This is a genomic window from Flindersiella endophytica (genome assembly GCF_054779015.1).
Window position 1 is genome coordinate 99,212 of sequence record NZ_BAAGYY010000018.1, and the last position, 56,153, is coordinate 155,364.

Here is a 56,153-nt window from a genome sequence, read left to right on the forward strand (position 1 = left end):
TCGAGACCGGTGCCGACGCTCCACAGCAGGACGTCCGGCACGCGGTCGCCGGCCCGCAGCTTCAGCCGTTTGCCGCCGAGCTCCTGGCTGAGCCGCGAGTCGCGGTAGTTCTTGGCGCCGCGCTCGCGTTCGGCGAGGTAGGTGTCGAGCAGGTCGGCGCCCGCGCCACCCAGCACGGCGGCGAGCTTCCACGCCAGGTTGTGCGCGTCGGCCTCGTCGCCGACCTCGAAGAGGCGCCCGGCCCGGGTGGGCGAGGCGGTGTCGCGGACGACGTAAGCCGCCCGGACGTCGGCCCGTTCGCCGTCGGACCCCTCGAGCTGGACGTCGACACCTTCCTCGGCTTCGGAAAGCCCGAGCACCTTGACGTCCGCACTGGTCAGCAGCACGTTCACGCCGGCTCGGCGAAGATCGGCTGCGAGCACCGGGCCGGCGTCGTCCGATCCGACGACGAGTACGTCACAGACCTCGGTCACCTCAGAGCTCCAGCCCGTCCCGAAGCGCGTCGAACGCCTCGTCGATCATGTCCGGCAACGACTCCTTGCCACCCCGGTCGATCCAGACGGCGACCGTCTCCGCCATGGCCTCGATAGCCAGCCGTACGGTGAGCCGCAGCCGCAGGTCGTTGCGATCCCGGCCGGTCGCCCGGGCGAAGTCCTCGATACCCGTCTGTACGCCGCCCTCCCGCAGGTCACGGATCGCGTTACGCAGGTGGGGGTCGCTGAGCAGCAGCTCGTGCCGCCAGCGCAGCCGCTCCGTCCGCTCCTTCTCGGCGATCTGGCTCATCACGTGCTTGAACGTGCGCCGCAGCATCTCCAGTGGAGGCTCTCCGGGCGGCCCGGCCTGCATGGTCGGTACGAACAGGTCGTCGTACTCGTCGCTGACGACCAGCGCTTCCTTGGTCGGGAAGTAGCGGAAGAACGTCGCCGGGGACACCTCCGCCGCGGCGGCGATCTGGTCGACGGTCGTGGCGGAGTAGCCCTGCCGCTCGAACAGGTCGATCGCCGCCGACCGGATCGCCTCCCGCGTCCGCTTCTTCTTCTGCTCACGCAGGCCCGGCGTGGTCATGCGTCCATTGTCTCCGTCTGGCCCAGCTTGTCGTGCAGGTAGTCGGTCACAACCGCGGCATCGGCCGGGCAGCGCAGGCCGAGGTAGCCGTCCGGGCGTACGACGAGCAACATTCCGTCGGACGGTCCGTGCGGCGTCGACTCGAGCACGTGCGCCTGGACGCCGGGCAGCTTGCCGAGCTCGTCCAGCAGGCCGGCCGTCCGCGCCCCGAGGCCGAACACCGTCCAGTGCGGGCCGCGCAACAGGTCGAACGGACCGGGTACGCGGTCGCCCGCACGCAGGGAACCCTTGCCGGGCGCCGGGCCGACCTCGCGGCTGAGTGCCGACGAGCGGTACGCCACGTCGAGCTGCCTGTTCTTGCCCCACCAGCGCCAGAACATCCTGCCGAGCGGTTTGATGCGACCCGCGACCTGCATCAGGACGGCCTGCAGGAACAACGCGGCACCGCGCCGGGTGCTGTCGCGCAGCACCTTCGCGGCCACCGGGTGGCGTTCGGCCTCGTACGTGTCGAGCAACCGCTCGTCGGCTCCGCGCACCACGGCGGCGAGCTTCCAGCCGAGGTTGTACGCGTCCTGGATGCCGGTGTTCATGCCCTGCCCGCCGGCGGGGATGTGGATGTGCGCGGCGTCGCCCGCGACAAAGACCCGGCCCGACCGGTAGTGGTCGACCATCCGGACGTTGAAGCGGTATGTCGACATCCACGGCGAGCCGACGAACTTCACCTGGGTGAGCCCGGTGCGCTCGTGGAAGAGCCGCTCGCACGACTCGAGCGTGGGCGGCTCGACGGTGCCGTCCGGGCCGGGCGTGAGGCCGGCGGTGAACCAGTACGTGTCGGCCTTCGGGTTGGGCGAGATCGCGACGCCTCCGGGCCACATGTGGTTGACCTCGTCCCGGGGCAGGCCCTCGACCAGCAGGTCGGCGACGACCGACACCCGGCCCTTGACCGCCTCGTGCTCCTGGAACTGGGTGCCGTCGATCGCCTCGAACTTCAGGCCGAGCTGTTTGCGGATCACGCTGCGCCCACCGTCGGCGCCGATGACGTACGACGCGCGGATCTGCCGCTGGTCGCCCGCCGCCGACTCGACGGTCACCTGGACCTCGTCCTCGTGCTGTACGAGATCGCGGGCGGCGCTGTCGAGCTCGACGGTGACGCCGTGGAGCTTCAGCTGGTCGCGCAGCGCGGCCTCGATGCGCGAGGTGGAGCAGAGGATTCCGCGCGGGTACGGCAGGTCGCTGCTCGGCTCGCGGTCGCCGTGCACGGTGATGTCGTTGTACCGGCCCCGCCTGTCGTACATCCGGATCGTGAACGGGTCGGTCGAGCCGACCTCGATCAGCCGGCCGGCGATGCCGATGTCGTCCATCACCTCCATGCTCCGCGCGGACAGCCCGCGCGCCCGGGTCCCGACGCCGAACGCGGTCGCCGCCTCGACGACCCGGACGTCGATACCGCGCCTGGCCAACTCCACCGCGGCGGTGAGACCGGTGGGGCCGGCGCCGACCACCAGGACCTCGCATCGTTCGTCAGACATGAGAGTTACTCCAATCTGATAGCTTCTCTCAAAAGAGAGTAACTCTCATTAGCTGCGAATGGCAAGGCCTCGGTTTCGGTGGAGGGCACGGGGTAGGCGCCGGGGATGCGCTACGACACGATCGTCGTCGGCGCCGGCTCGGCGGGGTGCGTGCTCGCCGCCCGGCTGTCGGAGGACCCCGACCGTTCGGTCCTGCTGCTGGAAGCTGGGCCGGGCTTCGGCGTCGCGCCACAGGCGCAACCGCCGGAGATCCTGGACGCCAACGACGCGACACCGACTCCGTACGACTGGGGCCACCAGGCCATGCTCGGCGCCACCGCCCGCGAGTCGCCGGTCTTCGCCGGGCGAATCCTCGGCGGCAGCTCCGCGACCAACAACGTGATGGCGCTGCGCGGCCGGCCCGCCGACTACGACGACTGGGAGGTGCCGGGCTGGAGTTTCGACGACGTGCTGCCGGCGTTTCGCCGGATCGAGCGCGACCTCGACTTCGGCTCGCGCGAGTGGCACGGCACCGACGGGCCGGTTCCCGTCCGGCGGTATGCGGACGGCGAGCTCACGCCTGCGCAGGAAGCGTTCCTCGAGTCCTGCGACGCGCTCGGACAACCCTGGGTCGACGACCACAACGCGCCCAACGCGGTCGGCGCCGGGCCGCTGCCGCTGAACGAGATCGCCGGCGTACGGCAGTCGGCCACGCTCACCTACCTCGCATCGGCGTGGCACCGGCCGAACCTCACGGTCCGTACCGACGCTCCGGTCGAACAGGTCCGGATCGAGAACGGCCGGGCGACGGGCGTACGGCTGCGGGACGAGGACCTCTCGGCTGGAACGGTCGTGCTGTGCGCGGGTGCGTACGGGACTCCTGCTCTGCTGCTGCGGTCCGGGGTGCGGGTGCCCGGTCTCGGGGAGAACCTGCACGACCATCCCTTGCTCCGGTTGCGCTTCGCCGCCCGCGGCGAGGTCTCGGACGTCCAGCGGCAGGCGCTGCTGACCACGGACGACCTGCAGGTCTTTCCGAGCGGCCTGGCAGCGGGCGAGTCCGGGCCGGAGCTGACCCTGCTGGTCGCCCTGATGCGACCGGCGTCCCGCGGTACGGTCACGCTCGACGCCATCGACAACGGCCTCCTCCGCGACGACAGGGACGAGCCGCGGCTACGCGAGGGCGTCCGGCTGGCCCGCCAGCTCGCGGCGACGCCGCCACTGTCCGACCTCCTCGAAGGGGAGATCACCGGGGCGGACGTCGTGGAGACCGCGCTGAACGTCTACCAGCACCCGGTCGGCACCTGCCGGATGGGCGAGGTGACCGACGACCGCGGCGCGGTAACCGGCATCGCCAACCTGACCGTGGCCGACGCCTCCGCCATGCCGGCGATCCCGCGCGCCAACACCAACCTGCCGGTCCTGATGCTCGCCGAACACCTCAGCACCAGCCTGCGGGACTAGAGCGGCCAGAGCGACAGCTCGCGGAATGCGCGGAGCTGCCGCGCTTCGTACTCCGCCTCTTCCGGGTCGGCCGAGGCTCCCCACTGGCCGGTCGCATGGCTGTAGGTGACCTCCATCCGGATCCGGCCGCGGACGAGTTGGGTGAGCTCCGCCTCGCCGATTCGGTCGGCCGTGCCGCCGGCGGCAACATAGGTGTCGACGAAGCGCAGTGCGCGGGTGGGGTCGAGCGTCTTGGTGATGCCACTCCACTCCGACGCGGCCCAGGCCAACTCCTGTTCCGGCGGACCGATCGACACGTCGTCCCAGTCCAGCAGCGCAACGATCCGCCTACTCCGGACGAGCACGTTGGCGCGATAGACGTCGCCGTGCAAGGGGTGCCGAACGATCCGCTTCCGCTGGAACTCCGCCAGCCAGTGGTCCAGTTCGGCGTCGACGACGTCGGGGTGCGGCTCGCGCAGCCAGCCGAGATCCGCTTGTCCCGGTCGCGGTTCCAGATCGGTCAGCCGGGCGCACGCCCTGTGCAGGCGGGCGAGCAGCCGGGCAGCCTGCGTCGCCTGCGCCTCGTCGTCCGGGTCGGCCCACGTGCCTTCGGCATACGGCCATACGCTGACCGGGCGATCGTCGACGCGCAGCACGTGGCCGCCGGCGAGCGTCGGGCGGGGTTCCGTCACCTCCGGCACGGACGCCGCTATCCGCGCAGCGATCGCGTACGACCACTCCAGCTCGGCGGACGAACGCCAGGTCGGGCCGATCCGTACCACCAGAGGACCGAAGCGGTACGACGCCGACTCCTCGCCACCGGTCAGCCGGACGCCGTCGCCGGTCAGCCGGACTCCCCACGAACGCTCGACGGCCGACCGGACGGCGTCCGTCATTGGAGTGTCGGCGGATGCCATCAGAGCGGCAGGGTGTCGATGACCTTCAGGGCGAGGTTGGGCGCCACCGACAAGACGATCGCCAGTACGCCGGTCACGCCCAGTGCGACGACGGCCGGGAGCGGGATCCGTTGGCGTTGCTCTTCCACGACGGTCTCCGGTGCCGGACGGGTGAACAGCAGTGCGGCCCAGTAGAGGTAGTAGGCCAGCCCGATCACCACGTTGACCGCCATCACCACGGCGAGCCAGCCGGCGCCGCCCTCGACGGCGGCTTGGAAGACCACGACCTTGCCGAACAGGCCGGCGATGCCCGGCGGCAGCCCGGCCAGTCCCAGCAGGAAGAACGCCAGCAGCAGCGCGAGCCCGCGTTGCTTCCAGAACAGCCCCCGGAAGTCGTCCAGCGAGCCGCCCGGTCCACCCCGCGCGAGCACGGCCACGGCCGCGAACGCGCCGAGGTTGACCACGGCGTAGATCAGCAGGTACGCGACCATCGCGCCCAGGAGGGAGTCGCCGACGGCCGGCGAGCGCGCTGAGCCGAGCGGCACCAGCAGGTAGCCGGCCTGCGCGATGCTCGACCACGCCAGCAGACGCACGGCATCGCGCTGTCGCAGCGCCACGAGGTTCCCCAGCGTCATCGTCAGCGCCGCCAGTACGCCGAGCACCGGCGACCACACCGACGCGAAGGCGCCGAACGCCTGGTCGACCACGAGCAGCAGGCCCACCAGCCCGGCGCCCTTCGACACCACCGACAGGTACGCGGCGACAGGCACCGGTGCGCCGGAGTACGTCTCCGGCACCCAGAAGTGGAACGGCACCGCGGCCACCTTGAACGCCAGGCCCACCAGCGTCAGCACGACGGCGACAGCGGCGACGCCGCGCGGCAGGTCGAACCCCGGCGTTCCTCCGGCGGCCAGCACCGCGCCGATCAGGCCGAAGTTCATCTCGCCCGTCACGCCGTAGACCAGCGCGACGCCGAACAGCATCACCGCGACCGAGACCACCGACACCAGGAAGAACTTCAGCGCCGCCTCGGCCGCCCGCCCCGAGCCGCGCCGCAGCCCGACCAGGCCGATCGCCGGCAGCGTCACCAGCTCCAGCGAGACGACGAGCGTGATCAGGTCGCGGGAGGCCGCGATCGACATCGCACCGCTCGCCGACGCCAGCAGGAGAAAGTGGTACTCCCCCGCCGGCAGGCCCGCCCCGCGGGACGGCCGGGTCGACAGCAGTACGACCACCGCCGCACCGCCGGCCGCGATCAGCTGGAACGCCAGCGTCGTGTTGTCGACGACGAACGAACAGGCAGAGCCGTTCGAGGCAAGACAGAACGCACCCCGCCGCGAGCCGGCCAGCGGCAGCATCAGCAGCAGCCCGGCCAGCAGACCGAGCAACGCCAGCACCGAGTTGACACCGCGCCGACCAACAGGCAGGAACGCGTCGACCACGAGCACGAGCACCGCGGTCAGCGCCACCACCAGCGGCGGCGCGATCGCGAGCCAGTCGACCGGCTGGATCGTAGGCACGTCAACCCCTCCCCAGTACCATCTGCACGGCCGGGTCGGTCAACGCCAGCAACGCCTTGGGATACAGCCCGAGCACGAACGTCAGCACCACCAGCGGCGCCCACGCCCACAGCTCGACCGGCGTCACATCGCGCGAGTCGACGACCGACGCCGGATGCTCCGCCGGCGGACCCTGGCAGACCCGCCTGACCAGCAGCAGGAAGTAGCCCGCGGTCAGCACCGCACCCACACCACCGACGACCATCAGCACGACGTACGTGGACCGCGCCAGCCCACCGCCGGGGTCGTACGCGCCGAGCAGCGCCAGCATCTCGCCCCAGAAGCCGGCCAGGCCGGGCAGTCCGAGGCTCGCGACCGCACCGAACGCCAGCAGCCCGCCGAGCCGCGGCATCCGCGCGTACAGGCCACCGCCCAGCAGATCGAGCTCACCCGTGCCGTGCCGGTCCTTCACAGCGCCGGCCAGGAAGAACAGCAGCCCGGTGATCAGCCCGTGCGCCACACCGGCGAACACCGCGCCGTTGACGCCCGCTCCCGTCACCGTGGTGATGCCGAGCAGCACGAATCCCATGTGCCCGACCGAGGAGTACGCGATCAGCCGCTTCAGCTCGCGTTGCGCCAGGCACGCCAGTGCGCCGTAGACGATGCCGACCGTCGCGAACGCCGCGAAATAAGGCGCCACGGCCCGCACACCGTCCGGCACCACGGGCAGCCAGACGCGGATGAAGCCGTACGTGCCCATCTTCAGCAGCACGCCGGCCAGGAGGACCGAGCCGATCGTCGGCGCCTTCGCGTGCGCGTCGGGCAGCCAGCTGTGCAGCGGCCACATCGGCGTCTTCACGGCCAGCCCGAGCCCGATCGCGAGCGCCGCCGCGATCTGCGCGCCATGGCCGACCCCGGAACCGCCGAGGTCGGCGAGCAGCTCGATGTCGAACGTTCCCGTGCCCGCGTGCACGACCAGGAACCCGACCAGCATCACCGCGCTGCCCAGCAACGTGTAGAGGATGAACGTCGTCGCCGCGCGCCGGCGGCCCACCTCGTCGTGCGGATCGCCCCAGAGCGCGATCACGAACCACATCGGGATCAGCACGACTTCGAAGAACAGGAAGAAGACCACGAGGTCGAGCGCGAGGAACGTTCCGATCATGCCGACCTCGAGCAGCAGCACCAGCCCGACCAGCCCGGGTAGCCGGCCGCCCTCGGGTCGTACTCGCGTGGTGTAGAGCAGGCACAGGAACACCAGCAGTGTGGTCAGCAGCACCATCGGCAGCGAGATGCCGTCGATGCCGAGCTTCCAGCGCACGTCGATCGCGGAGATCCACGACATGTCGGTTTCGTACTGCATCCGGCCCGCACTGCGGTAGTCGAAGCCGAACGCGACCAGCAGCGCGAGCCCGAGCGTCACCGCGCTCGTCACCACACCGAACCCGGCGACCGACGACTCCGGCACGACGCGTCGCGACAGCACCGCGAGCGAGCCGAGCAGCGGCACGGCGAGGATCAGCCACAGCAGGATGCTCATCCGACCGGAACCACCCCTACGCCGAGGAAGAGCGCCAGCAGCAACCAGAAGATCGACACCATGGTGTTCTCACCTCCCCGCCAGGACCGCGATGACGACGACACCGGCGAGCAACAGCGTGACGTAGGTCTGGACGTTTCCGCTCTGCACGCGGCGAAGCAGCGTGCCGAGCAGGCCGGCGACCTTACCGGAACCGGACACGTAGAAGTCGACGACGTCACGATCGGTGCCGACGACGAGCCGGGCGAGCCCCTTGACCGGACGGACGACCCAGCGAGCGTAGAACGCGTCCATGCCGAGGCCCGCCTGCAGAGCCGGCCGCGCCCGGCCGAGCATCGCCACGGGGTCCTCGCCGCCGAGCCGGCGCCAGGCCAGCACGACACCACCCGCCGCGGCGGCGACGAGCAGCAGCGAGATCACCGTCGTCGAGGCGTGCAGCAGGCCGTGCGGCTCGGCGGCCTCAGGGGTACGCAGGACCGCCGCCATGTCGGCCTGGGTGCCACCGGAGAACCACGAGCCCAGCCGCTGCGGCGCCAGCGCGACGAAGCCGAACAGGGCCGCGGGGACCGCGAGCACCACCAGTGGCCAGCGCATCAGCCCGGACGTGTGCGACTGGACGACCTCCGCCGCTGTGTCCTTTCTTGGACCGAAGAACACCAGCAGCCACAGGCGCGTCGCGTACGCCGCGGTCAGCGCGACGGTCGCCAGCCCGGCGACCAGCACCAGCCAGCCCGCCCAACCGGGGACCGGGCCGCCTTCCAGCGCGGTGGTCTCGGCCGCGCCGAGCACGGCCTCCTTGGAGAAGAAGCCGGCCAGCGGCGGCACGCCGGCCAGCGCGCCCAGGCCGATCGTCATCGTGACGAACGCGACCGGCAGCTTGCGCCGCAGCCCGCCCATCGCCGAGACCAGGTTGGACCCGACGGCATGGATCAGCACGCCGGCGCACAGGAACAGCAGGGCCTTGAACGCACCGTGCGACAGCAGGTGCAGCAGCCCGGCGGTGTAGCCCCCGACCGCGAGGCCGCCCAGCATGTACGCGAGCTGGCTCACCGTCGACCAGGCCAGCACGCGCTTGACGTCGGTCTCGGCCAGCGCGCACAACGCCGAGCCCAGCATGGTGATCGCGGCGATCACGGCCAGCACCGCCAACGTCACGACAGCCAGCGCGAACACCGGCCACAACCGGGCAACCAGGAAGACGCCGGCGGCGACCATCGTCGCGGCGTGGATCAGCGCGCTGATCGGCGTCGGGCCGGCCATCGCGTCCGGCAGCCACACGTGCAGCGGGAACTGCGCCGACTTGCCGACGACACCGCAGAGCAGCAGCAACGTGGCCAGCGTGGCGGTCGATGTCGGGATCGCGTCGTAGACCACCGCGGTCTGCAGGTGGCTGATCCGGAACGTACCCGCGCCGAGTCCGAGTACGAAGATGCCGAACAGGAAGCCGATGTCGCCGAGCCGTGTGACGATGAACGCCTTCACCGCGCCGTCGCGGGCATCCTGGCGTTCCCAGTGGTGGCCGATCAGGAAGTACGAGCAGACGCCCATCACCTCCCAGCCGACCAGCAGCACCAGCATGTCGTCGGCCACGACGACGAGCAGCATCGCGGCGGTGAAGACCGAGACGAACGCGGCGTACGAGCGATACCTGGGCTCGCCCTTCATGTACGCGACGGAGTAGATCTGCACGGCCAGCGCGACCGACGTCACCAGCAGCGCGACCATGCCGGTGAGGCCGTCGAGCCGGAACGCGATGTCGAACGGCACGCCGCCGGTCGGGATGTGGACGTACGCCGCCGACCGGGGCCGCAGGTCGCCGAGCAGCACCGCGCCCGCGACCGCCCAGCTGGCCAGGAACGCCAGCGTCGCGCCGACGACCGAGATCGGCCCGATGCTGCGCGGATAGCGGCGGCCGAGCGCGACCGTCAGCACGGCGGCCGCGGCCGGGCCACCGAGCGCGACGAGCCACGCGGTCACGACCTGGCCTCCTGCAACTCACGCAGCTCTGCACTGTCGACGTCGATCTGCTTGCGGGTACGGAACACCAGCAGGACGATCGCGAGCCCCAGCCCGATCTCCGCGGCGGCGATCGTGATGACGTAGAGCGTGAGCACCTGGCCGGAGTGCAGGACGTCGCCGTGCCAGGCGTCGAACGCGACCAGCAGGAGGTTGACGGCGTTGAGCATCAGCTCGACGCCCATCAGAACGGTGACGGCGTTGCGCCGGGCCAGCACGCCGTAGACACCGATCGCGAACAGCAGCGCCGCGACGACGAGCGGAAGCAGCAACGGCATCTACTCGGCCTCCTGCCCGGGTTCGGCGGTCGTACGGCGGGACAGCACGATAGCGCTCACCAGCGCGGCGAGCAGGAGGACGGACAACAGCTCGAACGCCAGCACCCAGCGGGAGAAGACGACCGCGCCCGTGGTCTTCGGGCTGCCGATGTCGGCATGCGCCAAGTCGATGGTCTGGCCGGAGAAGCCGGAGACGAGCGTCGTCACGAGGACGAGTGCGACGGCGGCCGCGACGATGCCCGCGAACACGGCGTTCTTCGACGTGAGCGAAGCCGGCTCGATCGGCGCCCTGGTCAGCATCAGCGCGAACAGCAGCAGCACCACGACCGCGCCGACGTAGATGAGGATCTGCACCCAGGCGACGAACTCCGCGGTGAGCAGCAGGAAGCAGGCCGCGAGCGCGCCGAGCGTGACCGCGAGCCAGAGCGCCGCATGCACGATGCGCTTGGTCGAGACCACCAGGACGGCGGACCCGAGTGCGATCACGCCGAACAGCAGGAAGAGCAGGTTGACCGCCGTCACTGGGCGTCTCCCCCGGCCCGGGGTGCGCGCTTCTTCGCGGCCTTGTCGAGCGCCTTCTCGGCGGCGTCGAGCTCCTTGGGCGCGGCGCCGTTCGGATCGTCGGCGGGTGGCGGCGGGACCGTCCACATCCAGTCGCGCAGGCGGTCCTTCTCATGGGTGAGCTCGGCGATGTCGGTCGCGGCGTACTCGAACTCCGGCGACCAGAACAGCGCGTCGAACGGGCACACCTCGATGCAGATACCGCAGTACATGCACAACGAATAGTCGATCGCGAACCGGTCGAGGACGTTCTGGCTGCGCTCGCGCGCTCCCGGCTCGGACGGCGGCACTGCCTCCTTGTGCGAGTCGATGTAGATGCACCAGCACGGGCACTCGCGGGCGCACAGCATGCAGGAGGTGCAGTTCTCCTCGAACAGCGCGATCACGCCTCGCGTCCGCGGCGGCAACTCCGGCTTGACGTCGGGGTACTGCTGCGTGACCGATCGGCTGGTGAGGTTGTCGAACGTCACCTTGAGGCCCTTCGCGAGCCCTTTGCCGGGCAGCTTCATCCGGCCATCACCTCCACGACTCCGGTCAGCGCGAGCTGGAACAGCGCGAGGGGTACGAGGCCCTGCCAGCCCACCCGCTGCAACTGGTCGATCCGCAGCCGCGGGAACGCCACCCGCACCCAGATCACGACGAACGCGACCGCGAACGTCTTCAACAGCGTCCACAGCCAGCCGAGCTGGTCTGCGAACGGGCCGTGCCAGCCGCCGAGGAACAGCACCGTGGTGAGCGCGCTCAGCACCACGATGCCGGCGTACTCCGCGAGCAGGAACAGCGCGAACCGCAGCCCGGTGTACTCCGTATAAGGCCCGAAGATGATCTCGGCGTCGGCGACCGGCATGTCGAACGGCGGGCGCCGCAGCTCGGCGAGCCCGGCGATGAAGAACACCGCGAGGCCGGGCAGCTGCCACAGCAGCCACCACGGCTGCCAGGCCTCGACGATCCCTTGCAGGGAAAGCGTTCCGGCGGCCATCGCGACGCTGGCGGCGGCCAGCACGAACGGCAGCTCGTACGCCAGCAGCTGCGCCGCCGCGCGGAAGCCGCCGAGCAGGCTGTACTTGTTGGCGCTGGCCCAGCCGCCCATCAGCGAGCCGAGCACGCCGACGCCCATCACGGCGAGCACGAAGAACAGGCCGACGTCGAGATCCTGGCCGATCAGGCCCGGGCCGAGTGGGATCGCGACCAGCGCGACGAGGTACGGCACGAGCGCGATCACCGGCGCCAGCTGGAAGACCCCGCGGTCGGCTCGCTGCGGAACGATGTCTTCCTTCTGGACGAACTTCACGCCGTCGGCCACCAGCTGGGCCCAGCCGTGGAAGCCGCCGGCGTACATCGGGCCGAGCCGCGACTGCATGTGGGCCATCACCTTGTGCTCGGTCTGGCCGACCAGCAGGGGCAGCACGAGGAACGCGACGAAGACCGCCAGGACCCGTAGGACGAACTCGAGGAGCTCAAGCATCGGCGTCACCCTCGGCCGTGCCCTCTTCTGTGCCCTCTTCTGGGGCTCCGGGCTGGCGCGGGCCCCACTCGTCGGGCGAGGGTACGCCCGGCGGTGACACGCGGCGGCGGCTCGGCGCACGGTGCGAATCGGACTCGCCGGGTTCCTTCGCGCCCGGCCAGGCCTTGGCGACGCGGGCGGCGAGGACGAACTCCTTGCGTAACGGGTGGCCCTCGAACTCGTCGGGCAGCAGCAACTTGTCGAGGCCGGGGTGGCCGTCGAACTCGATGCCGAACATCTCGTGGGTCTCGCGCTCGTGCCAGCGGGCACCCTTGAACACCGAGGTGGCGGTCGCCAGGCGCGGGTCGGCGCGCGGGACGTGGGTGCGGAGCACGATGTGGCCGCGGACGCCGGGGTCTCTCGGGTCGCCGAGCGCGGCCAGGTGGCAGACGACCGCGAACCCGTCGTCGAGCTCGTCGACGGCCGACAGCCAGTCGAAGAAGCGGAAGCCGTGAACGTCGCGCACGCTGGTGAGAAGCGGGATCCAGTGGCTGGGTGGAGCTTCGAGCGTGGGCGGGCCGAAGCCCTCGTCCAGGCCGATCTCGGTGTCGAGCGCCTCCGCGAGCTCGGCCCGCATCCGTTCGGCGTCGATCATCGGCCCTGCCTGTCGCCGGCCGCGTGGTCGCCGCCGCCCGCGTAGCGTTCGGGCAGCGACTCGGCGGCGATCTTCTCCTGCAGGCGGACGATTCCCTGCAGCAGCGCCTCCGGCCGCGGCGGGCAGCCGGGCACGTAGACGTCGACCGGCACGATCTGGTCGACGCCCTTGGTGACGCAGTAGGAGTCCCAGTACGGGCCGCCGGAGTTGGAGCAGGAGCCGAACGAGATGACGTACTTCGGCTCGGGCATCTGCTCGTACAGGCGCAGGATCGCCGGCGCCATCTTGTCGGTGACCGTGCCGGAGACCACCATCAGGTCGGCCTGCCGCGGTCCGGGCGCGAACGGGATCACACCGAGCCGGATGAAGTCGTGACGCGCCATCGAGGCCGCGATGAACTCGATCGCGCAACAAGCGAGTCCGAAGTTGAACACCCACAACGACCAGCGCCGGCCCCAGTTCAGGATCATCCGCAGCGGCTCGGGAGCGAGCTTCTGCAACGGGCCGACGCTCGGCATGCCGAGGTCGGTGGATGTCGTCTCTGTGCGCTTGTTCAGGTCCATGTCAACACGCCCTTCCGCCACGCGTACAACAGGCCGACCGCGATGAAGCCGAGGAACACGAACATCTCGACCAGCGTGGTCCAGCCGTACCCAGGCGCCGCGAAGACCGTGGCCCAGGGGAAGAGGTAGATCGCGTCGACCGCGAAAACGACGTAGAGGTAGGCGTAGACGTAGTAGCGCAGATGGCTCTGCGCCCAGCCCTCACCGACCGGATCGACGCCGGACTCGTACGTCAGCAGCTTCTGCCGCGTCGGCCGCCCGGCCCGCAACAGCCGCCCACCCCCCAGCGCCGCGGCCGCGAACACCCCACCCAGGAGCACGACCGCGAGCACAGTCGTGTACGTCGCGTAATAGTCGCTCGTGCTCACCCTCGCGAGTCTAGTCAGACGGCACGGATGGTGTCCCCTGTGGATAACCTGCCGGACCCGCGAGTCGAATGGGTAGTGTCCTTGCGACGGGTAAGCGCCGGCAGACGATCTGGGGGTTCTCGAACGTGGCGAAGCTCAAAGCCGCCGGTGGCTTCTTGAAGAAGATGCTCGGCGACCTGATCCGGCCAGTGAAGAAGCGTGTCGGCAAGACCGTCGGCAAGAGCGGCGACGAGGTTGCCGGCGCCGGCAAGAAGGCAGTGCCGTCGCCGTCCAAGAAGGCGAAGGGTCTCGCCGAGGCCCGCAGAAAGCGCGACGAGTTGCACGATCAGCTCGCCGGAAAGACCAAGGCGGAACGCAAGGAATGGCTGCGGCAGAACCGTCCCGGCAAGACGCCCAGTAAGAACGGGCCGTCCAGCGTGACGGGCGCCTACGACCCCGACGCCGATGTCAGCGGGGCGGGGACGACGTTCAGGGACAGGGCCAACTCCCCCTTGGGCGGATGCGCGGAGGACGACGCGCTCGACCAGATCAACAAGCAGCGGGCCGACATGGGGTTGCCACCGAAAGAACGTCACGAGGTGGTCTACACCGAGGCCTACCGCATCAACGACGACACCAGGCCTGGCGACTACATCGAGGAACCCATCTGTAAGCGGAACTGCCAGGAAGTGACCGATCCGAAGCAGTACCCGGATAACGTCGGGTCGCAACACCAAAGACCCAACGACCCGAACGACGGGCCAGCGCGGTGGGATGATCCGAACCGTACCGATATTCCCGGCGGAGCGAGTTACAACTGATGAGTGACATGCAGGATGGACCAGCCACGTGGTTCGCGATCGATTTCGACGACAACACCGACGGAATCACGAGCGAGACCGAGATCTCCGGCGCACCGGCAGCCCTGCTCCGCAGGCTGCGTGACCTCGTTCCCACCTGGCAGAGCCGGGGCATCACCCCCGGGTCGACATCGGGATGGTACGAGGACGGACTGATGTGCGTGCTCATCGACCTGACGGACCGAGGCGGCCGCATGTCACTCGGCAGCCTCCGCCTCGAGATCGACGACTCCGCGTGGGACGCCGGATGGGTCACGGCTTCGGGTGCCGGGATGGACCGGCTCGCCGAGGCCGACCCACAGGACCGGGCGGGGGCGAGTTTCGCCGACGCCTCCAGTGGCGCCGAGGCCGCTTCGAACTGGCTCGTGCGGCAGGTCGAACGCCCCATCAACCGGTACGTCTGGCGGTCCGGCGACGGGCAGGTCACGGCCCGGCTGTGGCGGCTCGAGGACACCGGAAGCCCGATGATCAGCTCGGGGCCTGCCAACCTCTGGTCCAACCCCGCATCGGCGACCGAGACCGTCCGCGTGCGACCGTAACGACCCGGGGACGACACAGCGGCGCGGCCGCGACAGGGTTGTCGCCCGGTCCTGGAGATTCGAGGACACGGGCGACGCCTGTAGCTGCCTGCTACGGCATGACGTTCAGCATCAGCGCGACGGTGCCGCCCACCGCCAGCAGGAGCGTCGTGCCGGGGTGCATCCCGATCGAGATCCGCAGGTCCTTCTTCTTCCAGACCAGCCAGGGGCCGGGCAGGAAGAAGATCACGCGGGACAGGAACACCCACGGCGACCACAGGTGGTACAGCGAGAACAGGACCGTGTTGACCACCGGTGCCCAGTTGCCGAGGTACCCGATGCGCGGCAGCAGGAAGCCTCGGAAGTAATACTCCTCGATCAGCGGGAGCGTGAACCCGGTGAACGGGATGCTCACCGCCAGCGTGACGACCATGACGGTGTGGCTGTGTCCCTCGAGGTACGTCGTGGCGCTGGCACCGGCGTCGTCGTACGGAAGCCAGGTGAAGAAGGCCTCGAAGACGGCACTGTCCAAGACGGTGAGCAGCGACGACACCACCACGAACCACACGATGAGGCCGGCGACCATCGCCACGAGCTTTCCGCGCGGCACCGGCTTGTCCAGGTAGTGCACCACTCCGCGCAGCGAGTACCGCCCGTTGCGCCGGCGGCCCAGCCAGAACAGGCCGAACTGCAGCGGATACAGGACCACGACCAGCGCGATCGCCCAGCCGAGGAACGACGGATAGTCGATCGCCCGAACCAGCGGCTGAGCCAGCAGCATGTACACAGCGACGATCAGCACACCGGGTACGAGATGCAGCGCGATCGACAACGGCAGCGAGTGGCGTTCGCTCAACAGCCGCCCGGTGAACCCTTTCAGCGGAGTGCCCTCGGCACTCGAGGTCTTCTGCGTGTTATCCATGCCGAAGACGATCGCCGGGCGCCCGGACACAGCGCTGACACCGCACTGACACGACGCCCGGCCTGCTGACAGCCCCGCATCACCCCAGGTCGAGCAGCGCCTTCGCGGCCTGGTCGCGCCAGGCGCGGTACGCCACCGGGTCCTCGGTGAACGTACGGGCGCCGGTCACGACGGCACGGGCCGACAGCGCGGCTTCGGCCCGTTGCCGTACGTCGGAGGGCGCGCCTGGGTTGGCGTCGAGCCGCTGCTTCAGCACCCACAGCAGGTTGTAGTCCTCCATCCCGTCCCGGATGTTCTCCAGGCGGATCGAGGCCATCGGGCCGTCGGGTCCCGGGTAGAACACCGAGCCGTCGCCGGCGGTCGTGCCGAACGTCACCGGGTTCCACTGCGAGAAGATGCCGTCGTCCACCAGCGGCTGCGCGGCATGGTCGGCGGGCACCCAGCGGTTGGCGGCGTAGTACAGGACACCCTCGACCCCTGCCTGGTACGACATCGGCCCCATCAGCATCCGCCCGTCGACCGGCGGGAAGCCGTTGAACCAGTTCGGGTACGGGAAGCCGGTCGCGATGTCCGGGTACCACCAGGCCTGGTCGCCGCGGGCTCGCGTGCGCTCGGCAACGGCCTGGTCGTAGAGGTTCTGCTGCGGAATCCACCAGTCGACCAGGCCGGCCAGCCCGGTGTCGACGCCCATCGAGTTGTCGCGCAGGGTCGTCGCGATCGGCAGCTCCGGGAAGCGCTGCCTGATCGCGGTGAACGTCTGCTTCGCCGCGGTCAGCATCGGCCCGGTGGCCTCGTCGAAGCCGTAGACGTACGCGCGGTCGGCCACGCCCGCCGCCTCGTAAGCCGCCATCGCGGTGCCGATCTGGTCCAGCCACCGGTCGATCTGGGCCTGCCAGGTCTCCGGGTGCGCCGGGTCGAGCAACGCGCGGTTGAGGAACAGCACGTTGAAGCGATCCAGACCGAAGTGCTCCTTGATGTACAGCACGTCCTCGACCGACGGCGGCGTCTGGACATACTTCCCGTCAGCCGTCTTCTCGACCGTGTAGATCTGGTCCGGCTGGACCTTGTAGTCGTCGAGGAACGCCCAGAACCGGTGCCGCAGCTCGTCGCGCGCGGCCGGATCGGTCGCGTGATAGAGCTCGTAGACGATCCACGGCGTGAACTGGAACGCCGTCGTCAGCTTCGGCTCGTCGGGGATCGCGAACGGCCAGACCTTCACCTGCACGGTCAGGGTGCTGGCCGGCTTGCCGTCGGCGTCGAAGGCGAGCTGGATGGTGTACGTGCCGGGCTCGGCGGTCGCGCCCGCCCGCACGCGGACCCAGTACGGCTGCACGTCGGCTGCCGCGACGTCGACGCTCGTCAGGTCGTCGCGGATCGGGTCGGGCGTCCAGCCGCTGTAGGCCGGCCGGTGGTAAGCCGAGCTCGGCGTGGTGTTCAGCGAGCCCACCGGGTCGATCGCGACCTCGAGATCGCCGGCGCCGCCCGGTCCCCGCACCGAGGCGACCTTCGCGGTGACGTTGCCGAGCGGCTCGGCGTACGGCAGCACGACCGCCTGCAGGCTTTCGGACTCGCCGCGGGCCAGGCTCAGCGTGGGACGCGTGCCGGTCGAGGCGTACGGTAGGTCCTTCGGATAGACCAGCGCCATCGAGTCGGCCGAGTCGACACCGAAGCCGGACCTCGGCGCGGCGCGGCGGGCGCCGATCGTGTTGGCGAGGCGCGGTACCCGGCGCTCGGCAGCTGTTGTACGAGTGTTGAGGCCGGCGTACGCCTCGGCGTCCGGCGCCGGACCGCCGGCGATGGCCCGCAGCGCGGCGACCTCTTCGCGGACGCTCCGTACCTCCGCGGCCAGTCGCTGGTCTGCCGGATCCGGCCGGTTCTCGACGCCCTCGGCCAGCTTGGAGAGGGTCCGGTCCAGGCCGGCCAGGACCTCGGCGTACCGGCACAGGCTCAGCAACGACACGGCGGCACGGTCGCCGTACGCGCTCTGGTCGTAGGGGTATTCGTCGACCAGCCGGAACGCGTCGTAGTAGCCCGTGACCGGTTGCGCGGCACGCGGGATCGAGACGCTGACCAGGCCGATCGAGGTGACGTCCAGCCCGGCGGCGGTGAGCGTGCCGAGCCTCACGTTGAACGGCGTCCAGCCCCGGTGGCGTACGGGATAGTCCGCGCCCCACGACTTGTTGCGGCTGTCGCGAATCGTGATCCGTCCGACCGTGTCGGCGGAGTTGTCGGTGAAGAAGTCCCAGCCCACGGCCGCGTGCCCCGACCAGTCGGTAACCGGCAGGCCGGCCGTGCCCGCACGCATCGTCAGCCCGGCGGAGCCGGACGAGCCCGGCGTACTCGCGGGCGCGACGGTGAACCGGACACTGGACTCACCGTGCGTGGGGTACGGCGCCCGGTCGATCCGGTCGGCGCCGGGAACGGACACGGTGATTCCGCCGAGGTCGGTGTCGGACTCGAAATCCTGGATGACGCCGTCGGCCGCGGGTTGCGCCTGCGCCTGCGGACCGGCCGTCGCACCGCCGACCGCGATCACACAGGTCGCGACGAGGGCCGGGACGAGACGGAGACGGGTCATCATCGGCGAGCTCCTGATCGGCGGTCTGATGCTTGTTTTAGGACGTGACCATAAATAGGCAGCGGGGTCTCGTCAAGGAAGAATGCGACTTGCCGAACGGCCGTTGACACGACCCTCCCCGACGCCTAGCTTGTGGCCCGGTCCGTTAATTTCGGGACGTCGGAGGCCTCGCATGCGCCGCTACGCGATTCGAATCACCGGCACGCTCGCCCTGCTCCTCAGCGCCGCGGTCGCGGCCACGGCCGCACCGGCGGCCGGCGCACCGGATCGGCCTGCGGGCTCTGAGAGCTGCACGCCCGGCACCGAGACGTCGTACGGCCCGGCGAGTGCCGCGTCCCCGATCGTCACCGGGCAGGTGATCGGCGACACCGCGTACACCGTGACGCGAGGGCTCGATCCGGCCCTGATCGGCGCCCTGGACCTCACGACCGATCGCGTGACCGGCACCTGGGAGGTGCCGACCGGCCTGGGCTCGTGGGCCAGCGCGGTCGTCGACGGGCAGTTGTACGCCGGCATGTACCAGCCGGCCGACGTCTACCGCTTCTCGCCTGCCGACGGCTCGATCACCAAAGTGGCAACGGCACCACGCGACCAGCTGATCTACGACCTGGACGCCGGCGACGACGGGCTGCTGGCGTACGGCGGATATCCGGCGGCGAGCGTCTACACCTACGACCCGGCCTCGGGGACGTTCCGCGACTACGGCCGGATCTCGCCGACCGACCTGTACGTGCGGTCGGTGGCGGTCACGAGCTCCACGATCTACGCCGGGATCGGCACCCACGCGCGGCTGTTCGCGATCGACCGGGCGAGCGGCGCGAAGCAGGAGATCACGCCACCCGAGATCGCCGGAGAGTCGTTCGTCTACGACCTGGAGGCGACCGAGGACGTGATCGTCGCGGGGACCGAGCCGCACGGCTACCTCGTCGTGATGGACCGCCACGACCCCACGTCGTACGACGTCGTCGAGACCGGGACCGACGGCGTGGACGCGATCGCGATCACGTCGTCGACCATCTACTTCACGACTCGCAACGAAGGGACGTTGTTCGCCTACGACCGGGCGGCCAAGACGCTTTCCCCGCTTGGGATTCCGGCGCCTGGGGAGGGTGCGCGTGAGCTGTTCGTCCGGGGCGACTCACTGGTCGGGTTCGCGGGCAGCGGTGCGGTGTGGACGTACTCCCTGGCCGCCGGCACGACGAAGCTGACCCGGCTCGCGGAGGCCGGGCACCCGACCGCGCCCGAGCCGCCGCAGACACTGACGGTCTCCGACCACGCCGTTCACGTGGCGGGGCACTGGAGCATCACACGGCACGACCGCTCTACCGGCGCGACTCGCCAGTTCCCCATCCCCGGCGAGGCGAAGTCGATGGTGACGGTCGGCTCGACCGTCTACGCGGCGATCTATCCGGGGGCGTCGGTGTGGTCGTACGCCGCCGACGACCCGTCGCCGCGGCTGCTGGCCGACATCGGTGAGGAGCAGAATCGCCCACGGGACATGGAGTTCAACCCGGCGACACACCAGCTGGTGATCGGCTCGCGGTCGAACTACGGCGTACCTGGCGGCGCGCTGACGCTGGTCGACGTACGGGACGGCTCGCAGTCGGTCTTCCGCGACCTGGTCCCGAACCAGGCGATCAACGCGGTGGCGACCAGCGCTCGCACGCCGATCGTCTACGTGGGCAGCGAAATCTACGTCGAGGGCGGAACGCCGATCGCGCCGGAGGCTCGGCTGGCGGCGTTCGACCCGCGGACGGCCACGAAGCTGTGGGAGGTTTCGCCGGTGCCAGGCGCGCCCGCGATCTGGGACGTGGACCTGATCGCCGGCCGGCTGGTCGGCGTGACCGAACAGGGCGCGGCGTTCAGCGTCGACCCTGCGACGGGCGCGGTGCTGGCGTCCCGAAAGCTGCCGGCGGGCATGACGCTGGTCGTCGCCGGCGGGAAGCTCTACGGCGCGAGCGCGGGACAGCTCATCCGCCTGGATCCTATGACGTTGGCCGGCGAGGTCGTGGCGACGAACCTGAAGGCGGGCTGGTACTCCACGCCGCAACTCGCCGCCGACACCGGGTGCGGGCTCTACACCCTCCGGGGCCGGGATCTCACCCGCTTCGCCGTCGCCCGCTGACTTCCACCAACGGTGCTCCGAGGTTCCAGGGCGGCGTCAGGCCAGCAGGCGTTGGAGGAACTGCTGGGTACGTGGCTGCCGCGGGTTGTCGAGCAGCTCGTCGGGAGTGCCCTGTTCGTGCACGATGCCGCCGTCGAGGAAGCAGATCCGGTCGGCCACCTTGCGGGCGAAGGCCATCTCGTGGGTGGCGATCACCATCGTCATCCCCTCCGACTTCAACTCACCCAGGAGCCCGAGGACCTCGCCCACGAGCTCCGGATCCAGCGCCGACGTCACCTCGTCCAGCAGCATCAGGCGTGGAGAGTTCACCAGCGCCCGGACGATCGCGGTCCGTTGTTGCTGGCCGCCGGAGAGCCGGTCGGGGTACTCCCGTGCCTTCGCCGCCAGCCCGATCCGCTCCAGCAGGTCCATTGCCTGCTGCTCGGCGTCGGACTTGCCGCGCCTGTGCACGCGTACGGGCGCGAGCGTGATGTTGTCGAGCACCGTCATGTGCGGGAACAGGTTGAACGACTGGAACACGATGCCGATCCGCTGCCGCACCTCGTCCACGTTCACCCGCGGGTCGGTGATGTCGCGGCCGTCCAGCAGCACCACGCCGTCGTCGACCTGATCCAGGAGGTTGACGCACCGCAGCAACGTCGACTTGCCCGAGCCGGACGCGCCGATCAGCACCACGACCTCGTGCTCGGCGACCGCGAGGTCGAGGCCGCGGAGCACCGGCAGCTTGCCGCCGAACGCCTTCCACACGCCCTGGCACTCGAGAACGGTGGTGCCGGTCATCACGCCGTCCCTTCGGCCGACTGCCGCCGCGCGGCCCGCAGCGTCACCCAGTCGGTGATCGCCACCAGCGGAATCGCCAGCAGGATGAAGAGAAACCCCGCCACGAGGTACGGCGTGAAGTTGTACGTGTGGCCGACCTCGATCTCCGCCGCCCGGACAGCGTCGATCGGACCGGCCAGCGAGATCAGCCCGACGTCCTTCTGCATCGCCACCAGGTCGTTCAGCAGCGGTGGCGTCACCCTCCGGACCGCCTGCGGCAGCACCACGAACCGCAGGGTCTGCCGGTACGACAGGCCCAGCGACCGCGCCGCCGCGCGCTGGCTCGGATGCACCGACTCGATCCCGGCCCGGAAGACCTCGGCCAGGTACGCCGCGTAGACCAGCACGATCGCCGCGGCGCCGAGGACGAGCACCGACGGCGTGCCCTGCAGGCGCAGGCCTGGCACGCCGAGCGCCATCAGGTAGATCACGATGATCAGCGGCACGCCGCGGAAGGAGTAGGTGTAGCCGACGCCGATCGCCCGCAGTGGAAAGAACACCGGTCCGCGGACCGTACGCATCAACGCGATCAGCAGTCCCAGCGCGAGCGCGCACACAGCACAGGCCGCGAGCAGCCGGATGTTCAACCACAACCCGGCAAGGATTTCCGGCAGCGACTCGAACGCGACGCTCGGCGAGAGGAACGACTCGCGCACGCGGTCCCAGCCGGGCGCGCCGGTGATGCCGAAGTACAGCAGCGCTCCGACGACCAGCGTCGAGATCGCCGCGATCACGACCGACCAGACGCTCTGCCGCCGGCGGTACCGTTCGCGTTCCTGCTGCAGCGCGCTCGGCTGATGTGCCTCTGGCGTAACCGACATCCGGCCGGTCTTACTTCAGGACGGGCGCGCCGGCCACGTCGGCCAGCCACTGCTTCGCGAGCTGGTCGAGCGTGCCCTTCGAGCGCAGTGTGTCGACCGCCTTGGTGACGCACGGCGTGAGCGGCGATCCCTTGTCGAGAACGAGACCGAACTGCTCCGCCTCGCCCGCCACCTGCTCGACCTGCCCGATGATGACGGAGTTCTCGATCTCGGCGCCGGTCATGTAGAACGCGGTGGGCAGGTCGACGACCAGCGCGTCGATGCTGCCGTTCTGCAAGGCCCGCTTGGCGTTGTCGTTGCTGGGGAACACCTGCGGCTGCTTGCCGGGCTTGACGACGTTGGTGATGACGTCGTAGCTGGTCGTGTTGACCTGTGCGCCGAGCACGCCGTCCTTCAGGTCGGCGATCGACTTCGCGCCGCCCAGCTTGCCGGACTTCAGCGCGATCACGGCCTGCGTCGCGTCGTAGTAGGACGAGCTGAAGTCGACGGCCTTCTTGCGTTCGTCGGTGATCGTGAACTCGTTGATGTCGAAGTCGAAGTCCTTCGGACCGGGCTGGATCGCGTTGTTGAACCGCACCCGCGTCCACGTCACCTCGCCGGTCTCGAAGCCGAGCTCCTTGGCCACGGCGTAGGCGACGGCCGACTCGAAGCCCTTGCCGTTGTCCGGCTTGTCACCGACGAACCACGGCTCGTAGACCGGCTGGTCGGTGGCGATGGTGAGCTTGCCCTTGGTGCGGGTCTGCAGACCGTCCTTCGCGCACGCCGCGGGGTCGGCGGCCGAGGCGGTCGCGGACGTCGAGTTGTCGGGCGGCGCCGACGCCCCGGTCCGGTTGTCCTCCTCCGGAGCACAGGCGGCGAACAGGCCGGCGGCCGTGAGGACGACGAGTCCGAACATCAACGTGGGTGTGCGCATGCCTGCTCCGTGTTGTGCTTGCGATGCATTGACGAACCTGGGGCGGGGAAACCGCGGCCTCAAGAATACGGGCGGTGAGCTCAGACGCCAGGCACGCCGGTGCTTCCCCGCACCACGAGTTCGGTGGCCAGGTCGATTCGTTCGTTCGCGGGTGAGTCGCCCCTGGCGAGGGTGAAGACCATGCGGGCGGCCGTCGTCGCCATTTCGCGGAGGGGTTGGCGGACGGTCGTCAGGGGTGGGTCGAACCACTGGGCTACCGGCAGGTCGTCGTAGCCCACGATCGACAGGTCTCCCGGAACGTGCAGGCCGAGCTCGCGGGCCGCCCGCAGCACGCCCAGGGCCTGGAAGTCCGAGCCGGCGAAGATGGCGGTCGGCCGGCCGGGACGGGTGAGCAGGCCGAGCCCGTGTTCGTAGCCGCCGTTGACGTTGAAGTCGCCGTAGCGGACGAAGTCCGGATCGACCGCGACCTCGGCGGCCTCCAGCGCCGTGCGGAAGCCGTCCACCCGGGCGCGGCTGCAGAGCATCGTCGTCGGGCCGGAAATTACGGCGATCCGGGTGTGACCGAGGGCCAGCAGGTGACGGGTCGCGGCCAGGCCGCCCGCCCAGTTGGCCGATCCCACCGTCGGTACGTCCGGCGGAGGTTCGCCCGCGGTGTCGAGGACGACGAACGGGATGCTGCGCGCGGCCAGTTGCTTGCGCTGCTCGCCGTCCAGCTCCGTCAGTACGAAGATCACGCCCAGCGGGCGGCGCGCCAGCAGGTCGCTGAACCACTCCCGCTGCGGCCGGTGCGCCCCATGGAACTCCGACAGCACCACGGCCGCACGTTCGCCGGCCGCCGCCTCCTCCACGCCGCTGATGATCTCGGTGGCCCAGGCGGAGTGCAGCTCGTGGAAGACCAGATCGATGAGGGCCGGACGGGAGGAGTTGCGCGCCCGGCGCCGGCGGTACTGGCGTAGCTCGATCACGCTTTCCACCCGCGCCCTGGTGTGGGCGGCGACATCTGGCCGCCCGTTCAGGACCTTGGAGACGGTCGGGACCGAGACGCCGGCTTCGGCGGCGATGGACGCGATCGACGCCGGGCGTTCGGCACTCGCCCCGGAACCGGCACCGGAACCCGCGCCGATCCCAGGTCCGGCCGAGCCGTTCTCGTCTGGCGTACTCATGGCGCGCTCCCATCCGCAATGGGCCGAAAGTTTCGGTTCCAGATCATCCTGCCTTCCAACCATTGCTCCCGTCCACCAAGGCTTCCGGAACCGGCTAGGTGTTGACGCACCGCTTGAGCACTCTTAACATCAGGGCCGCACTATCGGAAAAGTATCGAAATTTTCGAAACTCCGTCCGGTGGTTCGGGAGGGGCATGAGCACACGCATCGAGCAGCCACCCGTGGGCCTCGAGCCAGAGCCCGCAGCTCCGCGCGCCCGCGCCCGTGCCCTCAGCCGGAAACGGCCGAAGCGCGCCACCACCTCATGGCGCAAGGCGATCCGGCGCGACTGGCGGCTCTACACGCTCGTGATCCTCCCCCTGGTGTTCTTCCTGGTCTTCCGCTACCTCCCCATGGCCGGCAACGTCATCGCGTTCCGCCGGTTCCAGCCCGGCGGCAGCATCTTCGGCGAGCAGTGGGTGGGCCTGCGGTACGTCGAGATGTTCATCACCGACCCCACGTTCTGGAAGGTCTTCGGCAACACGCTGATCCTCGGCGCTCTCACGATGCTGTTCTGCTTCCCGCTGCCGATCGTTCTCGCGCTCCTGCTGAACGAGGTCCGCTCCCGTTACTTCAAACGGTTCGTGCAAACGGTCTCCTACCTCCCCCACTTCCTGTCGATCGTCATCGTCGCCGGCATGATCCTGCAGCTGACCTCGCTCGACGGCACGGTCAACCAGATCGTCAAAGCCCTGGGCGGCAGCGCGATCCCGTTCATGCAGGAAGCCGACTGGTTCCGCACGATCTACGTCTCGTCCGAGGTCTGGCAGACCGTCGGCTGGGGCACGATCCTCTACCTGGCGGCGCTCACGACGATCGACGAGCAGTTGTACGAGGCGGCGCGGATCGACGGCGCCAACCGCTGGCAGCAGACCTGGCACGTCACGCTGCCCAGTATCCTTCCGGTCACCGTGACACTGCTGATCCTCAACATCGGCACGTTCATGGCCGTCGGCTTCGAGAAGATCCTGCTGCTATACAACCCGCTGACCTACGACACCGCCGACGTCATCTCGACCTATCTCTACCGCGTCGGCCTGGAGTCGAACAACTTCAGCTACGCGACGGCCATCGGGTTGTTCGAGGCGTTCATCGGCCTGACGCTGATCATGTCCGCGAACGCGATCTCGCGCCGAGTGGTGGGAGCGAGCCTGTGGTGAAGGACTCCCGCGGCTACCAGATCTTCCGGGTCGTCAACGTGGTGATCCTGCTCGGCGTCGTCGCCGTCACGCTGTATCCGTTCCTCAACATCGTCGCGCAGTCGTTCAGCAGCGAGCAGTTCATCCGCACCGGCCAGGTCAACCTGATCCCGCGCGGCTTCGACCTGAGGACGTACGAGGTCGTCGCGTCCGATCCGATGTTCTGGCGCAACTACCTCAACACCGTCATCTACACAACGACCGCGACGTTCATCTCGATCGTGCTCACGACGTCGTACGCCTATGTGTTGTCGAAGCGGCACCTCAAGGGCCGCGGCCTGCTGATCGGCATCGCGGTGTTCACGATGTTCTTCAACGGCGGGCTCATCCCCAACTACGTGCTGGTGACGAGCCTCGGCCTGAAGAACACGCTCTGGGCCGTCGTGCTGCCGAACGCGATCAGCGTGTTCAACCTCCTCGTGATGAAGGCGTTCTTCGAGAACATCCCGAACGACCTGGAGGAAGCCGCGGCCATCGACGGCCTGACGACGTACGGGATCCTGCTGCGCATCGTGCTGCCGCTGTCGAAGGCCGTGATCGCGACGATGATCCTGTTCTATGCGGTCGCCAACTGGAACTCGTGGTTCGCCGCGTTCCTCTACTTCGACAAGTCCGAGCTGTTTCCGGTGACCGTCTACCTCCGCAACATGATCGCCGGCGCCAGCGGCGCCACGTCGGTCGGCACCGGACAGGGCGACCTGGCCCAGGTCGCCTCCAGCATCAAGGCGGTGACGATGGTGCTCACCATGCTGCCCATCCTCGCCGTTTATCCCTTCATCCAGCGCTACTTCGTGTCGGGCGTGATGCTCGGCGCGGTCAAACAATGAGTGCGGAGTACACGATGCGTGGGACCCAGATGCACAAGGGGAGACGGACCTCCAGGGCGCTGTTCGCGTTGGTGGCCGGGCTGCTCGTCGTCGGCACGACGGCCTGCAGCGACGATGGATCCACCACAGGCAGCGGCTCTGAGAAGCTGGACGCCAAGAAGACCGGCGCGATGGCTTCGTACAAGGTGGGCACACAGTTCAAGGCGACCAAGCCACTGGAGTTCAGCCTGCTCTACAACGACCATCCGAACTACCCCCTCAACAAGAAGTGGATGCTCTGGTCGGAGATCACCAAGCGCACGAACGTCAAGCTGAACCCGACCGTCGTACCGCTGAGCGACTACGAGCAGAAGCGCAGCCTGCTGGTGAGCTCGGGTGACATGCCGCTGATCGTGTCCAAGACCTACCCAGGGCAGGAACAGCCGTTCGTCGCGTCCGGCGCGATCCTGCCGGTGAGCGACTACGTCGACCTGATGCCGAACTATCAGGACAAAGTGAAGAGGTGGAAGCTCGAGCCCGACATCGACACCCTTCGCCAGGAGGACGGCAAGTACTACTTGCTTCCCGGCCTGCACGAGGAGGTCTGGCAGGACTACACGCTGGCGTTCCGCACCGACGAACTGCAGCGGCTCGGCCTGTCGGCGCCCGCGAGCTGGGACGACCTCTACACCGTGCTGAAGGCCATCAAGCGGGCGCACCCGAACAGCTTCCCGCTGTCGGATCGCTTCATGGCCAACAGCCTGCTGAACGTCGCGGCCCAGTCGTTCGGTACGGCGGCGGGCTGGGGCTACAGCGGCGCCACCTGGAACGCCAAGGCGAAGAAGTTCGAGTACACCGGCGCGATGCCGGAGTACAAGCAGCTCGTGGAGTACTTCCACAAGCTCGTGGCCGAAGGGCTGATGGACCCGGAGAGCTTCACCCAGGACGACGACGCGGCCATCAAGAAGTTCACCACCGGCAAGTCGTTCGCGATCAGCACCAACGCGCAGAACATCCCGAACGACTACCTGCCCGGTCTGAAGGGCGTCAAGGGCGCGACCGTGGCGAAGATCCGCGTGCCGTCCGGCCCCAAGGGCGACATCATGACCGGCTCGCGGCTGGAGAACGGCCTGATGATCTCCGCGAAGGCGGCCGAGCGCGACGACTTCGTGGCGATGATGCAGTTCATCGACTGGCTGTGGTACTCCGACGAGGGCGAGGAGTTCGTCAAGTGGGGCGTCGAGGGCGTCACGTACGACAAGGACGCCTCGGGCAAGCGCATCCTGAAGAAGGACATCGACTTCAGCGGACTCAACCTCGGCGCTCCGAAGCACCTGCAGAAGAACTACGGTTTCCAGGGCGGCGTGTTCGCCTACGGCGGTTCGACCGAGCTGCTCTACTCCATGTTCCCGCCGGAGGAGATCGCGTTCCAGGAAGCGATCGCCAACAAACAGGTCGTGGCGCCGGCGCCGCCACACCCGTTCGACCAGACCGAACGCGAGCAGGCGACGCTGTGGGAGACGCCGCTGCAGGACCACGTGAACCAGAACACGCTGCAGTTCATTCTCGGCAAGCGTGACCTGTCGACGTGGAACGCCTACGTCAAGGAGCTCGAGGGCAAGGGCATGACGCAGTACGTCGAACTGGTGAACAAGGCGTACCAGCGTTACCAGGAGAAGCACGGGTAACCGCTTTGTCCGTAACGCGAAAGTCCGACGCCGCCGCCGAGATCGGGACTGGTTTCCTTTCTCGCGCGGCGGCGGTCGTCTACTGGCTGCTCGTCGTCGAACTGCTGCTGGTGGCTGCGATGGCGCCGGGGCTGGTGCTGCTGTTGTTCGTCGGGCGGGACGCGAGCAACGCGCCGCTGTACGGTCTGTGCTTCGTGCCGGTGGCGCCGGCGTTGTCGGCGGCTGTGTTCGCGTGGCGGGTGTTCCTGTCCGACCGTGACCTGTCGCCGGCTCGGCACTTCCTGCGCGGCTACCGGCTCAACGTCGTGGACGTGCTGCGCTGGTGGGTGCCGGCGTTGGCCCTGCTGACCTGCATCGGGTTCACGCTGGCCAACCTGGACGTTTCCGGCGTTCCTCGCGCGTACGGCCTTGTCCTGTTGACGATCGCCGGTGCTGCGCTGGTGTGGGCCTGCCACGCGCTCGTGCTGTCGTCGACGCTGTCGTTGCGGACGCGCGACATCACGCGGCTGGCGTTGTACTACCTCGGAGCGCGGCCGATGGCGGCCATCGGTGCGCTGGGGTTGCTGCTCGCAGCGGGTGCACTGGTCTGTCTCGGCTCCGATTGGGTGCTCGTCCTCCTGGCCTCACCGTTCACGTTCGCCCTGCTGCACAACGCGAAACCCGTACTCCAGGACGCGACGGTGAGGTTCACGGCTTGAGCACAGTACGGGAGCACCTGCTCGGCGGCCGCGAGCTGCGCGCCGGCCGGCCACTGGAGCTGGCGCCGGCCGGCGTGCTGCTGATCCGCCTCAGCTGACCTTGTCCCGCCCGTGCAAGGTGGGCCGGTAGATGAGCTCCTGGATGCGCCCGTCGAGTGTCCGGGTCTCGATCAGTTCGAGGTCGAAGTCGGCCGCGCCCCGGAAGATCGGGCCGTCTCCGGTCTGACCGGTGATCACGGGAAAGACCGACACCTGGAGGCGGTCCACCAGACCGGCGGCCAGCAAGGCCCGGTTCATCGACAGGCTGCCGTGGGAGCGCAATGGTATGTCGGACTCCTTCTTGAGCCGGGCCACGACATCGAGGGCGTCACCGCTCTCTACGGTCGCGGTCGGCCAGGCGAGCGGTCCTTCGAGCGTCGTGGACACTACCGTCGTCGGCAGGTTCCTCAGCTGGGTGTTCACCGGGTCGTTCACCAAGGACTCCGCGCTGCTCGAGTCCATCAGCTGCACGGATTCCCTGTAGGTGTTGGCCCCGAAAACCATCCGCTGCTCCTCGCTGTACAAGGCGAGACGGCGGTCGAGAAACTCGGGACCCTGCTTGCCCCAGTAGCCGCCCCAGTCGCCGTCGCCGTTGTAGGAGCCGAAGCCATCCAGGCTGCAGAAGACGTCCCAGGTGTAGACAGCGGTCATTGTGATCTCCTTGCTTGCTTCTGATCGGGTGTGATCGCGTTGGTCAGGCCGATCACATGACCCTCGGGGTCGGTGAACTGGCCCAACTCGATGGTGGTGCCCGGCACGATGTCCGGGCCGAACAGCCGGTGGCCGCCCAACTCCTCGGCTCTGTCCAGAGCTGCGCCGACATCGGGCACCCCGACGTAGACGGTGACGTGCCGGCTGTCGCCGCCGGCACCGGAGCCGATGCCGCCGGTGATCCCGTCCGGCCCGCTCGGCTGGACCAGGCCGTAGCCGCCTGGACCGCCGGGTTCGATCTTCCAGCCGAACAACTGGGCGTAGAAGGTGTGCAGTGCGGCAGCGTCGCCACCGACGATCTCGAAGTGCACGACGGGTTGGGGTTGGGACATGGCTTCTTCTCCTCGACTTTCTCCTCGACTTTCTCCTCGACTTTCTCCTCGACAGAACCGAGTCAGATCGACGAGTGCTCACGGGTCACGGAGGCCGGCGCTGCCGTCTCGGCCGCGGGCCGCGGCTCGGCATCCTTCGTCGTGTCGTCGTCCTGCGAGTTCCGCACCTGTCTGAACGCCCGCAAGGCGAGAACGGCAAGACCGGCGTAGACGACGGCGCTGACGACGCCAACCATGTGCACGCCGGAGGTGAACGCGTCGCGGGCCGCGGCCAGCAGGCCTTCGCTCTGCTCTACGGGTAGGTGGCCGGCCGCGTCGACCGCGCGGTCGATGCTTTCCCGGGCAGCGTCCGCCGCGTCGGGTGGAACCGCGCCGAGACCAGCCTCCACGTTGCCGCGGTACACCGCCGTACCGAGCGTGGCGAGCGTCGCGATGCCGAACCCGATCCCGAACTCGGCGGCCGTCTGCACGATCGACGCGCCGGAACCAGCCTTCTCCTTCGGCACGGCCCCCATCGCGAGGTGGTTGCAGAGCGCGGCGAGCGGCGCGGTGCCGAGCATGACGACACACATCGCGACGAAGATCGGCTGGGGGCCGGACGTCGAGCCGGCCAGCGTGAAGATCAGGTAGCCGGCACCCGCGACGATCAGCCCACCCGTGATCAGGTACGCCGGAGGGATCCGGTTCGCCACCGGAGGAGTAGCCAGGTTGCCGATGATCATCAGCACGTTGGGGACCAGCAGGAGCAGCCCGGCAGCCAGCGGGGTGAGGCCGGTGACGTTCTGCAGGTACAGCGTGACGAGCAGGAGGGTGCCGGCACCCACCACGGCGGTCACGAACATCAGCGTCAGCGCGGAGCCGAACGTCCGGTTGCCGAACATGCGCAGGTCGAGCAGCGGGTACTCCAGGCGTCGCTGCCGCCGGACGAACACCAGCGCCAGCGCGATGCCGAACACAAGCAGGGCTGCGGGCAACCACGCCCAGCCGTGGCGAGCCAGCTCCTTGAGTCCGTAGACGAACGACAGGATCATCACGAGAGACAGCAAGACGCTGACCGGATCGAGCTTGCCGGGCTGAGGTGTCCTCTGCTCGGGGAGCAGGAACGGGCCGAACACCAGCAGCAGCACGATCCCCGGCACCGACACCAAGAAGACCGAACCCCACCAGAAGTACTCCAGCAGGACGCCACCGACGAGCGGGCCGAGCGTCCCACCGCCCATGAAGCAGGCCAGATAGATGGCCAGCGCCCGGCCGCGTTGCCTCTGGTCGGTGAACATGCCGGTGACCAGAGCCAGGACCGACGGTGTCACCGCGGCACCCGCCACGCCGAGCAACGCACGGCTGGCGATCAGCATCCCCGGACTTGTCGAGAACGCCGCCGCGAGCGAGGCGACGCCGAACGCCGCGGCGCCGGCGAGCAACAGCTTCCTCCGCCCGATCCGGTCACCGATGGTGCCCATCGTGACCAGGAGGCCCGCGATCAGGAAGCCATAGATGTCCACGATCCAGAGCTGCTGAACGCCGCTCGGCGCAAGGTCGGCGGACAGATGCGGCACCGCCAGGTAGAGCACGGAGAAATCCATCGTGACGAGAAAGGTGGGCAGGCCGAGCACAGCCAGCCCAACCCATTCCCGCCACCCGGCGCCGTGTCTCGTACTTCCAGTCATCACGATCTGCTCCAGTCGTCGAATGGTGGGTGGTGCTTCGACGGTAGGGAGATCGACCGGTAGCTGAATCAGTAACTGGATCAGCATTCGCACAACCAGTAGGCCGGTAGTCTGGCCAGCATGCTCCGCGGCCGGCAGGTTGAGTGTGCTGCCATCGACACCCTTCTGGCACATGTCCGGCACGGCGTGAGTGGGGTCCTGCTGTTGCGCGGAGAGCCCGGGATCGGGAAGACCGCCCTGCTGGAGTACGCCCTCGACACGGTCGACGACGACGTCCGCCTCCTGCGATGCACGGGCTATGAGTCGGAGAGCCAGGTGCCGTTCGCCGGGCTGCACCAGGCGCTCCGGCCGATCCTCGATCATCTTCCGGCGCTGGCCGAACCGCAGCGCCGGGCGTTGTCCGGTGCGTTCGGGCTGGGTGAGGCCGCGCGGGACCGGTTCATGATCGGCGCCGCGGTGTTGTCGCTGCTGGCCGAGGCGTCCGAAGCGTCGTCGCTGCTGGTTCTGATCGATGACGCGCACTGGCTCGACCGAGCATCGCTGGACGCGTGGATGTTCGCCGCGCGCAGGCTGGGGCGCGAGGCCGTTGGCGTACTCATCGCCACCCGGGACGAGCCTGGTGCGCCGGATGCGGCCGGCCTCCCGGAGATCGCGCTCGCCGGCCTACCGGCCGACGAGGCCGCGCTGCTGCTCGATGATCTTGGTTTCGCGGGCGCCACCCGGACCGAGCTGGTCGCATCGACCGAGGGCAACCCGTTGGCGCTGCGCGAACTGGCGGCCGCGGGCCCGATGTCGTACGACGGCCCGGTACACCTGACCGATCGCCTGGCGCAGGCGTTCGGTCGTCAACTCGAAGCGCTCTCGCCCGGCACACGCAGGTTCCTGACCCTCGCGGCGGCCGACGACACCGGTGATCTCGCGACCATCTACCGGGCGGCTCCGGCGGTCGGTACGTCCCTCACCGATCTGACCGCGGCAGAGGAGGCGGGACTGGTTCGGGTGACGCAGGGCGCGCTGATCTTCCGGCATCCGCTGTTGCGGTCCGCCGCGTATCACGGTGCCGCACTGGCCGATCGGCTGGAGTCTCATCGCGTCCTTGCCGCGGTCGCCGGCAACGAGGATCGGCGCGTCTGGCATCTCGCCGCAGCGACGATCGGACGCGACGACGCGATCGCCGACGCGCTGGAGCAGGCGGGCAGGCGGGCGACGGCCCGGGGTGCCCACGGCGCGGCATCGTCCGCATTCAGCAGGGCGGCGGAGCTTTCGACCGAGGCGGCCGATTCGCTACGCCGCATGACCGACGCGGCCGAAGCGGCTGTCGACGCGGGCAGGATCGAATGGGCCAGGGTGACGGCGCTGCAGACCCTTCCGACGACCGGCGACCCGTTGCAGCGTGCGCGGTTGCTCGAGGTCGCCGGCCGGGCCGAGTTCGCGGCGCGTGACCTGCACGAGTCCTATGGCCACCTGCTGGCGGCCAGCGACGCGATGGCCACGGCTGACGGGGAGCGTGCGTTCTGGCTGGGATTGAGCGCCGTACACGCGGTCTGGTCGATGCCAACCGATCCGGACAAGCTGGTCGCCGCCGTCGATCACCTTGCTTCACTGGCGCCCGCGGGCACGGCACTGGATGCCGTTGCGTGGCTCGCGAAATGGACTGCGGTGGCCGCCCTCGCGACCGACCCGCGCGGCTACCCCGACCTGGACCCGCTGCTCCTCCGCGCCGCCTGCGTGGCCAGGGAACACGGCCCCGAGGCTCTGGCCGAGGTGATGAGCTTCGCGGTGATGGTGAATCGGGACAGGACATCGTCGGAGATCGCCACGGAGCTCATCCAGAGTGCCCGCGAACGAGGCGCGGTCGCGGTGCTCCCACCGGCACTTGCCCAACTCAGCCTGAGCCAGGTCTTTCTCGGTCGGTACCAGGACGCGCTGATCAGCGGCACCGAAGCGGTCACGCTGGGCCGAGACACCGGTCAACAGCTCTGGGCCGCGTACGCGAGCTCCGCGTTGGCCTACCTGGCCGCGATCCAGGGTGATGAGGCGCGTTGTCTCGAGCTGGCAGGCTCCGGGCCGGGTTCGCTGGGTGACGAGCGCGCGACGGGCACCCATGCCGGCGCGGCTCTCGGCCTGCTCGATCTCGGACTCGGACGGATCGCCGAGGCGTACGAACGTCTCGCCGGCGTGCAACGAGGACCGATCCGGCACCTGTCCGTCGTCCAGCGCAGCGTGCCCGACTTCGTCGAAGTCGCTGTGCGAACCGGCCGGGCCGACGAGGCAGCCGAGGCGATGCAGCGCTGCGAAAGCTGGGCGGCGGTCATGGCCGAGCCGTGGACCGACGCCTTGGTGCTGCGGTGCCAAGCCCTGCTTTCGACCGACGACTCGGCGGAGGATCTGTACGTCCGGGCACTGGCCCGTCACCCGGTCGACGAACGACCCTTCGATCGCGCCCGGACCACCTTGCTCTACGGCGAATGGCTACGCCGCGCCCGACGCAGGGCCGAAGCCCGCGAGCACCTGGACGTCGCACGCCGCCTGTTCGACCACCTGGGCGCTCGGCCCTGGGCAGAGCGTGCAACGGGTGAACTGGCCGCGATCGGCGGCTCTCGTCAGCAGCGTGCGGCGCCGGCCAAGGCGAGCCGGCTGACACCGCAGGAACTCCAGATCGCCGAGCTCGCGGCGGCCGGCCTGTCCAACCGCGACATCGCGGCGCAACTCTTCCTCAGCCCACGCACCGTTGCGTACCACCTGTACAAGGTCTATCCGAAGCTCGACATCCGTTCCCGCGCCGAGCTCAGCAAAGTGCTCCGCTGACGGGTCAGCTCGCCATCCGTACGATCTCGTCAGCGACCTCTTCGACGGGCCTCGTGGCATCGACGACGATGCAGCCGGTGCGCTCCGCGTCCTCGACCACCCGCGCGTTCAGTTCGAGTTGCTCGGCGAGCTCAGCGGGATCCTTGCCGAAGTCGTTGTTGGTGCGTGTGAGCAGCCTGTGTCGCATCGTTTCGCTGTCGATGCGCAACGTGAACCGCTTCGTGAACAGATCCGCGAACTGATCCTGGTTCATCGCTCCGCCGCAGACGAACACCGGGCCGGTCCGAAGACCGGCGGCGAACGCCCGCAGCTTCTGCCCGTCCCAGATCCAGTTCGCGCGGATGTCGACCTCGCTCGGCCGGCCGGTCACCGGATCGCCGACGTACGCGAACACGGCGTCGGCGTCGATTGCGCGCAGGCCCCGGCGGGACAGCTCGGCGCACAGCGTCGTCTTGCCCGTCCCGGACAGGCCGTCGATCTGGAACAGCATCGCGGCAAACGATAGCCAGTGGCGGCGCGAATCGGTGGCATGGTTCGGTCGAGGCTCCGTACTGGGGCGCGGTTCTGCCCCGTTCTGGGGCTTGTCGTGGGGGTAGGTTGCGGTACGGACGGTGGTTGCTGAGTGGTTAGCGTTGTTTCTTTGGCTGCGGGTTCGTTGTGGCTTGGTGTTAACGAAATAGGGTGGCTGGCGTAGGTGCCCCTTGAGCAGGCCTACCGTGCCAACGTTTTCGTCTGCGGGTTCGCTGTAGTTAACCTTCTGTGATTGAGGTTCAAGAATTTTCTGCCCGCGCTCTCTTTTCCTTCGCCGACGGGAGGACCTTCTTTGTTCATCCGGCTCGAGGTGACCGCGGATGCCGGGGTCGCCGGCTTGCTCGCTGGGCTCGATCATCAGTTGAGCGTCGCGGCGGTGCTTGCGGGGGCGATGCCGGGCGCTGTGTTCGTCGACGATGGTGGGCGGCCGGGAGCGGTTTTCCTACACTCGCCGGAGGGCAACTTCGTCGGTGGTGACCCTGCGAACGCTCGCTTCGTCGCAGATCTGCGCCGGCACCTGGCTGCGACGTTCGTGCCCGAACGTGACGGAGATCTGGTGCTGTCGTTCGACCACGATGGCTGGCTGTCTGTGGCGCCCGAGCTCTTGCCCGGGCTGGTCGGGATCCTGGTGCGGCGGCGGTACTACGTCCACCGGGGCGGGCGGGTTCGGCCCCGGCCGGACCTACCGCCCGGATATCGAATCGCTCCGATCGACAGCGGGCTGCTGCGACAGCAGTTCGTTCCCGGCCACGTCCGGGGTTGGATCGAGTCGAACTGGGGTGGCGAGCCCGCGTTCCTCGCCGGCGGATTCGGCGTGGCAGCTCTGCAGGGCGAGGTCGTCGCGGGCTGGAGCCTGGCCGATTGCGTCGTCGCCGATCGGGCCGAGATCGGGATCCATACAGCAGAGGACCATCGGCGCCGCGGTCTGGCGGCTCAGGTCGCCGCGGCGGCCGTCGCCGCTGCGTATGACCGCGGGCTGACGCAGGTCGGTTGGCACTGCAACGACGACAACGTCGGGTCGTACCGCACCGCGGAGTCCGTGGGTTTCACGTTGCGGCGGCGGTACGTCAGCTTCGCGTACCGACGCTGATCAGGTGCGACCTGGTTCTTTGGCCGCGGGTTCGCTGTGGCTTGGTGTTAACGAGATTTGATGGTTGCGGTAGGTGCCCCTTGAGCAGGCCTACCGGACCACGTTCTTTGGCTGCGGGTTTCGCTGTAGTTAACCTTCTGTGATTGAGGTTCAAGAATTTTCTTTGCCGCGGCCGCGCCCATCGCCATCACCAGCTGGAAGCCGGCCTGCGACGGCACCACCGCCCCCGCGAACGAGACGGTCAGCTGGGCCAGCACCACCCCGGCAACCGCGCTGGAGGTCGAGGATGCTCAACGCGTAGCCGGCCGCCACGACCGCGGCGCCCAGCATCAGCCTGGTCTTGGGCCCGCGGGCGTTGGTGATCCGGGCCGACAGCGGCGCCATCGCCATCATCACCAGGCCCGACGGCGCCAGCACCAACCCCACCGCCAGCATGTTCTGCCCGAGGCCGTCAGGCTCGGCGGCCGCCTCGGACATCGAAATCCCTCCCTGCGGAATTAAGTCAGTTGATTGACTTAAGCTATCAGCTCTGCTTTGCTGATGCCGAGTGGAGCGACGAGCCAGCAGAGCCAGCCAAGCCCGAGGAGACAGCGTGAGCCAGACCGAGGATGTGCGGACCGAGGCGGGCCAGGCCGGGGACGCACTCAGCTACCCGCTCGCCAGGCCGGCGGCGCTCGAACCGCCCGCCGAGTGGTCCGAGCTGCGCGACCGCTGCCCGGTCGCCAAGGTGCGGTTGCCCAGCGGCGACGAGGCCGCCCTGCTCACCCGCTACGCCGACGTCCGCCAGGTGCTCTCCGACCCGCGGTTCAGCCGACGGCTCGACGCCGACGACGCCGCCCGGCTCACCGACACCGAGTCCGGCGGGCTGTTCAACAGCGACATGTCGTCCGCCATCCCGCACGACACCGAAGGCCACCTGCGGTGGCGGCGGATGATCACCAAGTGGTTCACGGCCCGGCGGATGGCCGCGCTGCGCCCGCGCATCGAGGCGATGGCCGAGCAGCTGATCGACGAGATGATCGAACGCGGCCAGCCGGCAGATCTCAAGGCCGGCTTGGGCTTTCCGCTGCCGGTGTGGGTGATCTGCACGATGCTCGGCGTGCCCGACTCCGATCGCGACAGGTTCTCCTACTGGTCCGACTCGCTGCTCAACCTCACGCGATACACCGAGGACGAGACCAGGGCCGCGCAGCACGAGTTCGTGGCGTACATGGCCGCCCACATCGCCGCCAAGCGCGCCGAGCCCGGCGAGGACCTGCTCAGCGAGCTGATCACCACGCCTGACGCCGCGGGCACCTACATGTCGGACCGGACCCTCGTCGCCACCGGCATGGGCCTGCTCGTCGCCGGCCACGAGACCACCGCCAACATGATCGGCAAGCTGGTCGGCATGCTGCTGTCCGACCGCACGCGGTGGGAGCAGTTGCTGGCCGATCGTTCGCTGGTCCGGACGGCCGTCGAGGAGGCGCTGCGGTACGACGCGAACCTCGGCTTCGGCCTGCCGCGCTACATCAGTGAGGACGTCGAGGTCGGCGACGTGCTGGTGCCCGCGGGCACGACCGTGCTGTGCGACATGGCCGCCGCCAACCGCGACTCCACGGCGTTCGACGCCGCCGGCGAGATGAACCTGACCCGGCATCCCAACCCACACTTGACGTTCGGCGCCGGAGCGCACTCGTGTCTCGGGCAGCCGCTGGCACGTACGGAGCTGCAAGCGGTGCTCGACGTGCTGCTGCGCAAGCTGCCGACGCTCGATCTCGCCGTACCGGCCGGGGAGCTGCGCCGCGTGGAAGGGCTCGTCGTCGGCGGCCTCTCCGAAGTTCCGGTGACGTGGTGACGAGCGTGGCAGACACAGCGGGCAAGACGACGTTACGCGCCGACCGGGCCAACGCGACCCGCGAGGCGATCCTGGTGGCCGCCGAGCGGCTGTTCGCCGAGCACGGGGTGTTCGCGGTCTCCAACCGGCAGGTCAGCGAGGCCGCCGGACAGGGCAACAACACCGCCGTGGGTTACCACTTCGGCACCAAGACCGACCTGGTGCGCGCGATCGTACGCAAGCACGCCGAGCCGGTCGAGCAGCTGCGCCTGCGGATGCTCGCCGAGATCGGCGACTCGTCGGAGGTACGCGACTGGGTGGCCTGCCTGATCCGGCCGATTGCCGAACACCTGGCCGGCTTGGGAAGCCCGTCGTGGTATGCGCGGTTCGGCGCGCAGGTGATGACCGATCCGGTGCTGCGCGACATCATCGTCGAGGAGAGCCTCGCCTCGCCCACGCTGCTGCGGATCCTCGACGGTCTGAACGACTGCCTGCCCGAGATGCCCTTGCAGGTAAGGGCAGAGCGCGGCGACATGGCTCGCCAGCTGATGGTGCACATGATCGCCGAACGCGAGCGGGCGCTCGCCGTCGGCGCCGCGACGCCACGAGCCAACTGGCAGGAGGCGGCGACAGGCCTGATCGACGCGCTCGTCGGACTGTGGATGGCGCCGGTCACCGGATGAGCCTCCACCCGTCGAGCGTACTGATCGTCGGCGCTTCCGCCGCTGGACTCACGACCGCGGAAGCCCTACGCCGTAAGGGCTTCTCCGGCCGGTTGACCGTGCTCGGCGCCGAGCCGCACCTGCCGTACGACCGGCCGCCGCTGTCGAAGCAGGTGCTGAGCGGTGCCTGGGAGCCCGATCGGGCGCGGCTGCGGCCGGAGGCGATGCTGGCGGCCCTTTCGGCGGAGTTCGGGCTCGGGGATCCGGCGGTCTGGCTGGACGTCTCCGCGCGGACGGTGCACACGGCATCCGGGCGGGAGCTGCGCGCGGACGCGATCGTGCTCGCGACCGGGTTGCGGCCCCGATCCCTGCCAGGGCAGGAGAATCTCACCGGCGTACACGTGCTGCGTACGCTGGACGACGCGCTGGCGCTGCGTACCTCCCTGCTGGCCGGACCGCGGCTCGTGGTCGTCGGCGACGGTGTGCTCGGCGCGGAGGTCGCCGCCACCGCTCGCGGAATGGGCCTCTCGGTGACGCTGGCCGGGCCGCAGGAAGCACCGCTGGCGAGCCAGTTCGGCCCGTTCGTCGCCAGGTTGCTGGCGGACCTGCATGTCAGGCAAGGAGTTTCGCTGCGGCTGGGTCGCGCGGTCACCGGCCTGACCGGCGTCGACGGACGGGTGAACGGTGTACGGCTGGACGGTGGCGACGTGCTGCCGGCCGATGCGGTGGTGGTCGCGCTGGGTGCGGCGCCCGCGATCGAGTGGCTGACCGGCAGCGGTCTGCGGCTCGACAACGGCGTGGTCTGCGACTCGCACTGCCGGGCGGCTCCTGGCGTGTACGCCGTCGGCGACGTCGCGCGCTGGCACCACGACAGGCTCGGATCCCTGCTGCGCTTGGAGAATCGGACGAACGCGACCGAGCAGGCGCTCGTTGTCGCGGCCAACGTGCTCGGCGAGGACTTCGCGTACACGCCGATCCCGTACTTCTGGACCGACCAGTTCGACGTCAAGATCCAGGCGCACGGCGTGCTGCCCGCCGACGCCGAGGTGACGGTCGTCGAGGGAGATCACACCAGCCATCGGTTCGTCGCGAGCTACCGCCGAGGCGGACGGACGACCGGCGTACTCGGGTGGAACATGCCCAAACAGACGCGCCTGCGCAGGCAGGAGCTCGATCTCGTTGGAGGCTCGGCATGACCGCAGAAACACCGCTCTATCCGATGACCCGGGCCGAGCGTTGCCCGTTCGACCCGCCGCCGGATCTGAAGGCGTTGCAGGAGCAGGGTCCGCTCGCCAAGGTGAGCCTGCCCGACGGGACGACCGCGTGGCTGGTGACGCGATACGCCGACCAGCGTGCGCTGCTCGCCGATCCGCGGCTCAGCTCCGACGCCTCGCGCCCCGGCTATCCGAGCGGCGTTCCGCGGCCGGTCGACGAGTCGGGTGAGCGCCGGCGGCCGTCGATCGGCTTCATCCTGATGGACGACCCGGAGCACGCGCGGCTACGCCGGATGGTGACGGCACCCTTTGCCGTCAAGCGGATCGCGGCGATGCGGCCCACCGTACAGAAGATCTGCGACGACCTGATCGACGCGCTGCTGGCCGGGCCGCGGCCGGTCGACCTGGTAGGGGCCTTCGCACTGCCATTGCCTTCGCTGGTGATCTGCGAGCTGCTCGGCGTGCCGTACTCCGACCACGACTTCTTCCAGGCCAACAGCAAGACCATCATCCGGCGGTCGGCGTCGCCCGAGGAGCGGATGGTGGCGATGCAGGCGCTGAACGGCTACCTGGACGAGCTGATGGGGTCGAAGCTGGCGGCACCGTCGGACGACCTGCTGTCCGGGCTGGCCGAGCGGATCAACGCCGGCGAGCTGACCCGGCAGGACGCGGCCCAGATGGGCGTACTCCTGCTGATCGCCGGGCACGAGACGACGGCCAACATGATCGCGCTGGGAACGCTGGCGCTGCTGGAGCATCCGTCGCAACTCGAGCTGCTGCGGTCGTCGTCCGCCGATCCCACGCTGGTCGCGGGCGCCGTCGAGGAGTTGCTGCGCTACCTCCACATCACGCACAGCGGCCGGCGGCGGGTGCTGCTGGAGGACGTCGAGCTGGCAGGACAGGTGATGCGCGCGGGTGAGGGCGTCATCCTCGCCAACGACATCGGCAACCGCGACCCGTCGGTGTTCTCATCACCTGACGACCTGGACCTGACCCGCGACGCGCGCCACCATGTGGCGTTCGGCTTCGGGGTGCACCAGTGCCTGGGGCAGCCGCTGGCGCGGATGGAGCTACAGGTCGTCTACAGCACGCTCTACCGCCGGATCCCGACGCTGCGGCTGGCGGCCTCGGTGGACGAGATCCCGTTCAAGCACGACGGCTCGGTCTACGGCGTGTACGAGCTCCCGGTCACGTGGTGAAGGAGACCTGACATGAAAGTGCACCTCGACCAGGACAAGTGCGTAGCCTCCGGCCAGTGCGTCATGGCCGCCCTGGACGTCTTCGACCAGCGCGACGAGGACGGCATCGCGGTGTTGCTCACCTCGGAGCCACCCGCCGATCAGGCGGAGGGAGTGCGCACCGCCGCGACCCTCTGCCCCGCCCTCGCGATCACCGTGGAGGAGTAGGAGACGCTCACTCCGCGGGCGCGAGGTTCTGGGTGCGTGCGCCCGGGCTGTCCGGATCGATGTTCCAGCTGACGACCCGCCGCGGATGGATCCGGATGATGTGTGAGCTGTCACCGTGGACCTGGAACGAGCTGTCGACCGCCGGCTCGGCGACGCCACGAACCTCCAGGAAACGCACGCCTTCCGGGCCCTCTCCGACGGCATCGTCGATGACGAACGCGACCTCTGGATTGACTCTGATGTTGCGGTACTTGGCCGAGTCCTCCATGTCGTACCCGGCGATGTCGATCGTGCCCAGCCGGGCGTTGTAGCGATAGCCGACCGGCTTGTTCTGCGGCGTGCCGTTCGGGCTCACGGTGGCCAGCCGGCCGACGGTGTGGCTGGTGACGTAGTGGAGGTGAGCGTGGTCGAGAGGCATGGCGACATCCTGTACCCATCGCCGGCGCAGGTCCATGCGACTTTGGTCCTAGTACCGCGGGCGCTGGCATCGCCCGCGGCGCCAGAAGGTGTTACGCCACCAGTAGAGAACGGACGGGTCCTCGGGCCAAGGCGTCCCCTGCCGTGACGTCGCCTCGAAGTCGTCGCGATCGTCGATCGGACGGAAGCCTTCGTCCCGCACGTCGCCCGGGCCAGGCGGTCGGACCGCGTCGAGGAGTCGTTCCTCGCAGGCGCCGAGCCTCGCGTACGTGCGTTGCGCCTCGACGAGCGACGCCTTGTTTGCTCCGCCGGCGTACCGCGGCCAGCGCAACTGCACGAGATCGTCTTCCCAGAAGCAGATCGGGCAGATCAGATACGAGCCGGGGCCCTCGTCATGGACGAGGTATCCGCAGCACGGACATGGCGACGACGTGGCGACCATCGAGCTCCCTCACTCCTTGAGGTACATCGAGGAGTAGTCCGGCATGCCGCGCACCAGGTCGAGGTGGGCGTTGCCGACCTTGGAGCCGTACAGCGCCATCGCCTTCGGCTCGCCCAGCGGCACGGCCGGTACCTGCTTCTCCATCAGCTGCCGGTCGAGCTTGCCCCACTCGGGCGCGGCCTTCTCCATCCGCAGGCCCGCGATCCGGTCGATGTCCTTGGTCAGCTGCGGATCCTCCAGGAACGACGGGTTGACGACCCGCTCACTCTGGTTGGCCGGCGGGTACCACGACTTCAGGAACGCCGAGCTCGCTGTCGGCCAGTCGAGGCAGGTCAGGGCCTGGCGCAGGTTGATCTCGGCCTCCGGGTCGGCGCCCGACTCCACCGGGTCCTTGCGCGCCTTCGAGTCGACCGTGAAGCCGGCCTTCTCCAGCTCGGCCAGCAGCGCGTCGTCGGCCGTGTCGGCGGCCTTGGTGTCGCCGTAGTAGTACATCAGCTCGAACTCGGCTTCGTCCCCTTCCGCGAGCATCGCCTTCGCCTCGGTCAGCTTTCCCGGGCCCTTGCCGCCGGTGCCGAAGGCGTCGTACTTCTCGCGGCCCGGCGTGCTCGCGGGCAGCAGCGACGTCGCCGGCGTCCAGTTCTTGCCCTCGACGTTGCCTTCCACCTGGTTGACCACGTCGATCGGCCAGGCCGCGGCCAGCGCCTTGCGCACCTGGAGCGGGATCTGCCGCGTGTCCAGGTAGGCGAACCGCGCGCACGGGCTGTCCCCCGTCAGCAGCCGCTGGGTGGCGCCCGCCTCGGACACCGAGTCGAGCAGCGCCGCCGGAACGGGGTCGGGGACGATCGTGTCCTGGTAGTTCTCCTTGTCCTCGATCACCCGCTGCTGCACCGTCCGCGCGCTCTGCCCGAACCTGAAGATCCACCGGTCGACGTACTGGTGCCGCGCCGGGTCGGTCGCCGGGTCCCACTCCTCGTTGCGGGTCAGCACCAGCACGTTGCCCGGCACGTACTTCTCGAACTTGTACGGCCCGGTCGCCAGCGGCTTCCCGGCGTACCCCGCCTTGGTGTCCTTGTCCTCCGGGATCGGCGTGAACGCCGGCAGCGCCGCGAAGTACGGGAAGTCCGCGAACGGCTTCCGCAGGTTGATCACCACGGTCCTGTCGTCCGGCGTCGACACGCCGTCGAACGTCTTGCCGCTCTTCCACGGCCCTTCGTACTTGTCGCCACCGGCGTAGAGCTGCGCGCCGTACGGCGGGCCGCCCGGCAGCTCGGCGCCGGCCAGCTGCCGCTTGATCGCCCACGCGACGTCGGCCGCCTTGACCGGGGTGCCGTCGTTGTAGAGCAGCCCGTCGCGCAGGCGGTACGTCCACTTGGTGAAGTCCTGGTTCGGCTTGCCCAGGTCGACCGCGAGGTCGGGCACCAGCACCGGCTTGCCGGCCCGCCACTGGTACTGCGTCAGCCCGCGGGTCACGAGGTTGAGGATTGCCCTGGCCTGCGGAGACGAGGCCCGGGTCGGGTCCAGCGTGTTGGGCGACGTGCCACTCGACACCGTGATCGTGCCGCCCTGGATCGCGCCCGGAACCTCTGCCGCCGGCGCGGCCGCCTTCGGATCCTGCGCGCCGACCGCCGCGACCGTCCGGGTGGGCTTCGGGCTCGGGGTGTCCTGCGCACCCGACCCGCCCGGACCCATACACGCGGCGGCCGTCATCAGGGCGGCCGCCGCCAACAGCGTCATCAAGGTGCCGAGCCTTCTCGACCGCACTGGATCACTCCAAGCTGGTTCCGCGTGACACTAACGAAAGGAGCCACGGACACGGTTACCCGCGTCCGCTTCCCCCGTCACTTCACCGCGTACAACTGCGTGAAGTCGGCGCTGGACAGGATGCTGTCGACTGCCATGCCGCCCACCTTCGAGCCGCGCAGCAGCGTCGTGCCACCCTCTCCCAGTACGACCGCCGGCAGGTATTTTTCCATGATCAGCTTGTCCAGCTTGCCCCACTCCGGCAGTGCCTTCTTCGCGGGCAGGGCCAGGATGCGGTCCATCTCCTTGTTGACCTCGTCGACGTTCAGGAACGAGGGGTTCGGAGCGCCCGGCGAGGTCGCCTTCCGGCCGTCGAGGATCGCGGGGATCACCGAGTCGGCGTTCGCCCAGTCGGCGCACCAGCCGGTACGCCGCAGGTTGACCGGCGAGTTCGGGTCGTTGCGCAGCGCGCGCTGCTGCTCCTTCGGAGCCGGGATCGGCTTGACCTGGAAGCCGGCCTTCTCCAGCGCCTGCCGCCAGACCTCGGCGAGCTTCGGCTCGATCGGGTCGTTCTCGGAGTAGTAGAACGACAGTTCGAACCCGAGCTGGTTGGCGTCCTCGAGCAGCTTGTGCGCTGCCGCCGGGTCGCCGTTGCCCTTGCCGCCGGTACCGGAGACGTCGAACTTCAGCCAGCCCGGAACCACCGACGACATGATGCTCGTGCTGGGGTTCCAGGTCATGCCGGGGATCTCGCCGGAGATCTTGTTGGACTGCGCGATCGGCCAGGCCTTGGCGACCGCCTGCCGGACGGCAAGCGGGTTGATCTTGCGGGTATCCATCCACATGTAGCTGACACACGGGTTACCGCCGGTCATGAACCGCTGCTTGACGGCCTTGTCGTTCTCGATCGCCGGGAGGTTCTCGGCGAGGATGTTGTTGGTCGTCAAGGAATACTGGTCGACGCCGTTGTCGGCGATGATCTGCTTCTGCAGCGTCGTGTCGTCGAGGCCGAACTTGAACACCCAGCCGTCGACGTACTGGTGCCGGTTGGGGTCGGTCTTCGGATCCCAGTACGGGTTCTTTTCGAGCGTCAGCTGGCTACCCGGCTGATACGACTTGAACTTGTACGGACCGGTCGCGAGCGGGTGATCTCCGTACTTTTCCTTGGTGTCGGACTTCGGCGGAATCGGGGTAAAGGCCGGAAGCGAGACGTAATACGGCATCGAGGGAAATGGCTTACGCATTTTCACCACGATGGTCTTGTCGTCGGGCGTCTCGACCGCGTCGAAATCCTCACCGCTGGCCCACGGGCCCTGGTAGGTGTCGCCGGCGAGGTAGTAGTCGAGGCCGTACGTCGGGCCGTCCGGCAGCTCCACCCGCGCCATCTGACGTTTGATCGCCCAGGCGACGTCGGCGGCCTTCACCGGCTTGCCGTTCTCGTACTTCAGGCCGTCTCGAAGGGTGAACTCCCAGCGGGTGAAGTCGGCGTTCGGGCGGCCCAGGTCGGTGGCCAGATCCGGCACCAGGGTGGGCTTGCCGTTCTCGTACCTCGTCTGGGTCAGACCCCTCGCGACCAGCTTGAGGATCGAGATCGTGTCGAGGTAGTAGGCCCGCGTCGGGTCCAGGGTGTGCGGCACGTTGGACGACAGCACGGTCAACGTGCCGCCCTTCCGCGCACCGGAGACGTCAGGTGCGGGAGCCGCGGCATCCGGGTCCTGGGCGCTGGCCATCACCTGCGCCGCATGCTGCTGTTCCTGCTGTGCCCCCGACTCAGTCTGCTTACTGGGTGAAGTGCACGCTCCTACAGCTGTCGCCGTGACAGCCGCCACGGCGAGCGCGATCAGCCTGCGGCCTCGCATCGATCGGTCCCCTCCCTCTCCTGCTTCGCCTGCACCTGGGGCAGCGACGACCCGATGTGCCGGTTTTGTCACATGAGCCGTTGGTCACATCGTTGTGGACGCTATTCGGCACGTAAAAGCCAAGATCGTGGTAACCCTGCCAGACGCGGGTTACATGCGGTCGGCATCTGTAAAACATCTGCCGACTTCCCCCCGTAGAACCGGGAAGTTTTGCCAAACGTCAGACACAAGCGGTGACGCGAGTGACGCGTATCGCTACCGTCCACGCTGTGAGGACCGGCGCACCCTCTCGGTTATCCGGCACGCCGACGTAGCATAGTTGGCGAACTAGGGAATGCGCCGCCGAGGATGGCGTTTGCATCGTCGTAAGCCAGCATCACGAGCGGGCACGAACACGTCAAGCGCGGCGTGAGGAGGTCGTCACCGAGGTGACCAAGCAGGTCCTGCAGGTCGACCGCGTCATCATCCGTTTCGCCGGTGATTCCGGTGACGGTATGCAGCTGACCGGTGACCGTTTTACCCAAGAGACCGCCATTTTCGGTAATGATCTGTCGACGCTCCCGAACTTCCCGGCGGAGATCAGGGCTCCCGCCGGAACGCTTCCGGGAGTTTCGTCGTTCCAGATCCACTTTGCCGACCACGACATCCTGACACCGGGGGACGCGCCGGACGTACTGGTCGCGATGAACCCCGCGGCACTGAAGGCGAACCTTCCCGACCTGCCGCGTGGATCCACACTCATCGTGGACAGCGACGAGTTCACCAAGCGCAACCTCGCCCGGGTCGGATACGACGCCAACCCGCTCGACGACGGCTCGCTCGAGGCGTACCAAACGCACTCGTTCGCGCTGACGTCGATGACCGCGGAGGCCGTCAAGGAGTTCGGGCTGTCCCGCAAGGACGCCAGCCGGTCGAAGAACATGTACGCCCTCGGGCTGATCTCGTGGCTCTACAACCGGCCGACCGAGACCACGCTGTCGTTCCTGCGCTCGAAGTTCGCCCGGAAGCCGGAGATCCGCGACGCCAACATCGCGGCGTTCCGGGCCGGCTGGAACTTCGGCGAGACCGCCGAGGCGTTCGCGGTGTCGTACCAAGTGCGACCTGCGCAGATGAAGGCCGGCACCTACCGCAACATCTCCGGCAACCTCGCGCTCGCGTACGGGCTGATCGCCGGTGCGCGGCAGTCTGGGCTGCCGATGTTCCTGGGTGCGTACCCGATCACGCCGGCATCCGACGTCCTGCACGAGCTGTCGAAGCACAAGCGGTTCGGCGTCACGACGTTCCAGGCCGAGGACGAGATCGCCGGCGTGGGTGCCGCGCTCGGTGCCTCGTTCGCGGGCTCGCTCGGTGTCACCACGACGTCCGGGCCGGGTGTGTCGCTGAAGTCGGAGACCATCGGGCTGGCCGTGTCGCTGGAGCTGCCGCTGGTGATCTGCGACATCCAGCGCGCGGGCCCGTCGACCGGCATGCCCACCAAGACCGAGCAGGCCGACCTGCTGCAGGCGATGTACGGCCGCAACGGCGAGGCGCCGGTGCCGATCGTGGCGCCGAACTCGCCGGGCGACTGCTTCGACGCCGCGATCGAGGCGGTCCGGATCGCGGTGACCTACCGCACGCCGGTGTTCCTGCTGTCCGACGGCTACCTCGCCAACGGCTCCGAGCCGTGGCGGATCCCGAAGCCGGCCGAACTGCCGAAGATCAACCCCGACTTCGCGACCGCTCCGAACGGCTCGGACGGGTCGTTCCTTCCCTACAAGCGCGACCCGGAGACGCTGGCGCGGCCGTGGGCCGTGCCGGGAACGGCGGGGCTGGAGCACCGGATCGGCGGCCTGGAGAAGGCCGACGGCACGGGCAACATCTCGTACGACCCGGCCAACCACGATCTGATGATCCGAACCCGCCAGGCCAAGGTCGATCGGATCGCGCGTTCCCTTCCCCCGCTGGAGGTCGACGACGCTTCGGGCGCCGCCAAGGTGCTGGTGCTGGGGTGGGGCTCCACGTACGGACCGATCGGCGCTGCCTGCCGGGCGGTGCGCGAGCTCGGCATGCTGGTCGCGCAGGCGCATGTGCGGCACCTCAACCCGCTGCCGCCGGACCTCGGCGAGGTGCTGCGGCACTACGACCGGGTGCTGGTGCCGGAGATGAACCTCGGCCAACTCTCGCGGCTGCTGCGCGCGGAGTACCTCGTCGACGTGATCGGCTTCAACCGCGTCCGCGGCCTTCCGTTCACGGCGGCCGAGCTGACCTCGGCGATCGTCGACCTGATCGAGTCGGGCTCGCCGAGCGAGTCGAACGGCTCGAAGGGATCGAACGGGTCGAACGGCTCGGGTGACGCGGAGGGCATCGTGGAATCGCTGGAGGTGAAGGCATGACGGCGGTGGATCTGCCGAATCCGGGGCTGCGGGGCGTACCCACCACGGATGCTCCGCAGAACCGCAAGGACTTCACGTCGGACCAGGAGGTTCGCTGGTGTCCGGGGTGCGGTGACTACGCCATCCTCGCGGCCGTTCAGGGCTTCCTTCCCGAGCTGGGCGTACGCCGGGAGAACGTCGTGTTCGTGTCCGGCATCGGGTGCTCGAGCCGGTTCCCGTACTACCTCGACACCTACGGCGTGCACGGCATCCACGGGCGGGCGCCGGCGATCGCGACGGGGATCGCGACGTCGCGGCCGGACCTGTCGGTGTGGGTCGTCACGGGCGACGGAGACGGGCTGTCGATCGGCGGCAACCACCTGATCCACGCGTTGCGGCGCAACGTCAACCTGAAGATCCTGCTGTTCAACAACCGGATCTACGGGCTGACGAAGGGGCAGTACTCCCCCACGTCGGAGCTCGGCAAGGTGACGAAGTCGACGCCGTTCGGGTCGCTGGACGCACCGTTCAACCCGGTGTCGCTGGCGCTCGGTGCGGAGGCGACGTTCGTGGCGCGGACGTTGGACACGGATCGGCAGCATCTGACGTCTGTCCTGCGGGCGGCGGTGCAGCACCGTGGAGCGTCGCTGGTGGAGATCTACCAGAACTGCAACATCTACAACGATGGCGCGTTCGACCTGCTGAAGGACAAGGACACGCGGGACGAGGCGGTGATCCGGTTGACGCACGGATCGCCGATTCGCTTCGGCGCCGACGGCGAGTACGGCGTGCTGCGCGATCCGTCGACCGGGGCGCTGCGTACGGCGCTGGTCTCGGAGGTGGGCGAGTCTTCGTTGCTGGTGCACGACGCACACGCAGATGATCCGACGACTGCGTTCGGGCTGTCGCGGCTGTCCGACCCGCAGACCTTGTCGCACTCGCCGATCGGGATCTTCCGGCAGGTCTCCCGGCCGACGTACGACGACCTGGCGCGTGAGCAACTGGCGACGGCGACCGCCTCCAAGGGCGACGGCGATCTGGGCGAGTTGCTGAACGGCTCCGACACCTGGACTGTGAGCTGAGCCGAGCTGAGCTGAGCGACCTGGGCAAAGGCTGGGCGTTCGGCGCGGCCGCGTACACGATCTGGGGACTGTTCCCCGTCTTCTGGCCGTTGCTGGAGCCGGCCGGTGCGCTGGAGATCCTGGCGCACCGGGTCGTGTGGTCGCTGCTGTTCGTGGGTCTGCTGCTGCTCGTCCGGCCGCGGCCCGGATGGCTGCGTCGGATGCGCTCGACGTCCCGGCGGACGCTGCCGCTGCTGGCCCTGGCGGCGGCGATCATCGGCATCAACTGGTACACCTACATCTGGGCGGTCAACCACGCCCACGTCGTCGAGACGTCGCTGGGATATTTCATCAACCCGCTGGTGACGATGCTGATCGGCGTGCTGGTGTTGCACGAACGGCTGAACCGCCTGCAATGGCTGGCGATGTCGGTGGCCTTCGTGGCGGTCGTCGTGCTGACGGTGGACTACGGGCGGCCGCCCTGGATCGCGTTGACGCTGGCGTTCTCGTTCGCGCTGTATGCGTTGTGCAAGAAGAAGGCCGCCGCCGGCGCCGTCGAGAGCCTGGCAGTGGAGACGGCGGTGCTGACGCCGCTGGCGCTGGGGTATCTGGCGTTCCTGCAGGTGGATGGTGGGCTGACGTTCGGGCACACGGGGGTTGTGAAGGCGCTGCTGCTGGTGTGCGCCGGGGTTCTGACGGCGATTCCGTTGTTGCTCTTCACGGGGGCGGCGACGCGGATTCCCCTGAGTGGGCTGGGCGTCCTCCAGTACATCGCGCCGACGCTGCAGTTCCTGTGCGGCGTCCTCGTCTTCCACGAACCCATGCCCACCGTCCGCCTCGCGGGGTTCGTGATCGTGTGGCTGGCGCTGGCCTTGTTCACCTGGGAAGCCCTGACCCGCCGGCGCCGTACGCTTGCCGGTCGAGCGGCCGCACTGACCGAGCCCGCCCCGGCCGAAGAGATCCGCTAGCTGCTGCCGGCGAAGCTGGCGCTTACGGCTGGGCCGCGCCGGCCGCTGCCAAGGAGCGGCCTGCGGCCAACCGCGCCGACCGAACTCGCAGCCAGCAGCCCCCGCTCCCTGTCTGCCAGGTGCCGACCGCGCGACGGAGGCAGCCGCTGCGTCCGCCGTGCCGGCGTCCGCCGACGACGTTCCCGAATCCTCATCGTGCATGGTTCGCCCGCTGTGCTCCTTCACACCCGGGCCGCCAGCCGATCCCACCCCGGCCGCCAGCTAACCGAGCGGCTACCGCCTTAGCGCCGCCCGCGCCACGTACCGCGGGCTCAGGCCGAGACCCACCGCCGATCCCCGCGCAGCTAGCCAACCGAGCGACACCTGGTGACCGCCGAAGAGAGCTCCGCCGCGCCACGTAGTGCAGGCTCAGGCGGAGGCCGCTCGCTTGCGGCGCGGTCGGCCATCGCCGGAGGGTCCCGGCAGCGAGCCGATCAGGCGGCCGAACGCGCCGTCGACCTCGTGGATGAGGCGGCGCGGCTCGTTGCCGGCGAAGTCGCGGCCGGCGTAGTAGCAGGCCAGGCCGAGCTCGGCTGCCATTACCGCCGTCGCCGGTTCGGCGCCGTCGTCGGACAGGCGGCGGGCGAGACCGGCGGCGAGCCTGCGTTGCTTGACCAGGTTGCGGGCCTGGAGCTCGGGATGGCGCTCGACGAGTTGCTCGTGCAGCGTGTAGCGGTCGGGATGTTCGGTGATACGCCGCAAGTACGCCGTGACGAGCGCCCTCGCATGCGCGAGCGCGGCCGAGAGCGAGGCACCGATCTGGGTGGCCGGCGTGAGCGGGATGTCCAACGCCAGGTCCTCGCCCTCAGCGAACACGACCTCCTGCTTGTCGCCGAAGTAGCGGAAGAACGTCGTGCGTCCCACCCCTGCGCGCTCGGCGATGTCGGTCACCGAGACGTCATCGAACCCGCGCTCGGCGAACAGCTCGTGAGCAGCGTCGATGATCGCGTCGCGCGCCCGGCGCTGCTTGCTCTCCCGGATCGATCCCATGGGCACAGCCTAGGTCCACCCTCGATTCCTGCGTTGGCAAAGTGGTACTGAGTCCCATATGGTACTGAGTACCAATTGGAACTCAGTACCATTCGGTACTCAGTTCCAAATGGAACCGGGTACCAATTGGTACTCGGTACCGAATGGGACTCAGTACCACCTGGGAGGCATCGACATGGAGAGCACGCAGCAGTTCCTGGACGCGCTGGAGCGGCGGGACCTCGACGCCGCCATCGCGCTGCTGGATCCGGACGTCACCTGGACCACGCGCATGGCGGCCGACGGCTCGCAGACACCCGGCGTGATCAGCGGCCGCGAGGGGGTCGCGGCCCGATTGCGCCAACTCGGCTCCTGGTTCGACAAGATCAGCTTCCTCGACCGACGGCTGAGCCTCGTCGCCACCGCCCCAGCCGACGCTGACGACAGCGCCCGCCCCATCGTCGCCTCCACCCCGGACGAACCGGGCCGCAGCGGCCGCCTCAACGCCGAGTCCGACAGCGGCACTGGTAGCGGCTCCGGCACTGCCAGCAGCAGCGACGGAGGCGGCGGCGGCAGCTCCGGCGCCAGCAGCACTGACCCTGGCAGCGGCGGCGGCTCCGGTGCCAGCAGCACTGGCACTGGCAGCGGCGGCAGCTCCGGTGCCAGCAGCACTGACCGTGGCAGCGGCTCCAACGCTGGCAGCAGCAGCGACGGCAACGGCAGCAGCGCCAGCAGCAGCGGCGACAGCCAGATCCGCGATGCCGCCAGCACCAGCGAGACCGGCGCCGGCGGCTCCACCTCTCTCGGTGGCCACACGCCCGACGGCAGCGCCAGCACCTTCGTCCAGACGAACGGCGACTTCCAGACGCGGGACGGCCGCCCGTATCGCAACGTCTATGTCTTCCGGTTCGACTGGCGGGGCGGCAGGATGAAGGCGTGGGAGGAATACGCGAACCCCGTGACCATCCAGCGTCTGGAGCAGGGCCGATGAACCGTTCCGTCGTCGTCACCGGTGCGTCCACCGGAATCGGGCGGGCCGCGGTCGCCGAGTTGGTGGCCGCCGGCTTCAAGGTGTGGCCCACGGTACGCCGCGAGGAGGACGCCCAAGCCCTCATCGACGAGCATCGGGACGCGGTTGAGCCGTTGCTGTTCGACGTCACCGACGACGCCGCCGTACGCGCGGCCGGTGAGAATGTACGCGCCGCCGGTTCGCTTCACGGTCTGGTCAACAACGCCGGCGCGGCGTTGCCGGGACCGCTGGAATACCAGCCGATCGACGCGTTCCGCAAGCAACTCGAGATCAACCTGGTCGGCCAGCTGGCCGTCACCCAGGCGATGCTGCCCGCCCTCCGCGCCGCCCGCCAGAGCAGTCAGGACGCGCGCATCGTGATGATCGGGTCGATCGGTGGGCGGATCGCCGGGCCGATCAGCGGGGCGTACCACGCGACCAAACACGGCATCGCCGGCCTGACCGGCAGCCTGCGCGCCGAGCTGGCTCCGTCCGGCATCCGCGTCGTGCTCATCGAGCCCGGCGCGATCAAGACACCGATCTGGGACCGCGGCATCGCCGCCGGCGACGAGACGCTCGCGGCCCTGCCACCGGAGGGCGTCGCCCGTTACGAGAAGCAGGTCACAGGCGTGCGGGCGATGGCGCTCCGGAACGCGGCCAACGGGCTGCCGCCGGAGTACGTCGGCCGGGCGATCCGGCGCGCGCTGACCTCGCCCAATCCACGACCGCGGCAGCTGGTGGGCCGGGACGCGCAGGTGGTGGCGTTCCTCGTCCGCGTACTGCCGAACCGCCTGATCTACCGCATCACCGCGGCAAAGGACTGAGGCTGCGACGATGGGCGCATGCCGCGATCCGTACTCGTCACAGGAGCCTCCTCCGGCATCGGCCGGGCGACGACCGTCAAGCTGAGCGAGGCCGGCTTCCACGTCTGGGCATCAGCGTTGCCGGAGGAGTACGACGAAGCGGCCGCCGATCTCACCCAGCAACTCGGCGACGCGGTTACGCCGCTCCCGCTCGACATCACCTCGGCCGAGTCGATCGCCGAGGCCGGCGAGCAGATCCGGGCGGCCGGACCGTTGTACGGACTGGTCAACAACGCGGGCGTGGCGATTCCGGGACCGCTGGAGTACCTCCCGCTCGAAGCGTTCCGGCGGCAGCTCGAGGTCAACCTCGTCGGGCACCTGGCGGTGACGCAGGCGATGCTGCCGGCGCTACGCCAGTCGGGCAGCGAGGCCGGCGCGGACGGCGCCGACGGCCCGGCCCGGATCGTCCTCACCGGCTCGATCCTCGGCCGGGTGGCGGCGCCGATGGTCGGGCCGTACTGCGCGTCGAAGTTCGGTCTACGCGGGATGGCCGACAGCCTGCGCGCCGAGCTGGCGCCGTCGGGGATCAAGGTCACGCTGATCGAGCCCGGCTCGATCGCCACGCCGATCTGGACCCGCAGCTCGGCGACCGGCCAGGAAATCGCGGACGCGCTGCCGCCGGAAGCCGAACGGTACGCCGGGCAGCTGGCGGCTACCCGTGAATCGTCCGACCGCTTCGCGGCGCGCGGCATCCCGCCGGAACGAGTAGCGAAGGCGATCGTACGGGCGTTGACCAGCCGCTCGCCGAGGCCGCGGCAACTGGTCGGCCCGGACGCCCTCGCGATCGCGGTGGCGCTCCGCCTCCTGCCGGACCGCCTCATCAACCGGGTGACCGCCGCCCGGCAGTGAGTCGACTGGCCGACCACTGGCCGCAGCCCCACAGCCGGGCGATGGCACGCCCGTGGCTTGGCGTCGAGACTCCGGCCTGCAGCGCCCTGGCGGAAGCCGACGGAAGCCGACGACACCGCACGTGGCCGACCGCGTGACCGCGCCGTGCCTGTCTTCCAGCGCTGCTTTCCCGTTGGGCGGACGGAGTGGCCGAACGCGGCGGAGGGGTGGCCTGCAACGGACAGCCGGACGGCTCACCCACGGTCGAGCGGGGAGGATGGCTGGGGTCCGTACGCTGCCGCGTCAGGAAAGGGGCTCGCCGCCTCCATGGTGAACGTCGAGGAGTTGAGGCGCGGGTTCGCCGCGCCGCCCGCCGATGGTCGGCCGATGATGCGGTGGTGGTGGTTTGGGCCCGATGTCACGACGGCGGAGTTGGATCGGGAGCTCACCGCGATGGCGGAGGCTGGGCTCGGTGGGGTGGAGGCCGCCTTCGTCTACCCGCTCTCGGCCGTCGACGAGGGGCAGCGGTTCGGCGGGGAAGCGTTCCTCGGCCACATCGCCTTCGCCGCACACCGCGCCCACGAACTCAAACTGAGGTTCGACCTCACGCTCGGCTCCGGCTGGTCGTACGGCGGTGGCCACATCACCCCCGACCTCGCCGCCCGTCAGCTGCACTGGGACAGGCGCGAGATCACCGGTGGCCCCGCCCAAGTACTGAAGGCCACCTCCGACTGGCCCGGCGACCAGCTCGTCGCCGCCTACATCGGAGCCGGCGCGCGCCGCGAGCCGCGCCGGTACGACGAGCTCGCCATCGAGAACAACAGCATCCGGATTCCCGAAGGCAGCGGCCCTCGCGAGGTCCTGCTCGCCTACTCCCGCACCACCGGCCAGAACGTCAAGCGCGCCGCCGCCGGCGCCGAGGGTCCCGTACTCGACCACTACTCCGCCGCCGCGGCCCACGCCCACATCGAGCACGTCGCCGCGCCGCTGCTCGACGCCGCCACCCCAGCGCTGGTCCACTCGGTGTTCTGCGACAGCCTCGAGGTCTACGGCGCCGACTGGACACCGGACGCGTTCCAGGAGTTCCAGAAGCGCCGCGGCTACGACCTCAAGCCGAAGCTCTACCTCCTCGCAGTCGACGGCGAGGGAGCAGCCGAGCTGCGCCGCGACTTCTACCGCACGCTGTCCGAGCTGTACGAGGAGAACTTCCTCCAGGTCTTCCAACGCTGGTCAGCCACCCAGGGCGTCCGATTCCGCATCCAGAGCTACGGCGAGCCGCCCGCGACGATGAGCAGCTACCGATTCGCCGACGGGTACGAGGGCGAGGGCTGGGACTGGCAGGGAATCCCCCAGACGCGCTGGGCCTCCTCCGCCGCCCAGCTGTACGGCACCGACGTCGTCTCCGCCGAGGTCTGGACCTGGGTCCACTCCCCCTCGTTCCGCGCGACCCCGCTCGACCTGAAAGGCGAGGCGCACGAGCACTTCCTCGCCGGCGTGAACCAGCTGATCGGCCACGGCTGGCCGTACTCGCCGCACCAGGCGCCCGGACTCGGCTGGTTCTTCTACGCCGCCGGCTGCCTCGACGACCGCAACCCCTGGTGGCCCGCCGCGCCCGCGCTGTTCGGCTACCTGCACCGGCTGTCGTGGCTGCTCCAGCAGGGCAAGCCGGTCCGCGACGTCAAGCTGTACGTACCGGCGTCAGACGTCTACGCCTCGATGGGCCACGCGTTCGGCCGGCGGATCGACCTGTGGAAGACGGCGCGCGAGCACATCGGCCCCGACGTGCCGAGGATCGTCCGCGAGGCCGGCCTCGACTTCGTACTCCTCGACGACGACGCCCTGCCCCAGGTCGCGCCGGAGGACGCCGGCGTGGTCGTTGTTCCGTACGCGACCCAACTCCCGGACGCCACGCGGCGGTGGCTGGACGACGTACTGGCGAACGGCGGCCAGGTGCTGGCGGTCGGATCGCCCGCGGCACCGACCGCGGCCGTACACCTGCGGTCCTCCGATGGTCTGCCCGCCGCGTTGCTCACCGCGACCCGGCCGGACGTCTCACTGACGCCGGCGGCCACGGGCGTCGGCGTCGAGCATCGGCGGCTCGACGACGCCGACGTCTACTTCGTGGCCAACACGACCGCGGAGCCTCAGGAGGTACGGTTCGCCGCCACCACAACGTGGCCGTCGTACGAGGAATGGGACGCGACCACCGGACGAGTACGAAGCAGCGGCCGGGCGGACGGCGGCGTCCAGCTCTGTCTGCAGGCGTACGAGGCGACCGTGCTCGTCTTCTCCGGCGCCGAACCCGGAACGGCCGAACCGGAACGGACCGCTGTGCGTACGACGCTCGAAGGCCCGTGGCGCGTGCGCTTC

General features: G+C 69.1%; 51 protein-coding genes and 1 pseudogene (2 of these 52 running past the window's edge). 22 read left to right on the forward strand and 30 right to left on the reverse strand.

Annotated features, from left to right (window positions below; all coding sequences use genetic code 11):
* The 3 genes in view from ACYVF6_RS19545 to ACYVF6_RS19555 are tightly spaced (at most 1 nt apart) and all read right to left on the reverse strand, a layout consistent with a single transcriptional unit that may run on beyond the window.
* Window positions 1-473, reverse strand: the 5' portion of a protein-coding gene (locus tag ACYVF6_RS19545; RefSeq protein ID WP_460523283.1) for an FAD-dependent monooxygenase. 319 nt of this gene lie to the left of the window's left edge; only the first 473 of its 792 coding nucleotides appear in the window; the start codon lies at window positions 471-473; its stop codon lies off the left edge, out of view.
* A 1-nt stretch (window position 474) separates the two neighbouring features.
* Entirely contained in the window at window positions 475-1,065 is a 591-nt protein-coding gene (locus ACYVF6_RS19550; RefSeq protein WP_460523285.1) for a TetR/AcrR family transcriptional regulator, read from the reverse strand.
* Window positions 1,062-2,594, reverse strand: coding sequence for an FAD-dependent monooxygenase (locus ACYVF6_RS19555; protein WP_460523287.1), 1,533 nt, complete (start codon window positions 2,592-2,594; stop codon window positions 1,062-1,064). Before ACYVF6_RS19555 ends, ACYVF6_RS19550 begins: the two co-directional genes overlap by 4 nt.
* A gap of 105 nt (window positions 2,595-2,699) precedes the next feature.
* Here ACYVF6_RS19555 and ACYVF6_RS19560 point away from each other — a divergent pair, with 105 nt between their 5' ends.
* Window positions 2,700-4,034: a GMC family oxidoreductase gene (locus tag ACYVF6_RS19560; RefSeq protein ID WP_460523289.1), complete on the forward strand. Its 1,335-nt coding sequence runs from the start codon at window positions 2,700-2,702 to the stop codon at window positions 4,032-4,034.
* Here ACYVF6_RS19560 and ACYVF6_RS19565 read toward each other — a convergent pair.
* From ACYVF6_RS19565 to ACYVF6_RS19615, 11 genes and pseudogenes are all read right to left on the reverse strand, one after another.
* Window positions 4,031-4,930 (reverse strand): phosphotransferase enzyme family protein, encoded by a 900-nt coding sequence (locus ACYVF6_RS19565; RefSeq protein ID WP_460523291.1) that lies wholly within the window; start codon window positions 4,928-4,930, stop codon window positions 4,031-4,033. The genes ACYVF6_RS19560 and ACYVF6_RS19565 overlap by 4 nt on opposite strands.
* A complete protein-coding gene (locus ACYVF6_RS19570) occupies window positions 4,930-6,429 on the reverse strand; it encodes an NADH-quinone oxidoreductase subunit N (protein WP_460523293.1) in 1,500 nt (499 codons plus the stop codon). Before ACYVF6_RS19570 ends, ACYVF6_RS19565 begins: the two co-directional genes overlap by 1 nt.
* Before the next feature lies 1 nt (window position 6,430).
* Complete coding sequence (locus tag ACYVF6_RS19575) at window positions 6,431-7,948, reverse strand: complex I subunit 4 family protein (protein WP_460523295.1); 1,518 nt, start codon at window positions 7,946-7,948, stop codon at window positions 6,431-6,433.
* Between the two features lie 69 nt (window positions 7,949-8,017).
* Window positions 8,018-9,925: an NADH-quinone oxidoreductase subunit 5 family protein gene (locus tag ACYVF6_RS19580; RefSeq protein ID WP_460523297.1), complete on the reverse strand. Its 1,908-nt coding sequence runs from the start codon at window positions 9,923-9,925 to the stop codon at window positions 8,018-8,020.
* The gene (gene nuoK, locus ACYVF6_RS19585) at window positions 9,922-10,242 is read right to left on the reverse strand and encodes an NADH-quinone oxidoreductase subunit NuoK (RefSeq protein WP_460523299.1); all 321 of its coding nucleotides are present in this window, start codon (window positions 10,240-10,242) and stop codon (window positions 9,922-9,924) included. Before nuoK ends, ACYVF6_RS19580 begins: the two co-directional genes overlap by 4 nt.
* Entirely contained in the window at window positions 10,243-10,764 is a 522-nt protein-coding gene (locus tag ACYVF6_RS19590; protein ID WP_460523301.1) for an NADH-quinone oxidoreductase subunit J family protein, read from the reverse strand.
* Between the two features lie 197 nt (window positions 10,765-10,961).
* Window positions 10,962-11,153 (reverse strand): annotated as a pseudogene (locus ACYVF6_RS19595) (4Fe-4S binding protein); the annotation flags it as partial.
* Window positions 11,154-11,308: 155 nt separating this feature from the next.
* Window positions 11,309-12,268 carry an NADH-quinone oxidoreductase subunit NuoH gene (gene nuoH / locus ACYVF6_RS19600; RefSeq protein ID WP_460523303.1) on the reverse strand — a complete coding sequence of 320 codons (960 nt, stop codon included), beginning with the start codon at window positions 12,266-12,268 and terminating at the stop codon, window positions 11,309-11,311.
* A complete protein-coding gene (locus ACYVF6_RS19605; protein WP_460523305.1) occupies window positions 12,261-12,902 on the reverse strand; it encodes an NADH-quinone oxidoreductase subunit C in 642 nt (213 codons plus the stop codon). Before ACYVF6_RS19605 ends, nuoH begins: the two co-directional genes overlap by 8 nt.
* Window positions 12,899-13,465, reverse strand: a complete 567-nt coding sequence (locus ACYVF6_RS19610) for an NADH-quinone oxidoreductase subunit B (protein WP_460523307.1) — start codon at window positions 13,463-13,465, stop codon at window positions 12,899-12,901. The genes ACYVF6_RS19605 and ACYVF6_RS19610 overlap by 4 nt, the downstream gene beginning before the upstream one ends.
* Window positions 13,456-13,833: an NADH-quinone oxidoreductase subunit A gene (locus ACYVF6_RS19615; protein WP_460523309.1), complete on the reverse strand. Its 378-nt coding sequence runs from the start codon at window positions 13,831-13,833 to the stop codon at window positions 13,456-13,458. The genes ACYVF6_RS19610 and ACYVF6_RS19615 overlap by 10 nt, the downstream gene beginning before the upstream one ends.
* A 125-nt stretch (window positions 13,834-13,958) precedes the next feature.
* Between ACYVF6_RS19615 and ACYVF6_RS19620 the strand changes: the two genes are divergently transcribed.
* Entirely contained in the window at window positions 13,959-14,633 is a 675-nt protein-coding gene (locus tag ACYVF6_RS19620) for a hypothetical protein (RefSeq protein WP_460523311.1), read from the forward strand.
* Between the two features lie 8 nt (window positions 14,634-14,641).
* Window positions 14,642-15,211 carry a hypothetical protein gene (locus tag ACYVF6_RS19625; RefSeq protein ID WP_460523313.1) on the forward strand — a complete coding sequence of 190 codons (570 nt, stop codon included), beginning with the start codon at window positions 14,642-14,644 and terminating at the stop codon, window positions 15,209-15,211.
* Between the two features lie 91 nt (window positions 15,212-15,302).
* On the opposite strand, the gene ACYVF6_RS19630 is transcribed toward ACYVF6_RS19625, so the two are convergent.
* Both ACYVF6_RS19630 and ACYVF6_RS19635 read right to left on the reverse strand, forming a co-directional pair.
* The gene (locus ACYVF6_RS19630) at window positions 15,303-16,112 is read right to left on the reverse strand and encodes a lysostaphin resistance A-like protein (RefSeq protein ID WP_460523315.1); all 810 of its coding nucleotides are present in this window, start codon (window positions 16,110-16,112) and stop codon (window positions 15,303-15,305) included.
* Between the two features lie 79 nt (window positions 16,113-16,191).
* Window positions 16,192-18,693, reverse strand: coding sequence for a DUF4091 domain-containing protein (locus ACYVF6_RS19635; RefSeq protein ID WP_460523317.1), 2,502 nt, complete (start codon window positions 18,691-18,693; stop codon window positions 16,192-16,194).
* Between the two features lie 169 nt (window positions 18,694-18,862).
* Between ACYVF6_RS19635 and ACYVF6_RS19640 the strand changes: the two genes are divergently transcribed.
* Window positions 18,863-20,815 carry an outer membrane protein assembly factor BamB family protein gene (locus tag ACYVF6_RS19640; RefSeq protein ID WP_460523319.1) on the forward strand — a complete coding sequence of 651 codons (1,953 nt, stop codon included), beginning with the start codon at window positions 18,863-18,865 and terminating at the stop codon, window positions 20,813-20,815.
* 36 nt (window positions 20,816-20,851) lie between these two features.
* On the opposite strand, the gene ACYVF6_RS19645 is transcribed toward ACYVF6_RS19640, so the two are convergent.
* The 4 genes from ACYVF6_RS19645 to ACYVF6_RS19660 all read right to left on the reverse strand — a co-directional run bounded on the left by ACYVF6_RS19645 (window position 20,852) and on the right by ACYVF6_RS19660 (window position 24,531).
* Complete coding sequence (locus ACYVF6_RS19645) at window positions 20,852-21,595, reverse strand: amino acid ABC transporter ATP-binding protein (protein ID WP_460523321.1); 744 nt, start codon at window positions 21,593-21,595, stop codon at window positions 20,852-20,854.
* Window positions 21,595-22,455: an amino acid ABC transporter permease gene (locus ACYVF6_RS19650; protein ID WP_460523323.1), complete on the reverse strand. Its 861-nt coding sequence runs from the start codon at window positions 22,453-22,455 to the stop codon at window positions 21,595-21,597. The genes ACYVF6_RS19645 and ACYVF6_RS19650 overlap by 1 nt, the downstream gene beginning before the upstream one ends.
* Window positions 22,456-22,465: 10 nt before the next feature.
* Window positions 22,466-23,368, reverse strand: a complete 903-nt coding sequence (locus ACYVF6_RS19655) for an ABC transporter substrate-binding protein (RefSeq protein ID WP_460523325.1) — start codon at window positions 23,366-23,368, stop codon at window positions 22,466-22,468.
* An 80-nt stretch (window positions 23,369-23,448) separates the two neighbouring features.
* Window positions 23,449-24,531: a LacI family DNA-binding transcriptional regulator gene (locus tag ACYVF6_RS19660; protein WP_460523327.1), complete on the reverse strand. Its 1,083-nt coding sequence runs from the start codon at window positions 24,529-24,531 to the stop codon at window positions 23,449-23,451.
* 194 nt (window positions 24,532-24,725) lie between these two features.
* On the opposite strand from ACYVF6_RS19660, the gene ACYVF6_RS19665 reads away from it, so the two are divergent.
* From ACYVF6_RS19665 to ACYVF6_RS19680, 4 genes are read left to right on the forward strand one after another with little or no spacing between them, the layout of a single operon-like run.
* Window positions 24,726-25,730 carry an ABC transporter permease gene (locus ACYVF6_RS19665; RefSeq protein WP_460523329.1) on the forward strand — a complete coding sequence of 335 codons (1,005 nt, stop codon included), beginning with the start codon at window positions 24,726-24,728 and terminating at the stop codon, window positions 25,728-25,730.
* Complete coding sequence (locus ACYVF6_RS19670; protein WP_460523331.1) at window positions 25,724-26,596, forward strand: carbohydrate ABC transporter permease; 873 nt, start codon at window positions 25,724-25,726, stop codon at window positions 26,594-26,596. The genes ACYVF6_RS19665 and ACYVF6_RS19670 overlap by 7 nt, the downstream gene beginning before the upstream one ends.
* Before the next feature lie 14 nt (window positions 26,597-26,610).
* Window positions 26,611-28,263, forward strand: a complete 1,653-nt coding sequence (locus ACYVF6_RS19675; protein ID WP_460523333.1) for an ABC transporter substrate-binding protein — start codon at window positions 26,611-26,613, stop codon at window positions 28,261-28,263.
* 5 nt (window positions 28,264-28,268) lie between these two features.
* Window positions 28,269-28,961 (forward strand): hypothetical protein, encoded by a 693-nt coding sequence (locus ACYVF6_RS19680; RefSeq protein WP_460523335.1) that lies wholly within the window; start codon window positions 28,269-28,271, stop codon window positions 28,959-28,961.
* A gap of 90 nt (window positions 28,962-29,051) precedes the next feature.
* On the opposite strand, the gene ACYVF6_RS19685 is transcribed toward ACYVF6_RS19680, so the two are convergent.
* From ACYVF6_RS19685 to ACYVF6_RS19695, 3 genes are all read right to left on the reverse strand, one after another.
* Window positions 29,052-29,651, reverse strand: a complete 600-nt coding sequence (locus ACYVF6_RS19685) for a dihydrofolate reductase family protein (RefSeq protein ID WP_460523337.1) — start codon at window positions 29,649-29,651, stop codon at window positions 29,052-29,054.
* Entirely contained in the window at window positions 29,648-30,043 is a 396-nt protein-coding gene (locus tag ACYVF6_RS19690; RefSeq protein ID WP_460523339.1) for a VOC family protein, read from the reverse strand. Before ACYVF6_RS19690 ends, ACYVF6_RS19685 begins: the two co-directional genes overlap by 4 nt.
* Window positions 30,044-30,105: 62 nt before the next feature.
* Complete coding sequence (locus ACYVF6_RS19695; protein ID WP_460523341.1) at window positions 30,106-31,710, reverse strand: MFS transporter; 1,605 nt, start codon at window positions 31,708-31,710, stop codon at window positions 30,106-30,108.
* Between the two features lie 120 nt (window positions 31,711-31,830).
* On the opposite strand from ACYVF6_RS19695, the gene ACYVF6_RS19700 reads away from it, so the two are divergent.
* Window positions 31,831-34,518 carry an ATP-binding protein gene (locus ACYVF6_RS19700; RefSeq protein ID WP_460523343.1) on the forward strand — a complete coding sequence of 896 codons (2,688 nt, stop codon included), beginning with the start codon at window positions 31,831-31,833 and terminating at the stop codon, window positions 34,516-34,518.
* 4 nt (window positions 34,519-34,522) lie between these two features.
* Here ACYVF6_RS19700 and ACYVF6_RS19705 read toward each other — a convergent pair whose 3' ends face one another.
* Complete coding sequence (locus ACYVF6_RS19705; RefSeq protein ID WP_460523345.1) at window positions 34,523-35,407, reverse strand: P-loop nucleotide/nucleoside kinase family protein; 885 nt, start codon at window positions 35,405-35,407, stop codon at window positions 34,523-34,525.
* 18 nt (window positions 35,408-35,425) lie between these two features.
* On the opposite strand from ACYVF6_RS19705, the gene ACYVF6_RS19710 reads away from it, so the two are divergent.
* Window positions 35,426-36,139, forward strand: coding sequence for a GNAT family N-acetyltransferase (locus tag ACYVF6_RS19710; protein ID WP_460523347.1), 714 nt, complete (start codon window positions 35,426-35,428; stop codon window positions 36,137-36,139).
* 150 nt (window positions 36,140-36,289) lie between these two features.
* On the opposite strand, the gene ACYVF6_RS19715 is transcribed toward ACYVF6_RS19710, so the two are convergent.
* Window positions 36,290-36,616 (reverse strand): hypothetical protein, encoded by a 327-nt coding sequence (locus ACYVF6_RS19715; protein WP_460523349.1) that lies wholly within the window; start codon window positions 36,614-36,616, stop codon window positions 36,290-36,292.
* A 115-nt stretch (window positions 36,617-36,731) separates the two neighbouring features.
* On the opposite strand from ACYVF6_RS19715, the gene ACYVF6_RS19720 reads away from it, so the two are divergent.
* Genes ACYVF6_RS19720 through ACYVF6_RS19740 form a run of 5 tightly spaced genes read left to right on the forward strand, consistent with a single transcriptional unit; the run spans window position 36,732 to window position 41,237 of the window.
* A complete protein-coding gene (locus tag ACYVF6_RS19720; RefSeq protein ID WP_460523351.1) occupies window positions 36,732-37,976 on the forward strand; it encodes a cytochrome P450 family protein in 1,245 nt (414 codons plus the stop codon).
* A 5-nt stretch (window positions 37,977-37,981) separates the two neighbouring features.
* Entirely contained in the window at window positions 37,982-38,638 is a 657-nt protein-coding gene (locus ACYVF6_RS19725) for a TetR/AcrR family transcriptional regulator (protein ID WP_460523353.1), read from the forward strand.
* The gene (locus tag ACYVF6_RS19730) at window positions 38,635-39,813 is read left to right on the forward strand and encodes an NAD(P)/FAD-dependent oxidoreductase (protein ID WP_460523355.1); all 1,179 of its coding nucleotides are present in this window, start codon (window positions 38,635-38,637) and stop codon (window positions 39,811-39,813) included. The genes ACYVF6_RS19725 and ACYVF6_RS19730 overlap by 4 nt, the downstream gene beginning before the upstream one ends.
* Complete coding sequence (locus ACYVF6_RS19735) at window positions 39,810-41,030, forward strand: cytochrome P450 (RefSeq protein ID WP_460523357.1); 1,221 nt, start codon at window positions 39,810-39,812, stop codon at window positions 41,028-41,030. The genes ACYVF6_RS19730 and ACYVF6_RS19735 overlap by 4 nt, the downstream gene beginning before the upstream one ends.
* A gap of 12 nt (window positions 41,031-41,042) precedes the next feature.
* The gene (locus ACYVF6_RS19740; protein ID WP_460523359.1) at window positions 41,043-41,237 is read left to right on the forward strand and encodes a ferredoxin; all 195 of its coding nucleotides are present in this window, start codon (window positions 41,043-41,045) and stop codon (window positions 41,235-41,237) included.
* Window positions 41,238-41,244: 7 nt separating this feature from the next.
* Here the strand turns inward: ACYVF6_RS19740 and ACYVF6_RS19745 are convergent, their stop codons facing one another.
* The 4 genes from ACYVF6_RS19745 to ACYVF6_RS19760 all read right to left on the reverse strand — a co-directional run bounded on the left by ACYVF6_RS19745 (window position 41,245) and on the right by ACYVF6_RS19760 (window position 45,695).
* Window positions 41,245-41,655: a PPOX class F420-dependent oxidoreductase gene (locus ACYVF6_RS19745; protein WP_460523361.1), complete on the reverse strand. Its 411-nt coding sequence runs from the start codon at window positions 41,653-41,655 to the stop codon at window positions 41,245-41,247.
* Between the two features lie 48 nt (window positions 41,656-41,703).
* Window positions 41,704-42,096 (reverse strand): CPCC family cysteine-rich protein, encoded by a 393-nt coding sequence (locus ACYVF6_RS19750; RefSeq protein ID WP_460523363.1) that lies wholly within the window; start codon window positions 42,094-42,096, stop codon window positions 41,704-41,706.
* Window positions 42,097-42,105: 9 nt separating this feature from the next.
* Window positions 42,106-43,830 carry a periplasmic substrate-binding domain-containing protein gene (locus ACYVF6_RS19755; RefSeq protein WP_460523365.1) on the reverse strand — a complete coding sequence of 575 codons (1,725 nt, stop codon included), beginning with the start codon at window positions 43,828-43,830 and terminating at the stop codon, window positions 42,106-42,108.
* A gap of 104 nt (window positions 43,831-43,934) precedes the next feature.
* Window positions 43,935-45,695 carry an ABC transporter substrate-binding protein gene (locus tag ACYVF6_RS19760; RefSeq protein WP_460523367.1) on the reverse strand — a complete coding sequence of 587 codons (1,761 nt, stop codon included), beginning with the start codon at window positions 45,693-45,695 and terminating at the stop codon, window positions 43,935-43,937.
* A 428-nt stretch (window positions 45,696-46,123) separates the two neighbouring features.
* Between ACYVF6_RS19760 and ACYVF6_RS19765 the strand changes: the two genes are divergently transcribed.
* Genes ACYVF6_RS19765 through rarD form a run of 3 tightly spaced genes read left to right on the forward strand, consistent with a single transcriptional unit; the run spans window position 46,124 to window position 50,075 of the window.
* Window positions 46,124-48,067: a 2-oxoacid:acceptor oxidoreductase subunit alpha gene (locus ACYVF6_RS19765; protein ID WP_460523369.1), complete on the forward strand. Its 1,944-nt coding sequence runs from the start codon at window positions 46,124-46,126 to the stop codon at window positions 48,065-48,067.
* A complete protein-coding gene (locus ACYVF6_RS19770) occupies window positions 48,064-49,128 on the forward strand; it encodes a 2-oxoacid:ferredoxin oxidoreductase subunit beta (RefSeq protein WP_460523371.1) in 1,065 nt (354 codons plus the stop codon). Before ACYVF6_RS19765 ends, ACYVF6_RS19770 begins: the two co-directional genes overlap by 4 nt.
* A 20-nt stretch (window positions 49,129-49,148) precedes the next feature.
* The gene (gene rarD / locus ACYVF6_RS19775; protein WP_460523696.1) at window positions 49,149-50,075 is read left to right on the forward strand and encodes an EamA family transporter RarD; all 927 of its coding nucleotides are present in this window, start codon (window positions 49,149-49,151) and stop codon (window positions 50,073-50,075) included.
* A gap of 408 nt (window positions 50,076-50,483) precedes the next feature.
* Here the strand turns inward: rarD and ACYVF6_RS19780 are convergent, their stop codons facing one another.
* Window positions 50,484-51,104, reverse strand: coding sequence for a TetR/AcrR family transcriptional regulator (locus ACYVF6_RS19780; RefSeq protein ID WP_460523373.1), 621 nt, complete (start codon window positions 51,102-51,104; stop codon window positions 50,484-50,486).
* Between the two features lie 175 nt (window positions 51,105-51,279).
* On the opposite strand from ACYVF6_RS19780, the gene ACYVF6_RS19785 reads away from it, so the two are divergent.
* The 4 genes from ACYVF6_RS19785 to ACYVF6_RS19800 form a co-directional block, all read left to right on the forward strand.
* The gene (locus tag ACYVF6_RS19785; RefSeq protein ID WP_460523375.1) at window positions 51,280-52,074 is read left to right on the forward strand and encodes a nuclear transport factor 2 family protein; all 795 of its coding nucleotides are present in this window, start codon (window positions 51,280-51,282) and stop codon (window positions 52,072-52,074) included.
* On the forward strand, window positions 52,071-52,916 hold the full coding sequence (locus tag ACYVF6_RS19790; RefSeq protein ID WP_460523377.1) for a Rossmann-fold NAD(P)-binding domain-containing protein: 846 nt from the start codon (window positions 52,071-52,073) through the stop codon (window positions 52,914-52,916). The genes ACYVF6_RS19785 and ACYVF6_RS19790 overlap by 4 nt, the downstream gene beginning before the upstream one ends.
* Before the next feature lie 18 nt (window positions 52,917-52,934).
* A complete protein-coding gene (locus ACYVF6_RS19795; RefSeq protein WP_460523379.1) occupies window positions 52,935-53,804 on the forward strand; it encodes an SDR family oxidoreductase in 870 nt (289 codons plus the stop codon).
* 306 nt (window positions 53,805-54,110) lie between these two features.
* Window positions 54,111-56,153: the 5' portion of a glycosyl hydrolase family 2 protein gene (locus ACYVF6_RS19800; protein WP_460523381.1), read on the forward strand. It continues 525 nt past the right edge of the window; 2,043 of the gene's 2,568 nt are visible here — the first part of the coding sequence; the start codon lies at window positions 54,111-54,113; the stop codon falls past the right edge of the window.

What these genes read in the sequence shown, in the direction of transcription:
- ACYVF6_RS19550 (WP_460523285.1), bottom strand. Translation starts at nt 1,065, where the DNA reads ATGACCACGCCGGGCCTGCGTGAGCAGAAGAAGAAGCGGACGCGGGAG.
- ACYVF6_RS19555 (WP_460523287.1), bottom strand. Translation starts at nt 2,594, where the DNA reads ATGTCTGACGAACGATGCGAGGTCCTGGTGGTCGGCGCCGGCCCCACC.
- ACYVF6_RS19560 (WP_460523289.1), top strand. Translation starts at nt 2,700, where the DNA reads ATGCGCTACGACACGATCGTCGTCGGCGCCGGCTCGGCGGGGTGCGTG.
- ACYVF6_RS19565 (WP_460523291.1), bottom strand. Translation starts at nt 4,930, where the DNA reads ATGGCATCCGCCGACACTCCAATGACGGACGCCGTCCGGTCGGCCGTC.
- ACYVF6_RS19575 (WP_460523295.1), bottom strand. Translation starts at nt 7,948, where the DNA reads ATGAGCATCCTGCTGTGGCTGATCCTCGCCGTGCCGCTGCTCGGCTCG.
- nuoK (WP_460523299.1), bottom strand. Translation starts at nt 10,242, where the DNA reads ATGCCGTTGCTGCTTCCGCTCGTCGTCGCGGCGCTGCTGTTCGCGATC.
- nuoH (WP_460523303.1), bottom strand. Translation starts at nt 12,268, where the DNA reads ATGCTTGAGCTCCTCGAGTTCGTCCTACGGGTCCTGGCGGTCTTCGTC.
- ACYVF6_RS19605 (WP_460523305.1), bottom strand. Translation starts at nt 12,902, where the DNA reads ATGATCGACGCCGAACGGATGCGGGCCGAGCTCGCGGAGGCGCTCGAC.
- ACYVF6_RS19610 (WP_460523307.1), bottom strand. Translation starts at nt 13,465, where the DNA reads ATGGACCTGAACAAGCGCACAGAGACGACATCCACCGACCTCGGCATG.
- ACYVF6_RS19625 (WP_460523313.1), top strand. Translation starts at nt 14,642, where the DNA reads ATGCAGGATGGACCAGCCACGTGGTTCGCGATCGATTTCGACGACAAC.
- ACYVF6_RS19630 (WP_460523315.1), bottom strand. Translation starts at nt 16,112, where the DNA reads ATGGATAACACGCAGAAGACCTCGAGTGCCGAGGGCACTCCGCTGAAA.
- ACYVF6_RS19635 (WP_460523317.1), bottom strand. Translation starts at nt 18,693, where the DNA reads ATGATGACCCGTCTCCGTCTCGTCCCGGCCCTCGTCGCGACCTGTGTG.
- ACYVF6_RS19640 (WP_460523319.1), top strand. Translation starts at nt 18,863, where the DNA reads ATGCGCCGCTACGCGATTCGAATCACCGGCACGCTCGCCCTGCTCCTC.
- ACYVF6_RS19645 (WP_460523321.1), bottom strand. Translation starts at nt 21,595, where the DNA reads ATGACCGGCACCACCGTTCTCGAGTGCCAGGGCGTGTGGAAGGCGTTC.
- ACYVF6_RS19650 (WP_460523323.1), bottom strand. Translation starts at nt 22,455, where the DNA reads ATGTCGGTTACGCCAGAGGCACATCAGCCGAGCGCGCTGCAGCAGGAA.
- ACYVF6_RS19655 (WP_460523325.1), bottom strand. Translation starts at nt 23,368, where the DNA reads ATGCGCACACCCACGTTGATGTTCGGACTCGTCGTCCTCACGGCCGCC.
- ACYVF6_RS19660 (WP_460523327.1), bottom strand. Translation starts at nt 24,531, where the DNA reads ATGAGTACGCCAGACGAGAACGGCTCGGCCGGACCTGGGATCGGCGCG.
- ACYVF6_RS19665 (WP_460523329.1), top strand. Translation starts at nt 24,726, where the DNA reads ATGAGCACACGCATCGAGCAGCCACCCGTGGGCCTCGAGCCAGAGCCC.
- ACYVF6_RS19675 (WP_460523333.1), top strand. Translation starts at nt 26,611, where the DNA reads ATGCGTGGGACCCAGATGCACAAGGGGAGACGGACCTCCAGGGCGCTG.
- ACYVF6_RS19685 (WP_460523337.1), bottom strand. Translation starts at nt 29,651, where the DNA reads ATGACCGCTGTCTACACCTGGGACGTCTTCTGCAGCCTGGATGGCTTC.
- ACYVF6_RS19690 (WP_460523339.1), bottom strand. Translation starts at nt 30,043, where the DNA reads ATGTCCCAACCCCAACCCGTCGTGCACTTCGAGATCGTCGGTGGCGAC.
- ACYVF6_RS19695 (WP_460523341.1), bottom strand. Translation starts at nt 31,710, where the DNA reads ATGACTGGAAGTACGAGACACGGCGCCGGGTGGCGGGAATGGGTTGGG.
- ACYVF6_RS19700 (WP_460523343.1), top strand. Translation starts at nt 31,831, where the DNA reads ATGCTCCGCGGCCGGCAGGTTGAGTGTGCTGCCATCGACACCCTTCTG.
- ACYVF6_RS19705 (WP_460523345.1), bottom strand. Translation starts at nt 35,407, where the DNA reads ATGATCGAGCCCAGCGAGCAAGCCGGCGACCCCGGCATCCGCGGTCAC.
- ACYVF6_RS19715 (WP_460523349.1), bottom strand. Translation starts at nt 36,616, where the DNA reads ATGTCCGAGGCGGCCGCCGAGCCTGACGGCCTCGGGCAGAACATGCTG.
- ACYVF6_RS19730 (WP_460523355.1), top strand. Translation starts at nt 38,635, where the DNA reads ATGAGCCTCCACCCGTCGAGCGTACTGATCGTCGGCGCTTCCGCCGCT.
- ACYVF6_RS19735 (WP_460523357.1), top strand. Translation starts at nt 39,810, where the DNA reads ATGACCGCAGAAACACCGCTCTATCCGATGACCCGGGCCGAGCGTTGC.
- ACYVF6_RS19740 (WP_460523359.1), top strand. Translation starts at nt 41,043, where the DNA reads ATGAAAGTGCACCTCGACCAGGACAAGTGCGTAGCCTCCGGCCAGTGC.
- ACYVF6_RS19745 (WP_460523361.1), bottom strand. Translation starts at nt 41,655, where the DNA reads ATGCCTCTCGACCACGCTCACCTCCACTACGTCACCAGCCACACCGTC.
- ACYVF6_RS19750 (WP_460523363.1), bottom strand. Translation starts at nt 42,096, where the DNA reads ATGGTCGCCACGTCGTCGCCATGTCCGTGCTGCGGATACCTCGTCCAT.
- ACYVF6_RS19755 (WP_460523365.1), bottom strand. Translation starts at nt 43,830, where the DNA reads ATGACGCTGTTGGCGGCGGCCGCCCTGATGACGGCCGCCGCGTGTATG.
- ACYVF6_RS19760 (WP_460523367.1), bottom strand. Translation starts at nt 45,695, where the DNA reads ATGCGAGGCCGCAGGCTGATCGCGCTCGCCGTGGCGGCTGTCACGGCG.
- ACYVF6_RS19770 (WP_460523371.1), top strand. Translation starts at nt 48,064, where the DNA reads ATGACGGCGGTGGATCTGCCGAATCCGGGGCTGCGGGGCGTACCCACC.
- ACYVF6_RS19780 (WP_460523373.1), bottom strand. Translation starts at nt 51,104, where the DNA reads ATGGGATCGATCCGGGAGAGCAAGCAGCGCCGGGCGCGCGACGCGATC.
- ACYVF6_RS19785 (WP_460523375.1), top strand. Translation starts at nt 51,280, where the DNA reads ATGGAGAGCACGCAGCAGTTCCTGGACGCGCTGGAGCGGCGGGACCTC.
- ACYVF6_RS19790 (WP_460523377.1), top strand. Translation starts at nt 52,071, where the DNA reads ATGAACCGTTCCGTCGTCGTCACCGGTGCGTCCACCGGAATCGGGCGG.
- ACYVF6_RS19795 (WP_460523379.1), top strand. Translation starts at nt 52,935, where the DNA reads ATGCCGCGATCCGTACTCGTCACAGGAGCCTCCTCCGGCATCGGCCGG.